General features: G+C 58.3%; 35 protein-coding genes and 2 pseudogenes. 17 read left to right on the top strand and 20 right to left on the bottom strand.

Annotation, left to right across the window (positions count from 1 at the left end):
- Positions 1-621: carboxylesterase family protein (locus QVP03_RS06520; RefSeq protein WP_288210684.1), on the bottom strand; the 621-nt coding region annotated here is incomplete at its 3' end.
- 310 nt (positions 622-931) lie between these two features.
- Between QVP03_RS06520 and QVP03_RS06515 the strand changes: the two genes are divergently transcribed.
- From QVP03_RS06515 to QVP03_RS06470, 10 genes are all read left to right on the top strand, one after another.
- Positions 932-1,810, top strand: coding sequence for a helix-turn-helix domain-containing protein (locus tag QVP03_RS06515; RefSeq protein ID WP_022332716.1), 879 nt, complete (start codon positions 932-934; stop codon positions 1,808-1,810).
- A gap of 189 nt (positions 1,811-1,999) precedes the next feature.
- Positions 2,000-3,010 (top strand): hypothetical protein, encoded by a 1,011-nt coding sequence (locus QVP03_RS06510; protein WP_022332715.1) that lies wholly within the window; start codon positions 2,000-2,002, stop codon positions 3,008-3,010.
- Positions 3,011-3,023: 13 nt separating this feature from the next.
- Entirely contained in the window at positions 3,024-4,301 is a 1,278-nt protein-coding gene (locus tag QVP03_RS06505) for a glycoside hydrolase family 26 protein (protein WP_022332714.1), read from the top strand.
- 35 nt (positions 4,302-4,336) lie between these two features.
- Positions 4,337-7,621: a SusC/RagA family TonB-linked outer membrane protein gene (locus QVP03_RS06500; RefSeq protein WP_022332713.1), complete on the top strand. Its 3,285-nt coding sequence runs from the start codon at positions 4,337-4,339 to the stop codon at positions 7,619-7,621.
- Positions 7,622-7,634: 13 nt separating this feature from the next.
- Positions 7,635-9,476 carry a RagB/SusD family nutrient uptake outer membrane protein gene (locus QVP03_RS06495; RefSeq protein WP_022332712.1) on the top strand — a complete coding sequence of 614 codons (1,842 nt, stop codon included), beginning with the start codon at positions 7,635-7,637 and terminating at the stop codon, positions 9,474-9,476.
- Positions 9,477-9,512: 36 nt separating this feature from the next.
- Positions 9,513-12,389: a SusC/RagA family TonB-linked outer membrane protein gene (locus tag QVP03_RS06490; RefSeq protein WP_022332711.1), complete on the top strand. Its 2,877-nt coding sequence runs from the start codon at positions 9,513-9,515 to the stop codon at positions 12,387-12,389.
- Between the two features lie 19 nt (positions 12,390-12,408).
- A complete protein-coding gene (locus tag QVP03_RS06485) occupies positions 12,409-14,079 on the top strand; it encodes a RagB/SusD family nutrient uptake outer membrane protein (RefSeq protein ID WP_022332710.1) in 1,671 nt (556 codons plus the stop codon).
- A 27-nt stretch (positions 14,080-14,106) separates the two neighbouring features.
- Positions 14,107-14,661 carry a DUF1735 domain-containing protein gene (locus tag QVP03_RS06480; RefSeq protein ID WP_022332709.1) on the top strand — a complete coding sequence of 185 codons (555 nt, stop codon included), beginning with the start codon at positions 14,107-14,109 and terminating at the stop codon, positions 14,659-14,661.
- Positions 14,662-14,732: 71 nt separating this feature from the next.
- The gene (locus tag QVP03_RS06475) at positions 14,733-16,397 is read left to right on the top strand and encodes a cellulase family glycosylhydrolase (protein WP_022332708.1); all 1,665 of its coding nucleotides are present in this window, start codon (positions 14,733-14,735) and stop codon (positions 16,395-16,397) included.
- 7 nt (positions 16,398-16,404) lie between these two features.
- Positions 16,405-19,263: a glycoside hydrolase family 2 protein gene (locus QVP03_RS06470; RefSeq protein WP_232045705.1), complete on the top strand. Its 2,859-nt coding sequence runs from the start codon at positions 16,405-16,407 to the stop codon at positions 19,261-19,263.
- Positions 19,264-19,447: 184 nt separating this feature from the next.
- Here QVP03_RS06470 and QVP03_RS06465 read toward each other — a convergent pair whose 3' ends face one another.
- The 5 genes and pseudogenes from QVP03_RS06465 to QVP03_RS13810 form a co-directional block, all read right to left on the bottom strand.
- A complete protein-coding gene (locus QVP03_RS06465; RefSeq protein ID WP_022332706.1) occupies positions 19,448-20,659 on the bottom strand; it encodes an AGE family epimerase/isomerase in 1,212 nt (403 codons plus the stop codon).
- Positions 20,660-20,661: 2 nt separating this feature from the next.
- Positions 20,662-22,080, bottom strand: coding sequence for an MFS transporter (locus QVP03_RS06460; RefSeq protein ID WP_022332705.1), 1,419 nt, complete (start codon positions 22,078-22,080; stop codon positions 20,662-20,664).
- A gap of 1 nt (position 22,081) precedes the next feature.
- The gene (locus tag QVP03_RS06455) at positions 22,082-23,248 is read right to left on the bottom strand and encodes a glycoside hydrolase family 130 protein (RefSeq protein WP_022332704.1); all 1,167 of its coding nucleotides are present in this window, start codon (positions 23,246-23,248) and stop codon (positions 22,082-22,084) included.
- Positions 23,249-23,275: 27 nt separating this feature from the next.
- Complete coding sequence (locus QVP03_RS13815) at positions 23,276-24,361, bottom strand: glycoside hydrolase family 26 protein (RefSeq protein WP_410511584.1); 1,086 nt, start codon at positions 24,359-24,361, stop codon at positions 23,276-23,278.
- A gap of 3 nt (positions 24,362-24,364) precedes the next feature.
- Positions 24,365-25,618, bottom strand: a pseudogene (locus tag QVP03_RS13810) (glycoside hydrolase 5 family protein); the annotation flags it as partial.
- A 235-nt stretch (positions 25,619-25,853) separates the two neighbouring features.
- Between QVP03_RS13810 and QVP03_RS06445 the strand changes: the two are divergent.
- Positions 25,854-27,341, top strand: a complete 1,488-nt coding sequence (locus tag QVP03_RS06445) for a cellulase family glycosylhydrolase (protein WP_022332702.1) — start codon at positions 25,854-25,856, stop codon at positions 27,339-27,341.
- Between the two features lie 78 nt (positions 27,342-27,419).
- Here QVP03_RS06445 and QVP03_RS06440 read toward each other — a convergent pair whose 3' ends face one another.
- The 3 genes from QVP03_RS06440 to QVP03_RS06430 all read right to left on the bottom strand — a co-directional run bounded on the left by QVP03_RS06440 (position 27,420) and on the right by QVP03_RS06430 (position 29,808).
- Positions 27,420-28,190 (bottom strand): class I SAM-dependent methyltransferase, encoded by a 771-nt coding sequence (locus QVP03_RS06440; protein ID WP_022332701.1) that lies wholly within the window; start codon positions 28,188-28,190, stop codon positions 27,420-27,422.
- 318 nt (positions 28,191-28,508) lie between these two features.
- The gene (locus tag QVP03_RS06435) at positions 28,509-29,141 is read right to left on the bottom strand and encodes an outer membrane beta-barrel protein (RefSeq protein WP_022332700.1); all 633 of its coding nucleotides are present in this window, start codon (positions 29,139-29,141) and stop codon (positions 28,509-28,511) included.
- Between the two features lie 25 nt (positions 29,142-29,166).
- On the bottom strand, positions 29,167-29,808 hold the full coding sequence (locus tag QVP03_RS06430) for a DUF4136 domain-containing protein (protein WP_022332699.1): 642 nt from the start codon (positions 29,806-29,808) through the stop codon (positions 29,167-29,169).
- 410 nt (positions 29,809-30,218) lie between these two features.
- Here QVP03_RS06430 and QVP03_RS06425 point away from each other — a divergent pair, with 410 nt between their 5' ends.
- Entirely contained in the window at positions 30,219-32,552 is a 2,334-nt protein-coding gene (locus QVP03_RS06425; RefSeq protein WP_022332698.1) for a PAS domain-containing protein, read from the top strand.
- 74 nt (positions 32,553-32,626) lie between these two features.
- On the opposite strand, the gene folE is transcribed toward QVP03_RS06425, so the two are convergent.
- The 3 genes from folE to QVP03_RS06410 all read right to left on the bottom strand — a co-directional run bounded on the left by folE (position 32,627) and on the right by QVP03_RS06410 (position 35,735).
- A complete protein-coding gene (gene folE, locus QVP03_RS06420) occupies positions 32,627-33,235 on the bottom strand; it encodes a GTP cyclohydrolase I FolE (protein WP_022332697.1) in 609 nt (202 codons plus the stop codon).
- 187 nt (positions 33,236-33,422) lie between these two features.
- Positions 33,423-34,397: a fibronectin type III domain-containing protein gene (locus QVP03_RS06415; protein ID WP_022332696.1), complete on the bottom strand. Its 975-nt coding sequence runs from the start codon at positions 34,395-34,397 to the stop codon at positions 33,423-33,425.
- Between the two features lie 42 nt (positions 34,398-34,439).
- Positions 34,440-35,735 (bottom strand): hypothetical protein, encoded by a 1,296-nt coding sequence (locus QVP03_RS06410; protein WP_022332695.1) that lies wholly within the window; start codon positions 35,733-35,735, stop codon positions 34,440-34,442.
- Positions 35,736-36,016: 281 nt separating this feature from the next.
- Between QVP03_RS06410 and QVP03_RS06405 the strand changes: the two genes are divergently transcribed.
- Both QVP03_RS06405 and QVP03_RS06400 read left to right on the top strand, forming a co-directional pair.
- Positions 36,017-36,982: a sensor histidine kinase gene (locus QVP03_RS06405; RefSeq protein WP_022332694.1), complete on the top strand. Its 966-nt coding sequence runs from the start codon at positions 36,017-36,019 to the stop codon at positions 36,980-36,982.
- Positions 36,983-37,036: 54 nt separating this feature from the next.
- The gene (locus QVP03_RS06400) at positions 37,037-37,792 is read left to right on the top strand and encodes a LytR/AlgR family response regulator transcription factor (protein WP_022332693.1); all 756 of its coding nucleotides are present in this window, start codon (positions 37,037-37,039) and stop codon (positions 37,790-37,792) included.
- 21 nt (positions 37,793-37,813) lie between these two features.
- Here the strand turns inward: QVP03_RS06400 and QVP03_RS06395 are convergent, their stop codons facing one another.
- The 4 genes from QVP03_RS06395 to QVP03_RS06380 all read right to left on the bottom strand — a co-directional run bounded on the left by QVP03_RS06395 (position 37,814) and on the right by QVP03_RS06380 (position 42,528).
- The gene (locus QVP03_RS06395; RefSeq protein ID WP_022332692.1) at positions 37,814-38,479 is read right to left on the bottom strand and encodes an ATP-binding cassette domain-containing protein; all 666 of its coding nucleotides are present in this window, start codon (positions 38,477-38,479) and stop codon (positions 37,814-37,816) included.
- A complete protein-coding gene (locus QVP03_RS06390) occupies positions 38,466-38,786 on the bottom strand; it encodes a hypothetical protein (protein ID WP_022332691.1) in 321 nt (106 codons plus the stop codon). The genes QVP03_RS06395 and QVP03_RS06390 overlap by 14 nt, the downstream gene beginning before the upstream one ends.
- 119 nt (positions 38,787-38,905) lie before the next feature.
- Positions 38,906-40,012: an alanine dehydrogenase gene (gene ald / locus QVP03_RS06385; RefSeq protein WP_022332690.1), complete on the bottom strand. Its 1,107-nt coding sequence runs from the start codon at positions 40,010-40,012 to the stop codon at positions 38,906-38,908.
- Positions 40,013-40,101: 89 nt separating this feature from the next.
- Positions 40,102-42,528, bottom strand: coding sequence for an outer membrane insertion signal domain protein (locus tag QVP03_RS06380; protein ID WP_022332689.1), 2,427 nt, complete (start codon positions 42,526-42,528; stop codon positions 40,102-40,104).
- A gap of 262 nt (positions 42,529-42,790) precedes the next feature.
- Here QVP03_RS06380 and QVP03_RS06375 point away from each other — a divergent pair, with 262 nt between their 5' ends.
- Positions 42,791-45,262: an outer membrane beta-barrel protein gene (locus QVP03_RS06375; protein WP_022332688.1), complete on the top strand. Its 2,472-nt coding sequence runs from the start codon at positions 42,791-42,793 to the stop codon at positions 45,260-45,262.
- Between the two features lie 513 nt (positions 45,263-45,775).
- Positions 45,776-46,321, top strand: a complete 546-nt coding sequence (locus QVP03_RS06370; protein WP_022332687.1) for a DUF4251 domain-containing protein — start codon at positions 45,776-45,778, stop codon at positions 46,319-46,321.
- Positions 46,322-46,417: 96 nt separating this feature from the next.
- On the opposite strand, the gene QVP03_RS06365 is transcribed toward QVP03_RS06370, so the two are convergent.
- Entirely contained in the window at positions 46,418-47,869 is a 1,452-nt protein-coding gene (locus QVP03_RS06365; protein ID WP_022332686.1) for an aminoacyl-histidine dipeptidase, read from the bottom strand.
- A gap of 298 nt (positions 47,870-48,167) precedes the next feature.
- Here QVP03_RS06365 and ispF point away from each other — a divergent pair, with 298 nt between their 5' ends.
- Complete coding sequence (ispF, locus tag QVP03_RS06360) at positions 48,168-48,680, top strand: 2-C-methyl-D-erythritol 2,4-cyclodiphosphate synthase (protein ID WP_022332685.1); 513 nt, start codon at positions 48,168-48,170, stop codon at positions 48,678-48,680.
- A 46-nt stretch (positions 48,681-48,726) separates the two neighbouring features.
- Here ispF and QVP03_RS06355 read toward each other — a convergent pair whose 3' ends face one another.
- The 3 genes and pseudogenes from QVP03_RS06355 to QVP03_RS06345 form a co-directional block, all read right to left on the bottom strand.
- The gene (locus QVP03_RS06355) at positions 48,727-49,332 is read right to left on the bottom strand and encodes a hypothetical protein (RefSeq protein WP_256166471.1); all 606 of its coding nucleotides are present in this window, start codon (positions 49,330-49,332) and stop codon (positions 48,727-48,729) included.
- A gap of 197 nt (positions 49,333-49,529) precedes the next feature.
- Positions 49,530-50,072 carry a DUF4251 domain-containing protein gene (locus QVP03_RS06350; protein WP_022332683.1) on the bottom strand — a complete coding sequence of 181 codons (543 nt, stop codon included), beginning with the start codon at positions 50,070-50,072 and terminating at the stop codon, positions 49,530-49,532.
- A gap of 66 nt (positions 50,073-50,138) precedes the next feature.
- A pseudogene (locus tag QVP03_RS06345) lies at positions 50,139-50,481 on the bottom strand (excinuclease ABC subunit UvrA); the annotation flags it as partial.

The following is a 50,481-nucleotide window of genomic DNA, read 5'->3' as shown; positions in this document are numbered from 1 at the left end:
GCGGTACTTTTCACCGCCGGCGCCGGCCAGGTCGGAAAAACCCAACGCTCCGAGGCGATGATTTACCGAGCAGAACACAATGTCGCCGTAGCGGGCGATATTCTCCCCGTCGTAGCTGTCCTGTTCGATGCCGTTACCCTGCGTGAAACCCCCGCCGTGGAGCCATACCAGTACCGGACGGCGTTTGCCGTCGGCAAGGCCCGGCGTCCAGATGTTGAGCCGCAGGCAGTCTTCGCCCATCAGGTCGTAGTTCCAATGGTCGACAAACATCGAGTAGGATTCGGGCCGCCGGTCGTAGAAGGGTTGAGGTGATGAGGCCCCGAAAGCTACCGCAGGCCGGATTTCCTGCCATGCGTGCGGCGGTTGCGGCGGCATGAAGCGGTTTTCGCCGCCGGTGTCGTCTCCGTAGGGAATGCCACGGAAGGAGTAGATGTTGCGCAGGAGGAATCCCCGGACGGGGCCGTATTCGGTGTCGGCTTCGGCGATTCCTTCGCCGATGAAGAGCTGCTGCTCCGATGCGGCGGGGGGTCTGTTTTTGGCTTGCGCATAAGCTGCTGCAAGCAGGCAGATGGCCGTGACGAGAACCTGGGTTCTCCGGGAAATGGAAGAGGAAGGGTTCATTTTTGGTTAAAATAATATAAGTGGGTCGGCAGAAAAACACAAACGGATCGGCCGGTTTTCAAAATTACATATTAAGAATACTATTTTCTTGTACTATTTTAATTGAATATAATCTTATTTTGCGGTTTCTGGATTGCCGGACGGCTTGCGTCGTTAAAAAAAGAGAGTTGCATTAGATTATGAATTAATGAATTATGAATTCATGACCGGTTTTATATATAATACATAGGTGTTGGTAAATTTAGTGTTTTTTTGCGAATTGTGAGAATTATTTAATTTTGTAACCGGAACCCTCTTAAAAGTCCGACATATGGAAATACTGCGCGAGAGCACACCGCTCACCGACAACGACTGTTTCATGATTTTTTCGCGGAAGAAGAGCTGCTTCGACTTCCCCCTCCACACGCACAAGGAGATGGAACTCAATCTGGTAATCAATGCCGCGGGAGCTTCGCGCGTAATCGGCAACCATGTGGGGACGATCGGGGATATGGAACTGGTGCTGGTGAGCGGCGATACGCCCCATGCCTGGTTTACGGATCGCTGCAAATCGGAGGAAATCCATGAAATAACGCTCCAGTTCAGTCCTGATTTGCTCGATGACAAGTTCCTGAACCGCAATCCGATGGGAGCGCTCAAACAGCTTTTCGATGAGGCCCGCCGGGGCGTGCTTTTTTCCCGCGAGACGACCGAGTTGCTCGCTCCCCGCATCCGTGAATTGTACGAACAGGGGTCGTCGGGCGGCATGAAGCCCGTGCTGGACATGCTGATGATTCTCAACAGCCTCTCCCTTTGCCAGGAGCGCCGCCTGCTTTCGGACACGACCTTTATCCAGAAGAAAATGAAGTCCCACTCAGCACGCCTGGAGACGGTTTTCGCCTATATGAACCAGAATTTCAACCGGCAGATCTCCCTCTCCGAAGTCGCGTCCGTGGTCAGCATGTCCGACGTGGCATTCAGCCGTTTCATCAAGAAAGTCACCGGGCAGAGCTACGTCGATACGCTGACCGAGATCCGCCTGGGGCACGTGGCGCGCATGCTGATAGACACCGATATGACCATCGCCGAGATCGCTTACTGCTGCGGATTCAACAACATGGCTAACTTCAACCGCATTTTCAAACGCAAGAAAGGCATGCCGCCTCATAAGTTCCGTATCTTGTTCATTCCGAAAAAGATTTACGTCTGATACCGTCGGGCCCGGAAATGTTCCGTTAAGGTGCTATATGCATCGGATTTGGTTAAAAACGTATTAAACGGGCGTGTGGGTTTTGTATAAATTTGCATTAGTGAATGGTGCGACCTTTTTCCGGCGGAATCCGACTGCCGGAGCGGTTCGCGGCCGGACATGGCAAACTAACCTAACAACCAAAATCCTATGCAAAAATCTATCCTTCTTTTCCTGTGTGCCGTGTCGGGGACTCTTCTTGCCGGATGCTACGAAAACGATTCGTCCGGCCCCGATATGGTCGATCCCTGGTTACGCGAACGTACGCCGTTGGGCTTTCGCGTGGAGAGCCAGGTCGGGGAAGCGGTCATTACCGACGACTGGCGCCACGACGAAACCGGTACGATCCGTTTCCAACTGGTCACGGGCGGAATAGCCGACATGACTAAAGTCAAAGTCGAAGAAATCACCTTGCAATACAATGCGAAGGCCTCGGTTCAGGCCGGCTCGACGATCGATTTGAGCTCGGGTTCCTGCGACATCGTGGTGACGGCCGAAACGGGTGAAACCCGAACCTATACGGTCTCCTACGACCCCTTCGTGGAGCCCTTCGAAGGGGTTTACGACATGGACTACGACGTCAATAACCATGACGAATCGCAGTATGAGAACGGCAACGCCTTCGCCCTGTGGTTTTTCGGCGGCAGCAACGACGGATGCTACTGCCAGTCGCTGATGTGGAAACACTGGAACTGGAACGGCGGTTACAAGCCGATGGTCGAGGATGACAACGTGTTGACCATCACGCTTACGGGCGTCGATTCGCAGACGGGCGACACCTACGGCACCTGTTACAACGATGCCGGCCCCGATGGCAAATATGCCGATTTCAAATGGAATTCGAACGGGGGCCATGACCTGAAAAAATTCTACCGCTGCATTCCCGAAGGGGAGAGCACGTGGCGGAAAGACGGAAAGACGGGGCTGGTTACCTTCACGGCCTCCGACGGCACGGCCCATACGGCGACTTTCTACAGCGAGCCCACGACATTGACCTACGAGCAGAGCGGAAAGTCCTTCTCTTGTCAGATCATGAACCAGGGCCTGGAGTTTCCCGTTGCCGGAACCCCCATGCCGGGTTGGTCGGACTATTCGGATTTCGACAAGTATGTGCAGAATCCGCAGCGGTTCATCGTAAAGATGAAAAAGCGCCAGCAGTAACCCGGGGATCGCCATGAACCGCTTATTCCTGTTGTTTGCAAAGGCATTCTGCTGCATTGCCTTGTGCTGTATTGTTCCCGTCTCGTGCGGCGGCGGAGACGTCGAAATTCCGCCCCCTCCCTCCACGGCTCCGGGCGGGGGCGATGATAATCCCGATGACGATGAACCGAAGCCCGATCCCAATCCCAATCCCGATCCGGACGAACCGACCCGGCTGAAAATCGTCGACCCGCAGGCGACGGATCAGACCAAAGCACTCTATTCGAACCTGTGGGCGGTCGCTTCCAGGGGATTCATGTTCGGACACCACGACGATCTGTGGTACGGCCGTTACTGGTACGATGTGCCGGGCGGTTCGGATACCAGGGCTGTTTGCGGGGACTATCCTGCTGTCTTCAGCGTCGACCTGGCGCCTATCATGGACAATCGCTCCGACTATGAGAGCGACCGGAAGGAGAATGCCATCCGCCGGCGTGTCATGCTCGAAGCCTACGGCCGCGGCGAGGTAATCGTTGCCTGCTGCCACCTGAACAATCCGCTCACGGGCGGGGATTCGTGGGACAACGGCAACACGGGTGTCGTTCGGGCGATTCTCGATCCGCAAAGCCCTCAGCATGCCCTTTACCGGCAATGGCTCGACCGGCTGGCAGACTTTGCGCTCAATCTCAAAGGTGCCGACGGGAATTTGGTTCCCTTTATTTTCCGCCCTTATCACGAACACACCCAGGAGTGGCCCTGGTGGGGTTCGAAATGCACGACCGAGCAGGAGTTCATTGATTTCTGGCGGATGACCGTGCGATACCTCCGCGATACCAGGGGGGTGCACAATCTCATCTATGCGATCTCACCCCAGATGGACTCGGAATATTCCGATGCGCGGGGACGTCTGTCGTTCCGCTGGCCGGGCGACGAATGGGTTGACTTCATCGGTATGGATTGCTACCACGGGCTCAACACGGCGGCCTTTACTTCGAACCTGAAGGCGTTGACGCAATTTTCCCGTGAAAAGTTGAAGCCCTGCGGCGTCACCGAAACGGGTCAGGAATCCTTCACTAAGGCCGATTACTGGACACAATGTATCCTTGCCCCGCTGACTACCCAACGTGTTTCGATGGTGGTCATGTGGCGTAACAAGTATGTCTCCGACGAATCCGATAAACATTATTACTCGGTCTATCCGGGGCATGTATCGGAGGCGGATTTCAAGATTATGTACGACCGTCCTCGATCCTTGTTCAGCTCCGATCTCCCTGCGATGTACCGGCAGGCCGAGGGGGTCGTCGTCGAATGATATCAAACTGCAAAACCTAAAACAACTTTAATCTTATGGTAAAATTCTTCAAAACGTCCCTGCTGTACGGTTTGCTGATTGTCCTGAGCAGTGCCCTTCCGCAATGGGCGGCGGCGCAGTCCCGGGTTGTCTCCGGAACCGTAAAAGATGAGAAGGGAACCGGTTTGCCGGGAGTTACGATCATCGTGAAGGGTACCGCGGGCGGTACTACGTCGATGGCCGACGGCCAGTATTCGGTCAAGGTGTCGACCGGGGATGAGCTCGAATTTTCATTTATCGGCTACGCATCCCAAACGGTCAGAATCGGCGCGCAAAGCGTGGTGGACATTACCTTGCAGGAGCAGTCGCTTCTTGCGGAAGAGGTGGTGGTTACGGCTTATGCTGTCCAGAAAAAGGTGAATGTCACGGGTTCGATTTCCCAGGTGAAGGGTACGGATTTGGTGGCCACGCCCGTGGCGAACATCTCCAATGCGCTGATCGGCAACACGCCCGGTGTAAGCGGGCTGCAGACTTCGGGCGAACCGGGGCATAACGCTGCGAACATCCGCATCCGGGGTATCTCGACCTACGGATCGGCCAGCCCGCTCATCGTCATCGACGGCGTGGAGCAACCTTCCGAGCAGGCCATGTCCGAGCTCAATGCGATGGACGCCAATGAAATCCAGGGTATCAGTGTCCTCAAGGATGCGTCTTCGACTGCCGTTTACGGTATCCGCGGTGCCAACGGTGTGATTATCGTCACTACGCGACGCGGCAACACGGGAGCCCCGACAGTGAATTTTTCGATGAACTACGGCTTTACGCGGGCTTCGAATTTCCAGAAGGGCACCTCTTCCTATGAGTATGCCCTGCTGCGCAACGAAGCCATCCGCAACGAGCAGCGCAGCTTCGCAGGAACGGAGAGCCTTTCAACCTACATTTTCGACGATTACGATCTCTGGAAGTTCAAGAACAACCGCGATTATACGCCCGTAGAGGTCGATGCCAAGACAAACCTTTCGGCCGAAAAACGGGAGCTGCTCAAGAAGCAACCCGCACTTTACTATGCCAACCGCGACCTGTATAAGGAGATGTTCGACCGCAATGCCCCTCAGATGCAGGTCAACCTCAACGTGGCGGGCGGCACACAACGCGTAAAGTATTTCGTATCGTTCGGCTATTTCTCGCAGGCCGGCATCACGCGGGACGTGCACTACCATGACGCCAATACGGGTTCGAAGTTCAACCGCTATAATTTCCGGTCGAATTTCGACATCTCGGTGGCCAAGAACTGGAAGATCTCGATCAATACGGCGGGGCAGTTCGGTGAAACGCAGGGACTGGGCAGCGGAAGCGACCCCTATGACCTGTCGTCGCGTTACAAAAGCATCATGCAGTATATTTACGAGGGCAACCCCTTCATCTCTCCGGGTATGATCGACGGCCGCCTGGTAAACGGGTTTGCCGGCACGGCGGGTTCCGAACAGAATCCCCTGGCCGTGAAGACGGGCAGCCAGCTCGGTTCGCAGAACGCTATCGTAAGCCTGCTGACGGCTGGGACGAACAGTATTTTCAACTCGTTGCTCGACAATACCATCAAGTTGGAACATACGATGGACTACCTGCTGGATGGCCTGCGTATCTACGGCACGGTCAATTACCAGGACAACTACAACCGTATCGTCAAATATAAACCCTCGATCCCGACCTACTCGGTGCAGCGCAATCCCAATGACCCGACCGTGCTCGATTTCTTCGGCGGCGGCATGGGTGCCGGTTCCTTCGAGTCGTGGGGATACAGCAACTGGAACAAGCTTTACCTCGATGCGGGCATCGACTGGCATGGCAGTTTCAACGGGCATAATGTTTCCGGGCTGGTGCTCGCCAAGGCTTCCCGCTATACCATGCCGGGCGATTCGTACAATGTGGCTTCGGGCGTCATGGGCTTCGTGGGTCGTGTGACCTACAACTATAAGGATCGTTACATGGCCGAGGTCAACGTAGGTTATAACGGAACCGAACAGTTTGCCAGGGGACGCCGTTTCGGCTGGTTCCCGGCCTATTCGATCGGTTGGGTTCCCACTTCGGAAAAATTCTTCCCCGAGAACGACATTCTGACGTTCCTCAAAATCCGCGCGTCGTATGGCGAGGTCGGTAACGACCAGTTGGGAGGCAATCGGCGGTTCTACTACCTGCCGAATACTTATAACCTCAATCAGGGCGGCTACTGGCTGGGCAACTCCGACGGTTCGTCGCAGAATCCCTATTGGGTCGGCGCTACGGAAGGGGTGATCGGCAATCCCGACATTACCTGGGAGCGGGCCAAGAAATACGACGTGGGTATCGAGGCGCGGTTCTTCCGCAATCGCCTCTCGCTGGTGGCTGACTGGTTCCGCGAAGACCGCCGCAACATCCTCACCACGCTGGGAACCATTCCGATCATCTACGGCGTAAGTTCCGACAAGGTTCCCCCGGTAAATGTCGGTATTACCAAAAACCAAGGCTATGAACTCCTCCTTTCGTGGGAAGACCAGATCGGCAACTGGCGTTATTCGCTCAGCGGCGACGTGAGCTATTCGCGCAACAAGATCGTCTACAAGGCCGAAGCCGAGAATCCCTATCCCTGGATGAACCAGACCGGATTCTCGATCGGACAACGCTTCGGACTGGTCAGCGACGGCTTTTTCAATACCAACGAGGAGCTTGCCAATCGTCCCTACAATACCTATACGGCCAACCGGGCTACGCTGGGAGACATCCGTTACGTAGACCTCAACGGCGACGGCCTGATCGACAATAAGGACATCGCGCCGATCGGTTATCCCAACTATCCCGAGTACCATTTCAACGTCAAAGCGTCGGTCGGGTGGAAAGGCTTCGACCTGCGCGTGCTCTTCATCGGTACGGCCAACGGCTCCTATTACCTGAACAGCGGCTACACGATGCCGTTCTTCAAGCGGGCGGGCAACGCCTGGAAATGGATGTACGACGGCCGTTGGACTGCCGAGCGTTATGCTGCCGGCAAGAAGATCACCTTCCCGCGGATGACGTTCGATACGACGAGCAGCGACAACAATTACCTGACGAGCGATTTCTGGATGAAGTCGAGCAATTTCTTCAAGATCAAGAATATCGAATTGGGCTATACGTTCGATATGACGCGCGGCCGGCTGGCTCGCAGCCGTATCCGTGCCTTGCGCGTCTACTTCAATGCCAACAATGTCTATACATTCAAGAACGAACTGACGGATATTGGCATCGACCCCGAAACTACCGACGGAAGCACCTATATCTATCCGCTGACGAGCGTTTTCAGCTTCGGTATAAACCTGAAATTCTAATCCGCACCGAACTATGAAAAAGATAATCGTTACTTTACTGATATCGGCATCGCTGGGCCTTTCCGCCTGCCAGGATACCTTCCTGCAGATGCCGGACACGACCGGAACGGTCGACCTGAACGAGGTTTACGGGTCGGCTAAAAATGCCAAGAGTGCCCTGATGACCTGTTACCGCGAAGCCCTGATCCACGGTCTTCCCGGCGGTTGGGGCGTCGGTCACGGCACCTTGGGAGCCATCAGCGGCGAGATTTCGCGCGGCTATTCGTGGCACGGAACCTATACGATCTCCCAGTCGGGGCTCGACGTGAACGGGACGGACGGCTCGGATGCCGGCTCCGACCACTTCGGTAACAACTGGGCGTATATCCGCCACTGCTTCACCGTGCGGGAGAATATCGACCGGGTTCCCGACATGAGTGACCAGGAGAAGAATTACGTCAAGGCCGAAGCTACGGCGCTGGTGGCCTACCGTTACATGGGCATGTTTTACCGCTACGGGGGCCTTCCCATCGTCCGCGGGTCGTTTTCCAATCCTGCCGACCCGGGGGTTTTCGCCGGCCGGGCATCGCTCCAAGAGACGCTGGAGTATATTCTCGAACTATGCCAGCAGGCCTACGACGGGCTTCCCGAAGGCGACTGGGGTGCTGCCGACCAGGGGCGGATGACGCGCGGCGCCGTGCTGGCCATCAAGGCCCGTACGCTGCTGTTCGCAGCCCGGCCGCTTTTCAACTCGGCGACTCCCTACCTGAGCGGAGGACATGACGACCTGGTGTGTTTCGGCTCAAAGTCGGACGACCGTTGGCAGGATGCCATCGAGGCCAACGAGGCCGTGCTGACCTGGGCTGCCGCCAATAACTACGCCCTGCTCAATACCGGCGGTGCCGGTGAGGGCAACCCTAACCCCAAGGCCTTCGAAGACTATGCTACGGCAACTTCGACGCCTGCCAACCGGGAGGTGCTGCTGGCCTACAAATGCGACGAGACCGGTCAGTGGACGTGGCCCGGAAGCGCCATCTTCTACTACAATAACTACTCTCCGGTTTGGACGAACAACCGTTGGGATACCGATGTGAGCGGTGTATTGACCAACTTTCTGAAGCTCTATTACAAAGCCGACGGATCGGAATTCACGAACTGGCCTGGTGTGAACGAAGCCGCTCCGCGGGATGCTTCGGAGTGGATTCAGAATATCGGGGACATCGAGCCGCGCGCCAAGGCCGATAATATGTTCGTAGGCTTCGACGCCTTCAATAACCCGGGCCATTCGAGCTGGTCGGCCAACAACTGGGGCCGTCAGGTGTCGAATGCCGGCAAGAAGACCAATTTCCCGGCCGCCATCGAGGCCGGGAAGGGGTGCGCCGCGCCGGTCAAATTTTACTATAAGGCCGGAACGCGCGTCTGGTTCGAGTTCCCGCTCTTCCGCCTGGCAGAAACTTACCTCAACCTTGCCGAAGCCTATAATGAGAAGGGCATTGCCGCCAAGGCGCTCGAGAATCTGAACAAGGTGCATAACCGGGCGGGCCTGCCGAAGGTCACCGAGACCGACCAGGATGCCCTGCGCAAGATTATCCGCCGGGAGCGTGCCATCGAGCTGTACCGCGAGAACAACCGGTATTATGATGTCAAGCACTGGAAGGACGAGAATATCGGTAACGGTATCATCGGTGGCAACATGCACGAGTTGCAGTTCAAGATCAAGGAGAGCCATTCGGGCAGCTTCAACCTCGCTTCTGGCCTCGAATCATACTGGGATGCAGTGGTTTACACCTCGTACTGGAATCCGAAAATGTATCTCGAACCCATTCCGCAGTCGGAGATCAATAAAGGCACGCTGGTGCAGAACCCCGGCTACTAATTTCCGCAGGTTTTTCCGCTAAAAACAAATACGATTATGAATAAATTCATCATTATACCATTGCTTCTTACGGGAGTCGTTTCGCTGACCGCCGCAACGGCCGCCGGGACGATCCAGGAGCCGGCGCCTGCCGATTCGGCTTACGCGGCGGAGCCTGCGGTTCCGGGGGCATTCTTCGGGACATCCCAGGCTCGCACAACGGGGGCCGTTTCGACCGTCGACGGGGTTTCCCTCGGCAAGACGACCGCACCCAACCTGACCAACAGTTTTGCCGGGCAGTTTTCGGGTCTGACACTTTTTCAGGGGTCGGGCGAGCCGGGTAACGATACGGCCAGCTGGCTGATCCGCGGTATCGGGTCGTATGGTAATGCCGGTTACAATACGGCTAAAATCTTTGTCGACGGCTTCGAAGTGAATGCCAGCTATATTGCCTACCTCTCGCCGGCGGAGGTCGAACGCGTGTCGATCCTCAAGGACGGTGCTGCGTTGTCCGTTTTCGGCGAACGGGGTGCCAACGGCGTGATTTGGATTGAAACCAAACGCGGCAGGATTGCCCCGGCAACCGTCAGCGCCTCGGTGCGTTTCGGGCTTCAGCAGGCCACGACCCTCGCCAAGCCGCTCGATTCGTACGGTTATGCGTCGCTTTACAACCAGGCCGTCAGCAACGACCAGGGGCGTTGGTCGCCTGCCTATAACGACGAGCAACTGGAGGCTTACCGGAATGGGACGGGTACCGATGTCGATTGGTACGACGAGGCATTGCGCAATGCCGGTTATACCATCGACGGCGATGTCTCCTTTCGCGGCGGTACCGAGGTCGCCCGCTACAACGTGATGTTGGATTACCTCAATCAGCAGGGTCTTTACGATGTGAAGAACAGCGATTCCCGGTCGAACCGTACCTACGAGCGCTACAATCTGCGTGCGAACCTCGACTTTACGATCTTCAAGTTCATCGAGGCGCGTGTCGACCTGGGCGGGCGGATCGAGCGTGGCAAGCGGCCCAATATCGCGACCGACGACCTGTTCTATAACATGGCACGCTATCCCTCGAACATTTACGAGATATGGGACGATGCCGAGCGGACGCACTATTCCGGAACTTCGGTCTACAACAGCAATCCCGTGGCGTCGCTCAATGCCCTGGGGTGGCGCCAGACCCAGTCGCGCGTATTGCAGGGCAATTTCCAACTGGTCGAGAAACTCGATTTCATCACCGAGGGGCTCTACCTGCGCGAAGCCTTCTCGTTTAACACCTATACCAAGAGCGGCTATTCGAAGACCCGTAACTACGCCCGCTATCACAACGGCGAGCGTACTACCACCGACGAAGATACATCGCTGCAGGCCAGCGGCTACGGCTCGGACGGCATGGAGGACTGGAAGCAGGGCCAGATTTCGCTGGGCTACAACCGTACGTTCGGCCGCCACGCCCTCGACGGTGCCGTGAATTTCCACATATCGGGCTATAACGGCGACGGCTATTTTTCCTATAAGTACCACTATGCGAATCTCAACGGCCGCATCAATTACAGCTATGACGACCGCTATGTCGCCGAGTTCGGGTTCTCCTATTTTGGTAACGATGCCTATGCCAAAGGCAACCAGTGGGCGTTCTACCCTTCTGTTTCCGCAGCCTGGGTGCTTTCCAACGAGGCTTTCCTGAAGGATTCCAAGGTCGTCGACCTGCTTAAGCTGCGTCTTTCGTACGGCCGTAGCGGCTTCGCCGATTCGGGTGCTACCGGCGTATTGTCGAACTACTCTTCCAATGGACGCTATCTGTTCAAGGACTATTACACCAATTCCTATGTCGGCTCCTTTTACATGGGCTCCGGCGAAGGAGTCTGGCAGAGTTCGCTGGTGCACATGTTCCTTGCGAACGCCGGCGTGCATGCCGAAAAAAGCAGCAAGTACAACGTCGGTATCGACGCCGAACTTTTCGGGAAACTGCATCTGTCGGCCGATGCCTTCATCGATAAACGCACTGACATCCTTACCCTCGATAATTCGATGATGGGCTATTACGGCAAAAATTATTATTTCGACAACATCGGCAAGATGACCAACAAAGGGGTCGAGCTCTCCGCCGTGTGGAACGACCAGCGCGCCAACTGGGGATACAGCATCAACGGGTCGGTGTCGTTTAACCGCAACAAAATCGATTACATGGCCGAGGTGGCTCCGGCGTACAGCTACAACGCCCAGACGGGTCGTCCGTACGGGACGCTGATCGGGTTGGTCGCCGACGGTTTTTACGATGTGGACGATTTCAATGCCGACGGTTCGCTCAAGGCCGACCTGCCGCAGCCGATGTTCGGCGCGGTGCAGCCGGGTGACATCAAGTACCGCGACCTGGATCGGAGCGGTTTTGTCGACCAGAACGACGTGACCAAGGTCGGCAAATCGCCCTATCCGGAGTGGACGTACTCGCTCGGTGCCGCCTTCAACTACCGGGGTTTCGATTTCAGCTTCCTGTTGCAGGGTATCGCCGGCGCATCGTTCAATCTGCTCGACAATGCGGTACAAACCCGGGCCTTCGTTGACAACGGCAATGTTTACCCCATCGCCCGCGGTGCCTGGGCCTACTATCCCGAACAAGGGATAGATACCCGGGCCACGGCGACCTATCCGCGCCTGACTACCCAAAGCAACGAAAACAACTACCAGCTGAGTTCGTTTTGGGTGAAGAGCCGTAACTTCATGCGCGTGCGCAATATCGAGGTGGGTTATAACTTCAGGCACCACGCCAAATTCCGCGCGGCGGGTATCTCCAACTTCCGGATCTACCTGAATGTAACCAACCCGTTTACCGTCAGCAAACTGATGTCGGATTACGACCTGGATCCCGAGTTGCTCTCCTACCGTTATCCGGTGCTTAAGTCCTATAACATCGGTGTAAGCCTTACTTTCTAATTAAACTATCGAAGCCATTATGAAATTCAGACTCATATCCAAGACGTTCCTGCTGTCGGCTGCTGTCGCGGCCGGTGCCGGATGCAGCGATTTCCTCGACACCAGTCTCGACCAGAACGAAACGGGGGAGTCGATCGAGACGACACTCGGTACGTTGTGGAAATTCGGCAATGCTTTCTACACCCCGATTGCTTCCGGTTATACTACGCTCGACTCCAATCTTTTCGCAGCGGCGACCGACGAGGCACAGCAAACCAAAGTGCAGTGCAATGCCAGCTATTTCAACAAGGGGGTCATCAACGCCAACCTCAACCCGATTTCGAATCTTTATACCGACTGCTACGAAGGGATCCGTGCCGCCAATTTTTTCCTTGACTACACAGCCAACGGCAAAGGCGAGTACATGGTGGGCATGAACCGCGATACGATCAACGACCGCCCCAACTATGAACGGGACTTGGCCTCGCTGCACTGGTACCAGGCCGAAGCGCACATCGCACGGGCTTATTACTATGCCGAACTGATCAAGCAGTACGGCGGCGTTCCCATCGTCGAGAGCCAGTATGCCGCGAACAAGTTCATCCCGCGTTCCTCCTACGACCAGATAGTCGAGTACATTGTCAAGGAGATCGATGACCATAAGGGAAAACTGGCTGTCGACTGGGCGAGTTTCTCCGAGCGCAACGGCCGCTTTACGCTGGGCGCCGCGCTGGCCATCAAGGCGCGTGTGCTGCTCTATGCCGCCTCGCCGCTCCACAATCCCGACAACGATGTCGAGAAGTGGAAAAAAGCCGCCGCGGCTGCCTACGATATTATCAGCAACCCGGATTTGAACTACTCCCTCGACAGCGATTACGGGGCTTATTTCCAAGGTAACCGCAGCCTTTCCAGCCCGGAAACCATCTATGTCGTACGCCGCGAACAGTCCAATGCGATGGAGAGCAACAACTATCCGATCGCTACGCCGGGCGGTGCGTCGGGCGTGACGCCGACGCAGAACTTGGTCGAGGCCTATGAGTGGGTCGGCGATCCCGTTGCCGGGGATCCCTATGCCAACCGCGACCCGCGTCTGGCGGCAAGCGTCGTGACCAACGGCAGCACCTGGAACGGTCATGTGATCGACCAGTCACCGGGCGGTAGGCACGACATGTCCGCCCCGAATGCAAGCAAGACGGGATATTACCTTAAAAAGTTCCTGACCGACAACCTCGACCTGACGCAGGGCGCCAAGGTGCAGCATAACTGGGTGTCCTACCGCTATGCCGAGGTGCTGCTCAACTATGCCGAAGCGATGAATGAGGCCTATGGCCCCGACCAGGCTCCCGGCGACTATGCGCTCACGGCGCTCGATGCCCTGCAACTGGTGCGCGACCGTGCCAGTCTGCAGCTTCCGATTGTCACGGCGGCGACCCGCGACGAATTCCGCGAGGCCGTTAAGCACGAACGCCGCATCGAACTGGCCTTCGAGGATCATCGTTACTGGGATCTGCTGCGGTGGAAGGATGCGATGGAGGTACTCAACAAACCCGTCCGCGGTGTGAAGGTAACGAAAACAGGAGAAGGCAAGTGGTCGTATACGCAGACCGAAGTGGCTACGCGCACTTTCCTCGAACGCAACTATTATATGCCTTTCACCCGTTCCGAGGTTGAAAATTCGAATCATACGCTCGAACAGAACCCCGGTTATTAGTTCCGGGATGCAAAAGAACAATGAATTATGAAAAACAAGTTGATCCTGCTCATCGCATTTCTTTGCACATGTGCCTTTGCAGCCTGCGAGGGCGACGGCGACGCCGATTACGGATTCGGTAAAGTATATATGCCCCAGGCCGTTTCGACCGGCGGCCTGAACAACTCCTATGCCGTACCTTCGGGCGGTGGTGACTATACCTACAATTTCCGTGTTGAAAACGGTACGGTTCGAATAATCCTGGGTGTCATACGCTCGGGAAAGCTCTCCGATAAGAAAGGGTATACCGTCGATGTCTACACTTCTGCGGAGGACACGGCGGCCGCCGTGTCCGCATTCGGCGGCGAAGCCATGCCCGAGGGACTTTATTCGCTGCCTTCGACGGTCGTGGTGCCAGACGGGAAAACCGGTGGGACATTCTACCTCGATATTCCCGTGCTGGCGATTTCGAGGAGCGAATACGCCGGCAAGAAACTGGTGCTTTCCGTCGGAATCCGGAATCCGTCGGCATACGAACTTTCCGATGCGGCGACCAAAACCGCCGTTATCGTGAATGTCGATGCCCTGAAGGCCTTGCTCTAAACATCTTAACCTGTGAGAACGATATGCCTCTTGTCGGAGAGGCATATCGTTTCTCAAAATCATGACGACCTATGAAAAAAGCCATTCTGATCCTCTTTGTACTCCTCTCCGCGGCCGGGATACGGGCGCAGATCCGTTCCGTGGAATGCACTGCGCCCAGGCCCGGCCTTTACGAGCGTACCGATTTCACGATCCGCTTGACGGCCCGTTACGACAATGCCTATCTGCAGGAGCAGGTTGCTCTCGACATGCTGATTACCACGCCTTCGGGCGCCGAACGTATGCTGCCTTGTTACTGGGTCGAGGGGGCGTCGGGTGCCGAGTCGCGCTGGGAAGCCCGTTTCACGCCTCAGGAAGAGGGACGCTATGCCTGCCGCTTCCGCCTGAGCGAACAGGGCCGTGAAACCTCCCGCTCGAAAACCGTACACCTCGATGTCGGCCCTGCCGCGGATTCCCGGGGTATTCTGCATGTGCGCGATTACTGGACGTTGATTTACGACGACGGAACGCCGTTCCGGGGTGTTGCTGAAAACATCTGCTGGGAATCGCGTGCCAACGACGATTCGCGCTTTTTCAAGGCCCTGCACGAACAGCACGACAAATATAACTACGACTACATGCTGCCGCTCTTCGCCCGCAACGGTGGTAATTTTATTCGCGTTTGGATGTGCGGATTCAATTTCCCGATCGACCAGCAAGACCATTTCAACAACATACGCTACGAGGCATCCGATGCATACTATAATCCCAGCGCCATCGCCCGTCTCGACCATTTCGTCGGGCTTTGCGAACGGCTGGGGATACACGCGATGCTCTGCATGGGACAGGGTGCCGTGCATGCCGACCGGGCGTTTTTCACCGGGGAGCCGCAGGCCCGCCGCTACATGAACCGCCTGCGCTATATCGTCGCACGCTGGGGTTACAGTCCGGCGATCGGTATGTGGGAGTTCTTCAACGAGATCGACAACATCCAGTTCCGCGATGCGAAGAACCCGATCCCGGCCGAAGAGATAGTCGCCTGGCATGCCCGCATGGCCAGGTACCTGAAAAGTATCGACCCTTACGGACACCCCGTCACCACGTCGATTTCCCACCGGGATCTCGAAGGGCTCAATTCGGTGCCTGGGATCGACGTCAACCAGAAGCATATCTATTGCAATACGGGCATTATTCCGGCCGAGATACTCCGCTATGAAAACCGTTTCGGCAAACCCTACGTTATCGGCGAGTTCGGCTATGAGTGGGACTGGTCGAAGAACTTCGATGATTTTGGCGCGGATATGGATCGCGATTTCCGCCGGGGACTTTGGTACGGCATTTTCTCGCCCACGCCTCTGACGCCGATGAGCTGGTGGTGGGAGTATTTCGAGAACCGCGGTATGATGGCCTATTTCAGGGGAGTGCGGCAAATATCCGACCGGATGCTCGCCGACGGCAAGGGCTCTTTCGAACAGATGACCGTAGCGTGCAACCCGGCAGAAGCAATGGGCATCCGGTGTGGCGACGTGGTCTATGTTTACCTTTATAACAATTCTGCCGAGCACATCAGGGAGGCGGGACTCACCGTCAATCTGGGTTGTAATGGCAGCTATGCGGTCGAAGCGTTCGATCCCGCGACGTGCATTAGCACGGCGCAGGGCAACCTTCCGACCCCAGGGCGTTTTGTACTCGAAAAAATCACGCTCGCGCCATATGCCGAGCGGATCTACATCTTTACTCCCGAATCCGTTAAATGACCGGTTTATGCGTCTTAAAACAATTGCCATGATGCTGACGCTGGGCATCGCTGCGGGCGGGGAGGCCCCGGCCCAGCAGGCTGCGCCCCTCAATCCTACCAATTTCGGGCTCGTGAGCCCGCAGCCGCAGTCCGAATTGCCGCACTCCGCGACACCGCCCCAACAGGCCGTGCGTAAACCGAAGCGACCTGCCCAAGCCCGTCTGGTGCCGTCCGGCGCGGATTCGTGGGTGCTCTCCGACGGCTGGGAACTGGCCCAAACGGATCGGTTGGTCGGAAGCGACGGTTCGCTTTTCGATTCCGCCTACGATACTTCGGCCTGGTACAATGCCGTCGTTCCCGGAACGGTGCTGACTTCGCTGGTCGAAGCGGGCGTTTACCCCGACCCCTATTACGGGCTCAACAACCTCTCCATCCCCGATAGCCTCTGCCGCACGGAGTGGTGGTACCGGATACGTTTCCCACAGCCGCGGGACGTCGCGGGACACCGTGTCTGGCTGCGTTTCGATGGAATCAACTACCGCGCCGACGTGTGGCTGAACGGCCGGAAGGCAGGTACGGTCGACGGGGCGTTTACCCGGGGCGTGTTCGATGTGACCGGGTTTTTCTCGGCCGAAAACGTCCTTGCCGTGAAGATCCGCCCGCCGCACAACCCGGGGATTCCCCACGAGCAGTCGAAAGCCGCGGGGCGGGGCCCCAACGGAGGACAGTTGTGCCTCGACGGGCCGACTTTCATCAGTTCCGAAGGCTGGGACTGGATTCCCGGCATCCGCGACCGTAATATCGGCATCTGGCAGGATGTGACGCTCGAATTTACAGGCGATGTGACGCTTGCCGACCCGCAGGTAATCACCGACCTGCCGTTGCCCGATACGTCGTATGCCGACCTGACGATCCGTGCAGAGGTTACGAACCACGCTGACGAACCATGCCGGGCGGTGCTGCGCGGCACTTTGGACGGCGGTATCGGTTTCTCGCTGCCGGTCGATCTCGCTGCCGGGGAGACCCGCACGGTGAACTGCACGCCGGCCGAGTGCCCGGCCCTGCGGATTGAGGAGCCCCGCCTGTGGTGGCCCAACGGCTACGGGCCGCAGGAACTCTATACGTTGCAGTTGGCGGTCGAGCAGGACGGAGTCCGTTCCGATGCGGAGCAGGTTCGTTTCGGCATCCGGGAACTTACCTATGAGTTGAGCGTGGATACGCCTTCCGGGGAGGAGTTGCGCATCGACTTCGCCCCGACGAACGACCTGTGCGGTGGTGAAATGCCTTTCGACAGCTTCCATCGCCGTTCGGCGGGTGACGGGGTCGTTGTCCCGGCCCTGAAGGCGGGGGTCGATGTTTCGCGCTTGCGCCGCATCGAAAAAGACGGTGCCGCGCCGTTTCTGGTACTTCGGTGCAACGGGGTGCGGATCTTCTGCCGCGGCGGTAACTGGGGCATGGACGACGGGATGAAACGGGTTTCGCGCGAACGGCTTGAACCCGCTTTCCGCCTCCACCGCGAGGAGGGTTTCAACATGGTGCGCAACTGGACGGGCGAATCGACCGAGGAGCTTTTCTATACGCTTTGCGACGAATACGGTTTGCTGGTGTGGAACGACTTTTGGCTCTCGACCGAGGGATATAACCAGAATGTCAACGATGAGGAGTTATTCATGGCCAATGCCCGTGAGACGGTGCGTCGTTTCCGCAACCATCCGTCGCTGGCCGTGTGGTGTCCGCGCAACGAAGGCTATGCTACCCCGACGCTCGAACCGCGGTTGGCCGCGCTGATAGCCCGGGAGGACGGCACACGCTTTTACAGTCCCAATTCCCGCTATATGAACCTGCGCACGAGCGGCCCGTGGCATTACCTGGCCGATGAGTCGGAATATTTCCTCCGCCATGCCTTCGGGTTCTCCACCGAGTTGGGAACTCCGTCGGTGCCGACCGCCGAGTCGATGCGCAAGTTCATTCCCGAGGCGGACAGGTGGCCTATCAGCGATACGTGGTACTACCATGACCTGCATTTCGGGCTGCCGGAGTACTGCGGGGCTGTCGATGCACTCTACGGGAAGGCCGAATCGCTCGATGATTTCTGCCGCAAGGTGCAGCTGATCAACTATGATAGCCACCGGGCCATGCTCGAAGCGTGGAACAGCCGTATGTGGAACTCCACTTCGGGCGTGCTGCTGTGGATGAGCCATCCTGCATGGCCCAGCCTCGAATGGCAGACCTATTCGTGGGATTTCGAGACCCACGGCTCCTTCTACGGCTGCCGCAAGGCCTGCGAATCGCTGCACGTGCAGATGAACCCTCATGACGGACAGGTGTTGGTTGTCAATACGACCCGCGACGCCCTTACGCACGGCCGGGTGATTGCGACATACTACACACCGGCCGGAAAACGCCTCGGCCGGCAGCGTGTTGTGCTGGAGGAAATTGCCGCCAATGCCGTGACGCCGGCCATGTCGGCCGCCCTACCCGAGAACCGGGACTGCTACATGGTGCGGCTCGAACTGTATGTCGGTGGCAGGCGGGTTAGCGTGAACGATTACCTGCGCAGTCCCGGCCGGGATTTCACGGCGTTGAACCGGTTGGCACAGGTTCGGCTCCGGGCGCGCCGCGTAGCGCGGCAGGACGACGGACGTGCCACGACGGTGCGATTTGAAGTGTCGAATCCCTCGGCCACAACCGCCCTTGCGGTGAAATTCAACGTCCGCGACGGGCGGACGGGCGAAGCGATCCTCCCGGCCTATATTTCCGAAGGGTATATCCATTTGCTTCCGGGTGAAAAACGGACGGTCGAAGCCGAATACGTTTCATGCGGCGGAGCCGTTCTTTCGGCCGAGGGTTATAATCTGGAACGGCATACATTGTTGGAACTCTGAATACCGCAAATGCGAAAGGAGCCGTGAAACTGATGTTTCACGGCTCCTTTTTTGTGCCTGCCTGTCGCTCCGAACCGAAGGTCGGGGATGCTTGCGGAGCAGCCGGCGTGCCGTAAGGCGGAGAAGTCCGGTCGTGCCCCCGGCTACATGAGAAAACTCCCTCGGGCACTGCAAAGCCCTGTTTTTATCGTGCGGAAGAGGTTTCGTTGTCCGGAATATGCGCGGCGATCTCCATGCACATGCGGCCGTTGTGATAGGGGCATTTCCAGAATCCGGCCTTGTCGTCCGTTCGGTTGACGCTGCCGTCGGGGAGAATGCTCCACCACCATTCGCCTCCCGTGCGGTCGATGAGGTGTGTCTTGATGTAATCCCATGTTTTCAGGGCGGGCTCCAGGGCCTCCTTGCGGCCGTGGAGCCGGTAGAGATAGAAAAGCCCGATGACGCACTCCGCCTGCACCCACCAATGACGTTCGAGATTCCGGGTGCCGTCGGGGTGCCGTTCGTAAATCATGCTCCAGTCACCCATATAGCCTTCGAGGGCCGCATTGGCGATGGCGTAGCAGCTGGTGCGGGTGCGCTCGTACAATGCTTCGTCGCCGAGCGTCGCTGCGGTTTCGAGCAGCAGCCACGAAGCCTCGATGTCGTGGCCGTAGGAGAAGCAACCGGCGCTTTTCAACTGCCATCGGTCGTCGAAAAATAGTCCCAAGTGGCCGTTTTGCGGCTGCACGATCCGCGAGAGGAAGATTTCCAGCAGGTTGCGGGTCTGCCTGCGCAGCCCCTCGTCGGGCCAGATGCGGAGCAGGTTGGTATAGGCCTCCAGGATGTGGAGGTGGGTATTCATCGTCTTTTTCTCGTTGGCGTCCTTGTCGCTCAGGCGCACGTCGTCGATCGGTGACCAGTCGCGGGCCGCCGCCTCTTCATAGCCGTTGTTAACGGCGTCGTAGGAGTGCTCTTCGATAGCCCGGAAGAGTCCGATTGCCTCCCGAAGCGCCCGCTCGTCGCCTGTCGCCCGGGCGTATTCGCTCAGTCCGTAGATGGCGAACCCGAGGGCGTAAAATTGTTTTTTCGTGTCTGCAGGGTTGCCCGCAGCGTCCACCGACCAGTAGACGCCGCCGTAGGTTTTGTCGAGGAATTTGTCGAGCAGGTAGTCCCGTGCGGCTGTGGCTGTTGCCAGGTATTGCTCGCAACCCGATGTCCGGTAGGCTGCCGAGAAAGTCCACAGGATGCGGCCGCAAAGGATTGCACTCCGCCCGGCGTTGGCTATCAGTTCGCCCGTTCCGGTCATGCGGCCGAAAAATCCTCCTCCCGGGTCAACCATTTGCCGCGCCCAGAACGGGAGGATATTATTGCGGAGCTCTTCGGTGAGCTCGCGCTTGAATTGTTGTTCGCGGTTCATGTTCATTTGTTTGCGGCCCTGCGCAGGGCCAGTTTTTCTCCGATTTCGCTTATGCGGGTTTCGTTGAGCGGATAGATTGCAACCAGCAGCACGGCCAGCGCGCACCCTGCCGCCGGCAGCCAGCTCATCAGCATCCGCAGTCCGAAGATTGCCTCGCCGTTCTGCACCGCGGCGCCCGAGGTGTCGTATCCGTAGGAAGCCAGCAGCCAGAGGATCAGTGCACTGCCGAATGCGCCGCCGAATTTCTGGGCCATCGATGACGACGAGAATATCAGCCCCGTCGAACCGTGGCCGTGCTTCAGCTCCGAATAGTCCGCCACGTCGGCATACATGCTCCAGAGTAACGGGAAGGTGATGCCGGCTGCGGCTGAAATCACGATTTGCAGTACGACCATCGCCCAGCATCCGGCAACGGTGGTCGGCATGAAAAAGAAGACGATGCTCAACAGGCCCGATACGGCCATGGCCCAGATGTAGGTCATCCGCTTACCGATACGCAGCGAGATGGGTACGGCCAGTACGACCCCGAGCATGTTGGCGATTTCGCCGATGGCGAGGAACGCTCCGCAGGAGAGTATCATACTGCCGCCCAACAGGTTGTCCTCCCCGATGAAATCCTTGAAGTAATAAGCTGCCGCCCCGCCGCGGATCGAGTTGAAGAGCAGCGCGGCCACCGCCACGCCCAGCAGTATCCACCACGGCCCGTTGCCGGCGAGCGATTTCATGTCGGACAGAATCGACTGTCCGCCCGCAGACGGGCTTTCGACCGGGGCGACGCGTTCGCGCGTCAGGCGGAAGCAGAGCAGGAAAAGCAGCGCGCAGATTGTCCCGACGACGATCATGGCCGCCTGCCATCCGTCGGCCTGCGCGGCGACGGCCCGCGCGGCGTCCATGTCCCCGGTGTCGGGGGTGAAGAGGTCGCACAGGGGTTCGAAAATCGCCAGTGCCAGGAAGCTGCCCCCGTAGGCGAAAAACATCCGGTAGGAGGAGAATACCGTCCGTTCGCGCGAATCGTCGGTCACCACGCCCAGCATCGCCCCATAGGGGACGTTGATGGCGGTGTAGACGGTCATCATCAGCAAGTAGGTGGCGTAGGCCCATATCAGTTTGGCCGAATAGCTCCACGTGGGTGTCGTAAAGGTGAGGATGCCGGCCACGGCGAAAGGAACGGCGACCCAGAGCAGGTAAGGTCGGTAACGTCCCCAGCGGGAGGTCGTACGGTCGGCGATCAGGCCCATGACGGGATCGGATACCGCGTCCCAGAGTTTGGTGACGAGCAACAGTACGGCGGCATGTTCCAGGCTCAACCCGAAAATGTTGGAGTAGAAAAACGGAAGATAATAGGAGAATATTTTCCAGAACATGCTCGACGACATGTCGCCCAGCCCGTACCCGATTTTTTCCGACCGTGCAGCTGCCATTTTAGCGTTTGAGGTTTTTGTCGATGAGTTTTTTGAGCGTTTCGACGCTGTGCCCGGTCGTAAATCCGTCGGCAGGCGTGTGCAGGCAGTAGTCGACCAGCTGCCCGACGGTCGAGGTCGCTACATGCATGCGGGTATCGCACGAGGCGTAATAGATGCAGACCCGTCCGTCGGGATCGGCGATCCAGCCGTTCGAGAAAAGCACGTTCGACACATCGCCCGTGCGTTCTTCGCCGAGGGGGCCGAGCAGCATGCCCGCGGGCTCGGCCAGGGGTATCCAGGGGCGTTCGAGCTCGGTCATGTAGAGGTAGAGCACATAGCGCAGCCCCGCGGCGCAGGTTCGTACGCCGTGTGCCAGGTGCAGCCATCCCCGGGGTGTTTTGATCGGATGGGGGCCTTCGCCGTTTTTCGTCTCTTTGATCGTATGGTAGTAACGCCGGTTGATGATCGACTCGCCCGTGACTTGGGCGTGCGTGATGTCGTCGATGAGCGCCCAGCCGATGCCGCCGCCGTTGCCCGTGTCGATAAACCCGTCCTGCGGCCGGGTGTAGAGGGCATATTTCCCGTCCACGAATTCCGGGTGTAGAACCACGTTGCGCTGCTGGCTGGAGCTTTTCAGGTCGGGGAGCCGCTCCCAGTCCACCAGATTTTTCGTGCGTGCGATGCCAGCCGCTGCAACGGCGGACGACAGGTCGCCCGGAGCCGCTGCCGGGTCTTTCCGTTCGACGCAGAAAATCCCGTAGATCCAGCCGTCCTCGTGTGCCGTCAGACGCATGTCGTAAATGTTGGTTGCCGGTTCCCCGTATTCGGGCATGGTGACGGGATAGTCCCGGAAACGGAAATTGTCGATGCCGTTAGGCGACTCCGCCACGGCGAAAAACGATTTGCGGTCGGCACCTTCCACGCGAACCACCAGGAGGTATTTGCCGCCGAATTTGATGGCTCCCGAGTTCATCACGGCATTTATCCCTATCCGTTCCATGCAGTAGGGATTGGTCGCAGGGTCGAGGTCGTAGCGCCAGAAAAGCGGCGTGTGCGCTGCCGTGAGTATCGGATGGCGGTATCGGGTGAAGATACCGTTGTAGGCATCGGTTGGCATATTTTTGCGTGTCAGGAGCTGCTCGTGCTGCAACTGCAACCGATGCATCGTTTCCTCAAAGTTGGTCATTGTCGAAAATTGAGTCTATATTGTTTGTTATTGAAAGGCGTTGGCTGCATCGGCCGCGAATAACGTCCGTGGCGAAGCATAGAACCGGTTGAAGTCGGCCTGCGAGACCTGTCCGGGATAGGGTGCGTAAAAATGCCCGGGTTTTAGCGTCTGTAAGGCATTCCTCCATACCAGTACGTATGCGGGACGCTGCTCCCCGATGCCCTGCATCAGTACCCCCGTCCACCAGTCGGCACGCGGAATACCCTCCATGCCGGTTTCCGATACGGCATAGGGTTTCCGGTGGTCTCGGGCGATCTGATCCATGATCCCGAGCGATGCCCCGAGCCGCGTGACGAATGCCCCGGCATCGCTGCTGTGGTAGGCATCCAGCCCCAGTATGTCGACCCATGCATCCCCCGGATAACGCTCGAGGTATTCCAGTCCTGTGACGCACGGGTTGGGCGAATAGACGGTGAGCATACGTACGCCCCTGTCGCGCATGCGTTCGACGGTCATTTTCCAAAGTGCTTCGTATTCGGCGGTCGAACAGAGCCGTTGTCCCCACCAGAACCAGCTCCCGGTGTGCTCGTGCCAGGGACGAAACAACACCGGAACGGTCGTGCCGTCGTTCGTGGACAGGGAGTTGAGAAAATCGGCCGCAAGATCCACCCATCCGAGGAATTTCGCATGGTTTCTGCCGCCCGGCAGTACCGAACGTACGGTGCCGGGGTCGCTCACATCCCATGCGTCGCCGCCTGTTAACGGGTTGCGGGGATGCCAGCTGACGGTCGTCAGCCCGCCGCGTTCGTATTGCCGGACAATTTCGCGGCGCATCGTGTCGAAGGGTACGCCGTCGAGATTATGCCCCGTCCCGAGCTCGATTTCCCCGAGGTCGCAGCCCAGCACGGCCGGATAATCCCCACAGCATGCCTTCACGTCGCAACAGCCGGGCCGGTAGGCCCAGTCGCAGCCGTAAAAGGGGAAGTCCTGCTGCCCGAACAACAGCCGGTTCCGGGCGGATGTTTCCCGCAGGAGCCGGAGCAGGGCCGCCGGGGTTCCGTTGCCGGGTGTCGCCGTAAGCGCTTGTGCATGGAGGCCCAGCGTGCGATTTGCCGCCGTGATCTCCCGCAAGGTAGTATGGTCGTTGTCGAAGACCGAATTAAGCCCCTGCTCTTCCTGTGCCGGGTCGCCGCAGTAATCGTCGCCGGCTTGCCAGCTGAGGTGTACGGGGCGTGCCGCGCCGCCCCAGCCCCAGAAATTGCATCCTGCCACGATGTCGCCGGCCGCTGCACTGCGTATGACCTGCTCGAAGATATGGCGGTAGTAGGCGTCGCGGGCCGTCGTAGGCGAGCCGGGCTCGAAGGCGAAGCTGTCGCGCGGGTAGCCGAACTCCTCGATGACGAGCGGTTTGCCCAGCTCCCGTGCGATTTCCGCATGGCGGCGGATGTATTCGGTCGTTTTTTCGCAGGCCGCCGTGAGGTCTCCCCCGACATTTTCCTGGCTGATCCACCGCCAGTTGTAGGGCCAGATGTGTATGTTGGCGTAGTCGATCTCCGGCAGGGCGTGGATGCGCCGCCATAGCCCGATGTCCCCTTCGCATCCCATTTCCCCTTCGCTGCCGGTCGAAACCATGTGGTTGGGGTCGAGTTGCTTGATGAGTTTCGCCGTGCGGGCGACCCAGGCGAAGAAGCGTTCCTTGTTGTCATCCGAGAAGGCCCGCGGCTCGTTGGCGATCTGCCAGGAGAAGATGGCCGGGTCTTCCCGGTAGGGGCGTCCCGTATAACGGTTCGTACGGGTGACGATGTGGCGTATGTGTTTTTCCAACAGTATTTTACAACTGTCGGTGGCCTCTGCTTCGTGGAACTGCCGCACGTAAGCCATGAAGGTGTCCCATCCGGCCAGTCCCGGAACGGGATAGGTGCCCCGGCCGCTCCATTCGAGGTACTGGCTGTATCCGCCGCTCCATTCCCAGGCATTGGTGAGGTAGAGCACTGCCTGCATGTCCCGCTTTCCCAGTTCGGACATCAGGAAATCCAGCCCGTCGAGTGCGCGGTCGTCGTAAACTCCGGGTGCGGTTTGCAGGATCGGTTCGACTTTCGATATGACTCCCGTGTTGCCTTCCGACCCGACCAGGACACGCAGGTTGCCGATACCCGATGCCTTCAGCCTGTCGAGTTCGCGGCACAGGCGGTCACGGTCGCGCCCCGGCCCTTCGGTGGCCAGCAGAGCCCCGTACCAAAAGTTGGCTCCGACGAAATAGCCTGAATTGGCGCTTCCGCCGACGAAACGTCCGTTTTCCACACGGATGAACTGGGGCTGGGGCTTGTCCTGACATCCGGACAAGCTTAGCGTAAGGGCTCCGAGCAGCGGCGTAAGCAGGTGTTTCATGGATTCGGGTTTAGTCGGTTTTCAGTTATGCAAATATACGAACGGAGGCGACTGTGAAAAGAGTAGTATTTTAACAGATATTTATACTTTTTTGTTTTTTATGTAACTTCCGGGGTTGCTTCCCGGTAGTGCTTGTGCCGATTGTCGGCAAACGATCTGTTTCGGTTAAAAAAGTATTACATGCGAAAGCTTTGGGCGGCTTATCTTTATCTTCGTAACCGAAAATATCCGGACGATGGAAAAAAGAATTGTGCGATATGCTTTATTTGCAGTTGTTTGTGCGGCTGGAACCGCATGGGCCTGTGCGCGGGGCAACGCTTCCCCGCCGGAGGGGACGTCGCCTGCTCGGGGCGTGCTGACATTGAGCGGCAGGGTGATCGACGACGCCTATATCGGCAACGGCGTCCAGTGGGATCCTTACGAGGTGCATGACGTCGACGGCCGGTTTTCTGCGGCCGACCGAAAACGCCTTACCGACAGGCTGGAGTACATGCAGCCCCGTTTCATCCGCGTGATGGGCGGTATCCGGTCGTATCTCACGGACGGGCGGTTCGACCCGTCGCGGAACATGGAGGATTTGCACATGATTCTCGGGTTCTGCAATACGCATGGCGTGACGGTATTGCTCGGCGACTGGGGCGGAAGCTTGGTCGATCGGCAGGCGCAGACCGTCGACCAGGCGCTGATCGACAGCAGCGGAGAGATGGTGCGCTACTTGGTCGAAGAGTGCGGTTACGATTGCATCCGTTACTACAATATCGTCAACGAACCTAACGGCTCGTGGGCTTCGACCCGGGGCGACTATGCCCTCTGGCTCCGCGCCGCACGCGCCATGGATGCTTCCCTGCGGCGGCACGGCATGGCCGGCCGGGTGAAGCTGGTCGCTCCCGACGCGGCGGTATGGACGACCCTCGAAACACACTGGGTAAGTAATTCCGTCCGGGATCTCGGCGACGCCGTGGGGCTTTACGACATCCATACGTATCCTTCCAAGGCCCAGGTCAATACGGGGGAGTATTCGGCGATGATTTCGGCTTACCGTGCTGCGGCTCCTGCGGGGACGAAGATGATCCTCGGCGAGCTGGGGTTGAAATTCATCGACGAACGCGATGCCGCCTATGCCGCCGAGAACGAGCGGCGGATTGCTGCCGACCCCGATGCATCGCCCGGCGATTCGCAGATGTTCGTCTTCGACCACATGTACGGTATCGACGTTGCCGATGCCGTCATGCAAACGGCCGCATGCGGCTATTCGGGCTGCGTGGTCTGGATGCTCGACGATGCGATGCACATGAACGAACCCGGGAAACTGAAAATATGGGGGTTTTGGAACATCCTCGGCGAAGAGCGCTACGGCGCCGGCAAGGAACGGATCCGCCCCTGGTACTATGCCATGTCGCTGCTGTGCCGCTATTTTCCGCAAGGTGCGCAGATTCTCGCCTCCGGAGTGTCGGGCGTCGGCGGAGTCCGTTCGATGTTCGGACGCACCGAGAAGGGCGTGACGTTGGCTGTGGTCAATACGGATTCGGAGCGGACGGTGGAGTTGACGCTGGAAAATCCTCAGCCCGGACTTTCCGATCTCGCGCTTTATGTCTACGCCCCGGGGCGGCTCAGGCTCGGGGGCGAACGGTTGCTTCCCGTGGAGCGCGGGGTGGCGCTTGCGCCCGGAAGCCGGATCAGCCTGGCCCCCGAGACGATGCTCGTCTACACCTCGATGGAATGACCGGGTATTTTCCCCGAACCGGAAAAACGAATCCCGCTTCCCCGAAGGAAGCGGGATTCTGCCTTTCAGGACGAGGGATTACTCTTCCGGTTTTTGGCCGATGTAGAAGACGTAACCGTAGTACGCTTTGTATTTTTCGTAATGGGCGATCTCGTTTTTCTGCATTTCGGCCAGCAGGAGTGCTTTTTCACTGTGCCCGTATTGCTTGAGGAATCCCGGGATGCGTGCGCTTGCATGGGCGAAGTAGTTTTCCGTCCAGCAATGCTCGGGCAGCGCGAAATGCGCCAGCGGTGCATATCCCGCCTCTTCGAGGATCCGCACTTTCCCCGACGGGCTGTCGATGTCGGGGAAATAGTCCGAGATGAATTTCGACGCCAGGCGTGCGCCCGAGAGCCACGAGCACTCGGTCACGGCGATTATGCCGCCCGGTTTGAGGTACTGCCGCCACTCCCTCAGCCCGCGTTCGAATCCGATGTTGTAGATCGAGCCTTCGGCCCAGATCACGTCGAATTCCCCGGGGCTGAAGGGCAGTGCGTCCATCGAGCCCTGTATGGCCGTGACGCGGTTTTCCAGCCCGGCCTTTTTTATCCGGGCGCGGAATTCTTCCAACAGCTCCGGCAGCAGGTCGACGGCCGTTATCGTACAATCCCTGTTCCGGGCGATCGTGACGGTCTGTCCGCCGGTGCCGCATCCGATGTCGGCGATCCGCATCCCCGGCCTGTCGGGTACGAATTCCAGGGCGCGGAGCGTCTGCTCCACGCCGCCGGGCCCCTGCCTGTCGAGTTCCCTGAAGAAATCGGCGATCATTTTTAAATCGAAATCGAAGATCTGTTTATTTTCCTGTTCCATGGTTGTTTGTAGTTGAGGCCGCGCGCGGGATGGATTGGGAAATCCCGTGCATGGCGAATTTAAAAAAATAAGGCAAAATGAATATCCGCCCGGGCAGAATGCCCCCCGGGAGGGAAGAATGGGACGGAATCCGTGGTGAGGTACGGATTCCTACAATGCCGAATCCAAATTAAACATCCAATGGTTTTAGTCGTTGTAAAGGTAGGTACAATTTCCCGAACCAGCAAATCCGTCTGGGAAAGAGCTCCCGGGAAAAGGGAACCCCGATCCCTTTTCAGGAACCGGGGCACTCCACAAGAGGCGCTTTCCCACTCTGCATCAGAATGATATACCGACGCGTATGCCGAAATTATTGAGATTGTTGACCGAGTAAGTCAGGACATCGCCGCTGTTGGTGGCATAGCTGTAATAGAGTGCCACATGGAACCCGAAACGGTAGTCGGGGCGCGGGAAGATGCTCACGCCTATTTCGGGCGAGAGGTAGAATCCCCACGTGTCGTTGTACTGCTTGACGACGTAGTAATAGGACGAAAGCTCGGCGTAGTTGGCACCCAGCTTCAGGCCCGCATAAGGCTGGAATACGCTGTCCGTAAGCCAGGTGTAACGGCTGGTGACGCCGAACGGCAGCTGGAATACGGAGTGCTTCTGGTTGACCGTGAGGGCCGAACCGTTGCCCAGGTCGAGTGTCTGGCGCGGGATCGTTTCGAGGTTGGTCTGGTAAGAGATGAACGGGCCCACGGCGATGGCCGGCGTGATGAAATAGCCGCCTTCGAAGTTCATGCCCCAGCCCGAGGCTTTGTCGGCCAGGCTGCTGCCCAGGGGCACGCCTACCTGCCAGTCGACGTTGATGTAGCTGTTCGGGAAGACCTGTGCTTTGCCCGTGCGCGCGGCGGCGAGCAGGACGACACAGAGTGCGATGGTTTTTAGAACCTGGTATTTCGATGTTTTCATAATCGGACGTGTTTTTACGGTTAAATTATTTTTTCAGATAAGGCGACTGGTCGAACGCCTGTTCTACGGCGTCCACCGTGCGCTGCTGGTTGAGGCTTTCCGACGAGGTGAGCAGGCCGCCGATGTAGCTGTCCCAGATGACGGGAAGTTTCTTGCCGCTCTGCTGGTCGGCTTCCAGATCCAGCATCTCGATCAGCAGCGAACCGGCCGTATAACCGTAATATACGCGGTAGGGATAGTGCCATCCCAGCCAGTCGCCCCAGTATCCGGGCGTCCAGTAGTAGGGGTAATACCACCACCAGTAGGGATAGTCGTAACCCACGAAATAGGTCACTTTCTGCACGTAGCTCAATTGCAGTCCGACATTGGCCGCCTCCTTGTCATCGGTGCGGGTGTAGCCGGCGGCGTTCATGCGGCCGGCGACCGTGTTGACGATCTCCAGCGCATTGTCGTCTTTCCAGTATTCCGTCTTGTCTGCGGCGCCGATCAGCAGGATGCTGTCGGGGAGGTAGTAGGTGTCCAGCGCACCGAAGTCGGCTTCGGTGTCGTAAGCGGTGTAGACCAGATAGTCTTTGTGGAGGCCCGATGTCGAGGGCTCTTTCTGGCACGCGCAAAACGCAACTGCAACGAGTGCGTATGCGAGGTAACGTAATTTTTTGACGGTCATGATTTTGATTTTTTAGTTTGCTGTCTCGGAGCATGTTCAAAATTCGTTCCTTCCACACCCTTTTTGCGCATGGAAACCCGATCGGGGTATAAAAAAGCGGTTTTGCGATACGGGAGGGTGCCGACGGAGTGTTTTATGGTCGGGCACAGGAATTTACCCCTGTGTGAAACGGCCCTTAAAGGGTCTCTCGATACATCCTCGGGCTGAAAGAGCGTCTTTGCGGGCTTTTCCTGCGCCATTTTTGAAAGGTAATCGCGCCGCATTGCGGCCTGAAGTCATCCTTCCGAACGGGATCGTTGCCGTGCCGGTCGTAATCGTTGGGGGTACGGCGCCGATTTCGGCCGGAAAATGGTTCGTCATTCGGAAAATATATTACTTTTGTAACTATCTATGCATAATGATCACAAGGTATGAGCCGATACGATAACTGTTCCCGTGAGGAGCTTCTCCGCAGGATCGAAGAGCTCGAAGCACAACTCGATACGCCGAAGGGTTCCGGGAGCCGGTTCCGGGAGCGTTATGCCTGTAAGATTCTCGATTCGATACCCGACATGCTGACCGTGCTCGATCGCGACGGGACGCTGGTCGAACTGGTTTCCGCGGATGAGACCAACCATGTCGGGGTTCCGGGCGGAGAGCTCGCCGGGCAGAACATCCGCACGATGCTTTCGCCTGCGGCCTGCCGCAATGTGAAGAACAACCTCGACAATGTTTTTGCGACGGGGTGCGGCTCTTCGTCCCACCACGACATTACGCTCGACGGCCGAACCCGCAACTACGAAAACCGGATTTTCCCGCTCGACGGGGAGCATGCCCTCTGCATCTGCCGTGACATCACCGAGGCCGAAGCTGCCAAGCATGAACTGGAGATGGTCAAATATGCACTGAACAATGTCGACGAGGAGATCTACGCCTGCAGCCTGGACGGTACGATGGAATATGCCAACGAGCAGTTCAGGGTGCGGCACGATGTCGAAGGCGACCTTTCGCAACACAAGGTTTACGATTTCTGGTCGTACGAAGGTTCCCGTTTGCAGTGGGAAGCCCGGCTGGCGAAAATACGCCGCGATAACGGCTCGCATAAATACACCGTCCGCTTCAAGAACGAGCAGGGACGTATCGTGGCGTGGGACATCGTGGCCTACATCATCTACGACTATTTTCAGGAGCGCGAGATCGTCTGGTTCTTCGGCCGGGACGTGACGCAGCGCATCGAACACGAGAACAAGGTCAAGGAGATGAACTCCATCCTGGAGTGCATCCTCAACAACATTCCGGTCTATCTGTTTGTGAAAGACCCGGGCAACGAGTTCCGCTACCTCTACTGGAACCGGGCGTTCGAGGAATATTCGCGGATTCCGGCCTCCAGGGCGCTCGGGCATACCGATTACGAGATTTTCCCCAGCCCGAAGGATGCGGAGCATTTCCGCCAGGACGACCTGACGCTGCTGCGTACGGGTGAACGCCAGACCTTCATCGAGGAGTACGTCTCGGCCACGGGCGAGACCCGTATCGTCAATACTTCCAAGTCGCTGGTGCCGGTCGAAAACCGCCTTCCGCTCATCATCGGCGTCTCGTGGGACATCACCGACATGAAGAATGCCGAACTGGAGATCGTCGAGGCGCGTATCCGCGCCGAGGAGTCCGACCGTCTCAAATCTGCCTTCCTGGCCAACATGAGCCACGAGATCCGCACGCCGCTCAATGCCATCGTGGGTTTTGCCAAGCTCATCGGCGAGGTGGAAACCGAGGAGGAGAAACAGCAGTTCATCGACATCATCGATGTCAATTCGGAGTTGTTGCTGCAACTGATAAACGATATCCTCGACATTTCGAAGATCGAGGCCGGGACGCTCGAATTCCGCTTCAGGCCGATGAACCTCAACGACCTCTGCCGCTCGGAGCTGGAAGTCCACAAACCCCGCGTCAAGCCGGGCGTGGAACTGGTCTTCGAGGAACGGGTCGCGAACGTGGAGATCGTCTGCGACCAGAACCGCCTGGCACAGGTCATTTCCAACCTGCTAAACAACGCCGGCAAGTTTACCGAAGAGGGGGAGATCCGCTTCGGGTTCGACCTGAAGGACGGGTGTGTGGAGTTCTTCGTCCAGGATACGGGCATGGGCATACCGCCCGAGAAGGCGCGCAATATCTTCGACCGGTTCGTCAAACTCAACGATTTCGTGTCCGGCACGGGACTCGGGCTGGCCATTTCGAAGATGATCGTCGAAAAACTCGACGGAACGATCGGCGTGGATTCCGAACCCGGGAAGGGCACGCGGTTCCATTTCTCGATCCCCGTCGTCCACCGGGACGGCAGCAAAAACGACGAGCAGCTTTGCGCCGCCCCGGGCCGGGACGACGGCAAGTCGTGGGTGCTGCTGGTCGCCGAGGATTCGGACACCAATTTCAGACTCATCGAAGCCGTCCTCAGCCGCCGCTTCAGCCTCGTGCGTGCCCATACGGGAGCCGAGGCCGTGGACATGTTCGGGACGGTACAGCCCGATGCCGTGCTGATGGACATCCGCATGCCCGTGATGGACGGCCTTGAGGCTACGCGGCGTATCCGCAGCGTTTCGGCGGACGTCCCCATCATTGCCATGTCGGCCTATTCATCCGGCAGCGAGATCGAGAGCGCCCGCAATGCGGGGTGCAACGAATTTCTCGTCAAACCACTCTCGCAGTATTCGCTCCACCGGGCGCTGAATGCCGCTCTGGTGGAGTTCAAGGGTAAGGGCAAATCATAACCGGGTCGCCCCCGGAAACGGAACGTCCCGCAAGCCGTGCGCTGCGGGACGTTCCGTTTTATCGTGCGGCGGGTCTACCGGTACCGGTGCGAGATCAGGGTCATGAACTCTTCGCGCGTGCGGTGGTCGGAGAGGAAAATCCCGGTGAAGGCCGAGGTCGTCGTCGCCGACTGTTGCTTTTCGATGCCGCGCATCTGCATGCACATGTGGCTCGCTTCGATCACGACGGCCACGCCCATGGGGTTCAGCGCCTCCTGGATGCAGTCGCGGATCTGCACCGTCAGCCTCTCCTGTACCTGCAGGCGGCGGGCGAAGCACTCCACCACACGGGCTATTTTGGAAAGCCCCGTGATATGGCCGTTGGGGATGTAGGCGACATGCGCCTTGCCGTAGAACGGTAGCATATGATGCTCGCAGAGCGAATAAAGTTCGATGTCCTTCACCAGCACCATCTGCTTGTACTCTTCGCGGAACGTCGCCGAGCGGATGATCTCCAACGGGTTTTCGTCATAGCCTTTCGTCAGGAACGACATTGCCTTGGCCACCCGTTCGGGGGTCTTCTGCAACCCTTCGCGTGCGGGATCCTCGCCCAGCAACCGCAGTATTTCGGTGTAGTGGTGCTTTAGCTCTTCGATGGCCTTGGCGTCGAAACGCTCCACCTTGTTGTAATTTCTCTCTTCCATAGGAACGGCAAAGATAGTGCAAGCCGAGGGCAAAAGCAAGTTTACTTGCAATTTGCCGAGGCGCCGCCTGTCTAAAACAGGGTTAAAGATAGTGCAAGCCGGGGCGATGCCGGATTTATTTGGAAATGCCCGGGCATCAAAAAAGCCCGTGTCGGGGACACGGGCCTTGAAGTAGCCGGGTGGAGGCTTATTTCTTACGCGTCAGCACGATGTCGGACACACCGAGGTAGTAACGTGCATAGGCTCCCTGCTTGGGATGCCACTGGAACAGCGACGGCGTCCAGGTTTTTCCGGAGATCACGGTCGACCCCACACGCAGTTCGTCGCCGGCGACCGTGACGGGAAGCTCGCATTCGCAATCGGAGAAGCTCTTGTCATCGGCACCGCCGAGCAGGTAAACCGGGCCGAGTTCATCGGTAGTGAACCAGCTCAGGACATTGAACTTGGTTGTAGCTTCGACAACGATCGAACCGTCCTCCAGGAGTTTGAGGAACCACTTGGGGCCGAAGCCTTCGAGCGCACGGGCTACGGAAAAGCCCTCTTCGATCAGCTGTTCGTAGGTTCGGGCACTGCCCTCTTTCTCGAAGTCCCCGAGGCCAAGGCAGACGAGATAGTTTTCTTTGCGGTATTTTCGCGAGCCGACCTGTGCCATGATTTCGACATCGAACGTCCACTCCTCGGTCGTGAAGAAAAACCCGCCCGTAGCAGGATCAAATCCCGTAGCGTATTTGACGCTCTGCTTGCCGACCCACTCACCGACGAGGGCGTCGAACTCGGCCGACTGGATCATTCCGGAAGTATCCTCTGCGAGCGTGGTCACCTTGATCTGGGCTGCATCGGATGCGGTGTACTTCGGGTCGGTGGAGAGCGCCTTGACGGTGACCGTATATTCCGTACCCGGATTCAGGCCGCTGAAACGGGCGGAAGTTTCGGACGTGGTCGCTTCAGTGCCGCCATTGAGCGAATAAGCATATACATTTGCATGCTCGACGGCCTGCCAGGTCACGGAGAAAGCGGTCTCCTCGACCGAACTCTGAGCGAGGACGGGTGCGGCGAGCTGCGTCCCGTTGTTATCCCCGTCGTCACCGGAATCGGAATCGCTGCAAGCGGCAAAACCCAGCAACAGGGAAGCACACATTAAAATTCTGCTGATCTTTTTCATTGTTGTTCGTATTTATCGGTTATGAAATTCTTACGTGATCTTTTATTCAGCCTTTTCGGTCTTCTGTGTCGCCTCGATCCAGAAATCGGAGCCGCTCTTACTGATGCCCAACACACAGACCGAATAGGAGGTTCCGGCTGCCAGCCCGGTCTTACGGATGGTCTGCGTCCCGGTATACTCGTCCTTGGTGGGCATCACCTCCTTCTTGAACGCCTCCAGTCCCCCGGCCATTAATACTTGCATGGGCAACGAAGAGGTCTTCAGGACATAGACATAATATTTCTCGATGGCGGCATCGGGCGTACAGACGACATCGAACCCGTCGGAAGCGACATTCTCGAACGTTACCGTCACTTCGCCCGACGCATCGGGAAGGGTCGTGGCAGGAGCCGATACGAGGACGGTCGTGAGCAGGTCGCCCGGGGCGTACCACCCTACTGCGTAGACGACATAGTCGGTTTCGGGTTTCAGCCCGGTGAACTCGAAGGGATGGTCACCCTGTACGAGTTGTGTGGCCAGGTACTCCTCGAAACTAACGCCCGCAATCAGGGCCGAAGCGCTGAGTTTGCGGCGCACCGACCCGATAAATTCCTCCGTCGAAGCGTATTTGTCGAAGTCGGACTTCAGGGCATAACCACAGTAGTAGGTTCGCGTCTTGCTTTTGGGAGATACGGATACGGAAATGCTGTTCATCCCGGTCTCGGCAGCCGAAAGCGTAAAGGGATTCTGTTCCATGGCGGCGGCGACCGTCAGCTCGGCGAATTCGGAATCGAGGAACTGCACCTGTCCGGAAACGGCTTTCACACGCACGGTAGCCGGCATACCGGATTCCAGCCCGGTCACGACTGCCGACAGACCCGTAACGGTCAGTTCCTCGCCGCCATCGACCGTATATACATAGGATGCCGCATCGGGAACGGCTTCCCACACGACCGTCGCGGAATTCTCCGTGGCGTCGCCCGCCGAGAGGACAGGAGCCGCCAGTTGCGTGGCCGGCAGGGTTGTCAGGGTGATTTGGGCGAATTCCGAATCCAGGTACTGCTCCTGCCCCGCGACAGCCTTTACCTTGACAGTATAGCTGCGACCGGGCTCCAGTCCGTCGAAGCGCACCGAAGGCTGTGTTACGGTCGTCTCGGCGCCACCGTCGAGCGTACAGGCGTAAGACACGGCGTTCTCTACGGCGTCCCATGTCACGGCTACCGAAACCTGCGTCACGGCGTCTTCCGCCAGGACGGGGATCGCCAAAGCAACGGGATCCACGGGTTTTTCGTCATCCGAGCAACCTGCAAAAGCGGCCCCGAGGACAAAAAAAGCTGAGAAAAGTAGTTTTTTCTTCATAGCTGAAAATGTTTAGAAAAATTTGCTGCAAAAGTTCATTAACCTACTGATTCAAAGCCCATACAGCCCGAAAAAAGATTGCCAGGAAAGGCCGTAAAACGAACAAATCAGTTTTTGTAAATATCGCTACGAATCGTCCATAAAGTTCTCATACCACGCCAAAAAGGCGAATAAAGCCGATAATCGGGAAAAACAAGGCGATGAACGGGAATGACACAATGTGATATTTTTTTACTATTTTTGCCTGCAACGTCACCCCTTCTTCACACACACGAAAACACATGGGCTATCTCGAACAGGCTGTGCGTTCACGGTGGGCCGTCCCGATGACGGCTTTCCTGATCCAACTGAGCCAATACTGGAATACGCTGGTAACGGTCACCTGGTGGTCGAAACGGGCGACCGTATCGGTCGTCTGGTTCTGCGTTCTGTGGCTGGCGACCATCCTGCTGCTGGAAATATTCCTGAACAGGCGGTTCCCATTCCCGGTACGTTGCCTGCTGGGCACGCTCGTCATCGCGGGAGTTATCCTCACGGCCATGCTGGTCATCTCGCTGCAGTCCGAAAAACCGTGGCTCACACTGGGATACGACGAAGTCGGGTATCTGATCATCACGTATACGATATGCCTGCTGATCGGCAGCATCGTACTGATGATCAACAAGGAACGCCGGCATGAAAAAGAGATCGAGATGCTCCGGATAGAGAACCTCAGCAGCCAGTACAACGCCATTGCCAACCAGGTAAGCCCCCACTTCTTTTTCAACGCACTGAGCAACCTCTCGTCGCTCGTACGCGGCGACAAGAAACAGGAAAGCCTTGAATACATCGGCAACCTGTCGGGCATATTCCGGTACATCATCCGCTTCAAGGAGTCGTCGCTGACGACCCTGGGCGAGGAACTGAATTTCATAAATTCGTACAAGCAACTGATGGACGTACGCTTCGCCGAAAGCTACACCTGCGAGGTCGACATCCCGCAGCAGGCGCTGAACATGCGCATGCCCAGCCTTTCGCTGCTGCCGCTGTTCGAAAATATCGTCAAACACAACGTCATCGACAGCGAGCACCACATGCGGATCACGATCTCGTTCAACGACAACAACGAATTGGTGATCGCCAACCCGGTCTATCCGAAGCTCACGCCGCCCGAATCGAACGGCATCGGGTTGACGAACCTGAGCAACAGGTACAGGCTGCTGCTGGGTAAGGAAATACGCATCGAGAAAACCGGGGGGGGGGGGTGACGGGGTATTCCGAGTTTTCCTGCCGATGGTCAAGATGAACATAAAGCATACGCGATGAGGGTACTGATCATAGAAGACGAAATGGGGGCCCTCGACGACCTGAGGAGCATCCTCGCGGAATCTGCCCCGGACATCCGGATAGCAGGCACGACGGAGAGTGTCATGCAAAGCGTCGCATGGCTGGAAAAGAACCCCGTCCCGGATCTGATTTTCATGGACATCCATCTGTCCGACGGTTCGGCTTTCGAGATATTCAGGCGGACGGCCGTCGAGGCGCCCGTGATCTTCACGACCGCCTACGACGAGTACGCCATCCATGCCTTCAGGGTCAACGCCGTGGACTATCTGCTCAAACCGCTCGCCATCGACGAGGTGAAACGCGCACTGGAAAAATACCGGCGGCTCAACCGGCCGCAGGTACTCCCGGATATCGAGAAATTGTATGAAATGATTTCCTGCCAGCGGACGAATTCCCGCAGGAACATTCTGGTGGCCTACAAGGACAAACTGCTGCCGATCCCGACGGAGAAAATCGCCTTTTTCTATTCGACCAAGGAGACATCGAGGGTATACCTCGCCGATGGCAGCAACTATGCCTACAACAGGACGCTGGAGAGCATCTGCGACGACATGGATCCCCGGGCATTCTGCCGGGTCAACAAACAATACGTCGTCGCCAGGGAGCACATCACGAGCATCGTCGTATGGTCGAACAGCCGCCTGCTGGTTTCGATGGATACCGAGACGCCCGAGCCCGTATTCCTGAGCAAGAACCGGGCTGCGGAGTTCAAAAAATGGATCACGGGATAAGTCCCGTCCCGGAAAAAACATTTACAGGCGTGCGAGGTATCCGTAGCGTACCAAATCCTCTTCGCCGCGGGTGAGGTGGGTCTGGCCGTCGGCCAGCACGTAGAGGCGGTCGGTGATATCCGTCACATGGCGGTGCATATGGTCGGTCAGGAGAATGCCTTTCGAGGATTTTTCCTGCCGGATCAGCGCCTTGAGCGTCGACACGTGCAGCGGAGCGACCTGCGAAAAAGGTTCGTCGAGCATGACGAATTGCGTCGGACTGCACAGGATCAGGTAGGATTCCAGAATACGCCGCTCGCCGCCCGACAGGGCACGGATCTTCGTACCGCGCAGTTTGCCGAACAACGGGAACCATGCCAGCAGGTCGTCCCACGGCAACCCGAAGTCGCGCAGTGCCCGGTCGACGGTCAGCCAGCCCGGGATAAATCCCTGCTGCGCGAGGTAGCGCACCTCGTCGGCCCGAAAACGGTCATGCCACACCCCGTCGATGCGCATCGACCGGAAATCCGCCCGCAGCGAACCGCACAGTATCTTCATCAGACAGCTCTTGCCGCACCCGTTGCGGCCGAGCACCGCCGTAACGCCGCCCGTTTCAACGGCGAGGTACACTCCCGAAAGGATGCGCCGGTCGCCGAACGACAACTCCACGGAGTCGATCTCGAGGATATGTTTCTCAGAGGGGTTCATAAAGGAAGGCGGCCGTCAGTTTCAATAACACATAACACAGGATAAAGTCCACCCCGCAACTCACGCCCAGCAGTTCGCGGCGCCGCACGCCGAGGTTGCGGTAGTAGAAAAACTCGTCGCCGTAGCGCCGGACGATCCAGACATAGAGATAAAGCGGATAGACCGCCGCCTTGCCCAACAGGCACCACGGGACGATTGTCGGGCCGTGGTTCGAGACCACCCATGCCAACCCGATACTCACGGCCATGCAAAAAAAGAACATGGCCGAATAATAAAAGCGGAGTATGAGCAGCAATTTCCGGATCATCGTCCAAATATACGAAAAAAGCGGGTGGAATACAGACCACCCGCTTTTTATTCGGCGTAAACGCCAAGTCGGCATCTCCGCAAGAGAACCCGCTGCGGGCAGGAAAGCCGGCGACGGCGTTACAGCGCCAGCGGCTCGCAGGGAAGCCCCCAGGCCTCGGCGACGGGCCGGTAGACCACTTTGCCCTGCACGATGTTGAGCCCCAGTTCCAGTTCGCGGTTTTCCTTGCAGGCACGGCGCCAGCCCTTGTCGGCGAGCTGGACGACGTAGGGAAGCGTAGCGTTGGTGAGCGCAAGCGTCGAGGAATAAGGCACGGCGCCGGGAATGTTGGCCACGCAGTAGTGCAGGATGCCGTCGACATAGTAGACGGGGTCTTCGTGCGTCGTGGGACGCGAGGTCTCGAAGCAGCCGCCCTGGTCGATGGCCACGTCGACCATCACCGAGCCGGGCTCCATCTCCCGGAGCATGTCGCGCGTAACGAGCTTCGGGGCCTTGGCGCCGGGGATCAGCACCGAGCCGATCACCAGGTCGGCATGTTTGAGCTCTTCGCGGATATTGTATTCCGAAGACATCAGGGTCTTGACGTTCTTGGGCATCACGTCGGCCAGGTAGGTGAGGCGTTGCAGCGAAATGTCGCAGATCGTCACGTCGGCCCCCGTCCCGGCAGCCGTACGCGCCGCGGCCGTACCGACCACACCGGCGCCGATGACGAAGACCCTGGCGGGCTTCACCCCCGGTACGCCGCCCAGCAGCTTGCCTTTGCCGCCGCGGGGTTTTTCGAGGAAATAACGCCCTTCCTGCGTGGACATGCGGCCTGCGACCTCGGACATAGGGATCAGCAGCGGCAGCGAACGGTCGGCACGCTCGACAGTTTCGTAGGCACAGCACACCGCCCCGCTGTCGACCATGGCATGGGTAAGGGGTTCGCTGCTGGCGAAATGGAAAAACGTGAAGACCAGCTGGTCTTTGCGGATCAGCTTGTACTCGGGGGCGATGGGCTCCTTGACCTTGACGATCATTTCGGCACGGGCATAGACATCCCCGATCGTGGGAAGGATCTCCGCCCCTACCGCCGTATAGGCCTCGTCGGCAAAACCGCTGTTCACACCGGCCGTAGCCTGCACATAAACCGTGTGGCCCCGCTTGACGAGCTCCTGGGCGCCTGCGGGGGTAAGGGCAACGCGATTCTCGTTGTTCTTGATCTCTTTGGGAATACCGATAATCATAAGGCTTGAAGTTTTTAGGTTTTTTTGCCTTTTAATTTACGGATTTTATCCGGAACAGCAAAAAAATCCGGCGATTTTTCACTTGCAGATCAAAATTTATAAGAGACTGTAAGGTAGAACGAACGCGGATAGGCATAGGTATAGCGCGTGGCGTGGGGTGCGAAATAGAGGGCGTCACCCGAACGGATACGCCGGACGCGCAGCGACTCGTAACCGCTGTAAACCGTATCGGCATCGCCCAGCAGGTTGCGCAGCATGAGCGAAGCGGTCAGCCGCGAACGGCCGAAATAGAAGGATTTGAAAAGCGAGGCGTCGAGCGTGGAGGCATCTCCGAGACGCTCCTGATGCGTAAAGGCATCGAACGCCTCCTGTGTAATGCCGCCCTGCCGCGCGATGCGCGCCGTACGGTGCAGGGGCGCAGACTCGACGTAACGCAGCCCCGCATATCCCGCCGAGGCGCGGAAACCCCATCCCCGGGGGCCGAAATAAGAGAGTTCGGCGCAAGCCGTAAGCTGGGGTGCGGCACCGAGCGTACAACCGCCCATGTGGCTTTCGGCACGGGTGTCGACGGCCGAATTGTCGACGTCGGAGATGACCGTGACGCGCGGGTTGCGGATATATTTGTACCGCCCGCCCGAACCGGCGAGCGAAAGGCTCCAGCGGTATGCCAGGCGGAGGTCGGCAGCGGCCTCCACGCCGCAGGCCATGCGTCCGATGCCCGTAACGGCCATGTCGCTGTAAACACCCGCCATGTCGTCGTAATAACGGCGGGACTGGATGCCGTCGAGCGTGGCGACGGCGAAGGCCATAATGCGGAGCGAAAGCCGTTCGCCAGTACGGGTGAAATTGAGCTCGGCGGCGTAGAAACGCCCGGCAGCGGGGTCGTCGACCGTACGGTTATTATACAACGGCTGGTAGAACAGGTCGGCGGCATCGGGCACCGCAGCCCCGGCTGCGGCCGATGCTTCGAGGTAGCTGCGGGGCGAGAAAGCCCACCCCACCAGTGCCTTGACCGTATAGGGCGTAAACCCCATCCGCCGCGAGCGCCCGAGGGACTGTGTCCCGGGAAAGAGCTCTTTCTCGTAATACCCGCGGCGCAGCACGACAGCATCGCCCAGCGCGAGGGCTACGTCGGCACGAAGGCGGTCGGAACGGTACTCGGCCGACAGGCGGACGGTGGCCTCGCGCGTCGAGAGCGCATAGTCGTAGCCGAAACGATCGCCCTCGCGGACGGTGCGGCCGGGATGGCGCAGGTCGTTTTGCAGAAGGTTGCCGTAGGTGTCGTCGTCCACGAGGTACTGGTCGATGTCGGTGATATGATCCGCCCCCAGCAGGTCGCGCATCTGTTTGTAGCTGCGCGTGCGGGCATGGCGGTAGGAAAAGCCGTAGCGGAGCGTCAGCCGTTCGTCCGGCGCGGTCGTAAAGAGGGCGTCGAAACCGAAGTTGCGGATACGTTCGGCGCGGTCTTCGAGCGTATAGACGGCATGTCCGCCCGCCATGCGGTTGCGGGCGATCAACTCGTCCCAGCAAACCTGCGTATAGCGCGCGTCGTTCGACCGCCATGCCAGTTCGGTTTCCCGGTCGCCCGTATAGCCGGGCAGGTAACGGTAATTGTCGGGCATGGGCGTACGGGCGTCGTACCACCCCAGGGCGCTGTATTTCCGCACCCCGTATTCGGCCCCGGCAGCCATGTCGAGCCAGGTCGCGGGCGACAGCCGCACGCAGTACGTAGCGGCGGCCAGCGGCACGAACTCGCGCCGCACGCGCGAATTGCGGACTTTGCCGTCCTGGAAACCCCAGGCCGGATTGTAGAGGTTGTCGCCCGTAAGGCGGAAAGCCTCTTCGACCGAAGAAAGGCGTGTGCCCCGTACCGACGGCGGGACAATGAGGAGGAATCCCAGCGTATGGCCCTCGCCCAAATGCCTGGCGGCACGGAATCCCGCCGTCAGGGCATTCGTGAAGACGCCTTCGACGTGCATGTCGCGCCCCGTGCGGGCCTCGACGGCGGCAGCGACATCCCAGCCGTGGCCCGCAGGCCGCGCAAAGGCGAGTTTCGCCCCGGCCAGGTAGTTGCGGTCGGTGAAACTGACGGAGGCGTGGTACGAAGGTTCCGCGAGCGCTCCGGCGAAGCAGAAGGTGCGTACGCCACCAGCACCGCCGATGGCCTCGGGCAATGCCGCGATCCCGGCACGGCGCTCTTCCCGAGCCCCGAGCAGCCGCAGCGAACCGAAATAGCGGGACGAAATCCCCAACCCGGAAAAGGAGGCCGCCTCCGAGGAGTAATGCTGCCCGCGGCGGCCGAGCGCGATGTAGGGCAGATTGAAGGCCGAAATGCTGCCGTAGAGGTCGGGCATGGTCTGGATTGCCCGGTAGAAAAGCGAGGAGTCGGTAAGCACGATGGGCGTACGCTGCTCATAACCCGTGCCATAGGGATAGTATTCGTCGTCGGGGAGCTGGGCCGCAGCTCCGCACACGACGAACAGGAAAACCACGGTAAGAGCGTATTTGCGGAGCATGCACAGGGACTTTTCAGAATACAAATATAACTATTTTAAACATGTTTTAAATAGCAACAATAAAAACCGCTGAATTTCGTCCTTTATGGCAGTTGTGCCGGCAGAAAATATTTTTTGATTTTTCAGAATCAAATAATAATATGATATACAAACTATTACGCGCACATAAGCACGGGGGGGGGCTAACACCGTCCGCAAATTTGGAAAATCGGAAAACAAACCTCATATTTGTGAACTCTCAACAATCTCAAAGCGTCCTGACATGCAAAAAGCCCTCTTTCTCCTGCTGTCGGCAGCCATGCTGCTGTGTCTGCATCCGGCTGCCGCGCAACAACCCAACACCCTGACCGGGACGGTCACCGATTCGGCTTCCGGCAAAGCCGTCGGCTATGCCACCGTCTCGCTCCAGCGCGACTCGGTCACGGTCGTGAACGCCGTAGCCGCCAATTCGGACGGCCGCTTCTCGCTCAAAGCCCCCGAAACGGGCGACTACCAGCTCTGCATCACGATGGTAGGCTACACGCCCTACAAACAGGCCGTGAAAGTGCCCGCATCGGGCAAGGCGCTCGGCAAGATCGCCATCACGCAGGGTGTCGAGGTCGGCGACGTGGTGATCGAAGTCCAGAAACCGCTCGTAATGGCCGACGCCGAGAAGACCACCTACTCGGTCGAGGACGACCCGCAGGCTTCGACGAGCACACTCGACGAAATCATCCGCAAGGTTCCGCAGCTCTCGCTCGACGGCGACGGCAACGTCCTGCTCAACGGACAGAGCAATTACAAGATATTGCTCAACGGGCGCAATTCGGCAACGATGAGCAACAATTTCAAGGATGTGATCCAGAGCATGCCCGCCTCGCAGATCAGCCGCATAGAGGTCATCACCAACCCCTCGACCAAGTACGAAGCCGAAGGCGTGGGCGGCATCATCAACCTCATCACCCAACGCAAGAAGCAGTTCCACGGATACAACGGCAGCGTCGGCGCGAGCGTCACGGTGTTGGAGAACCCGGCCTACAACGGCAACGCCAGCCTCTCGATCCAGGCCGGGAAGTTCGCGGCGAGCATCATGGGCTATGCAGGCTACTACGACGGGGGCCGTACCCCCTCGGAATCGGAGTCGTGGCAGGAAAATTACGACTCGGAGAACCGCTACAACCGCAGTTACTCCGAAAACAAGGGCAGCTCGCGTTACGGCAACGTCGGACTGGACATGAGCTACCAGCCCGACACGCTCAACCTGATCACGCTCAACGGATGGCTGTGGCTCGGCCGCAGCCGCTACAAATCGCTGGGCACGAACGCGATCCTCGACCCCGAGATGAACCCGCTGCTGGAATACGGCAGCCGCAGCATCCAGAAATGGAACTACATGGGCGGCAGCGTCTCGCTCAATTACGAACACACCTTCGGCAAGGAGGGGCACACGCTGACCATATCGGATGAAGTCGAGATCGACCCGGACAAAGGCCATACAGACCGGATATACAACGACGGATACAATTACAGGGCGTTGCAGGATGCGGACAACCGCATGACGGGCAACACCGTGCAGGTAGACTACGCCAACCCGCTGTCGGAGCACCACAAGATCGAGGCGGGGCTGAAACACATCTACCGCAACAGCACCTCCGACACCGACAACAAGCAGAGCGACGAATACGGCACATTCCCGATTGAAAAAATAAAATTCACGGGCATGGATTACCGCCAGCACGTGCTGGGCATCTACGCCGGATACGGATTCACCTACACCAAATGGTCGGGACGCCTCGGTGCGCGCATGGAACGGACATGGAACGACGCCGACGTGGAGGAGACCGCCAAAGGCACCTACTCGTTTTCGAACCGCCAGTTCAACGTGGTGCCCTACCTGAGCCTGACATTCATCCCCAAGGTGAGCCACAACATTTCGCTCTCCTACACGCAGCGGCTCCAGCGCCCGGGCATCTACATGCTTTCGCCGGCCGAGGACGACACCGACCCCACGCGGCTGTCGTACGGCAACCCGGGGTTGGAAGCGGCCGTATACCACACGATCAACCTCCAGTACGGCCACTATGCCGCAAAATGGAGCATGACCTTCGCACTCAACACGTTCCTGTCGAACAACAACATGTCGTCGTACTCCTTCTCGGACGGGGACGGCATCACGAACACCACCTACAGCAACGACGTCCGTTCGCGCAGCTACGGATTCAACGGTTCGTTCTCGTACCGCCCGTCGGAGAAGGTCAACCTCTCGCTGAGCTACAACGGCAGGTATTCGCAGAACGATTTCGACGCCATGGACATCCACACCGACCAGTTCACGTTCAGCCAGAACCTCAACCTCGACTTCGCACTCTGGAAGGAGGCGCGGCTTATGCTGGGTGAGAATTATTCGACGGGGTATGCGTGGCTCGGCGGCAAATCGGAAAGCTACTACTATTATTACATGGGCATCAAACAGCAGTTCCTCAAGAAGAAGCTCGACCTGAGCATCATGTGCAACAACCCCTTCGAGAAATACCGCAGGAACAGGAACACCTCGGACACGCCGACCTTCGGCGGCTGGAGCGAATACAGGTATGCGTGCCGCAGCCTCTATTTCCGCGTCAGCTACCGCTTCGGCAAACAGAACGTCGGGGTGAAACGCACTGCCAAGTCGATCCGCAACGACGACATGAGCAGCGGCGCACAGGGCGGTGGCGGCGGAAGCACCGGCGGCGCTCAGGGCGGAGGAGGGATGTAATCCCCCGCCGGCGATCCTGCCCGATACGCCGGGCGCCGGCATCACCGCGTGGGCCATCATCGCAGGAGTCATCGCGGAAATCATTCCAGGAATCATCGCGGAAATCATCGCGGCATTTACGCGGCCGTCTTTCCCCTGCTGCAAGGGACGACGCATACGGCTTCCGGGCGCGGCATCCATATCGACGAAAAGGAGCTGCCGAACAAGCAGCCAGAAACAGAAATCACCCCTGCCGGAGTTTGTTCCGGCGGGGGTGAAATCGTAAAATCGGACTTGCCGGACAGTCCCTTTGTTATTTGCAGCCTGCCGTGCAGCGCCCTGGCGGGAACACCCGGAGCGGTCATCGGTTACCCAATCCATGCGGATGGGGCCCGGATCATCGACCGCATGGATTTCATAGCCCGGCAAAAATATGAATAAAATGATTGTTTAATTCATATTTTTTAATTACATTGTGAACAATATAAAACACATGCTTCACAATCCTTTCATTAATCCTTTAAATTTACCGCCATGAAAAAACTTTTTTTACTCCGGAAAAGCCTGTTCATAGCTTTTGCGGCAGCGACCTGCGGACTCTTTTCTATAATAGGATGTGCAGCGCAAAAACCGGCAGCCGGACGGCAAGGCGAAGCGGCCGGAGGGGAGATCCGCCACGCACAAGCGTCGAAGGCACTGGAAGAGGGGCGGTTCGTGATCGAGGCGAATGAATTTTACCTCCCGGAGGACAAATCCCCGGTCAAGTCATCCACCGGCAACTACATTTCCATGGAAGGCAAACGGGGCGTTATCAGTTTCACCCCCGACCTCTTCCCGAAAACACCGCTGGGCAACCTGACCATAACGGACGACTCGGCGGAAATAACGCTGGAAAAGCGGAAAAAGAACGGAGACATACAGTTCTGCATGAGAATGACCGGGCCGGCGAATTCCCAGGACAGGAAGGTAATAATAACGCTGTACAAGGACACGGACAAATGCCATGTACAGGTTTCGAACGAACTTCTGGCATATCCCGTGGTCAAGTTCACGGGAGTGGTAAGGCCAGCGGGAGAATAACCGCGTCACCACCCGCAACGGCAACGGCCCCGCAAAGACGGGGCCGTTATCGTGAACCGTGCATCCGTAGCGGGATTTGCCGCGTTCGCAGGCGGGTCAGACGGTCTTGAGCACTTCGAGCAGCAAATCCCAGAACTTGGGAACCGTGGCGATTTCGAGCCTCTCGTCGGGCGAATGCACGCCGCGCAACGTCGGGCCGAAGGAAACCATCTCCAGTTCGGGGTATTTCTCGAGGAACAGGCCGCATTCCAATCCGGCATGGATCGCACGCACCTTGGGCTCCGCACCGAACAGGCGTTCGTAGGCGCCGACGGTCTTTTCGAGCAGTACGGACTGCGGGTTGGGCGCCCAGCCCGGATAACCGTCGGAATGGGCGACGTCGGCACCGGCCAGGGCGAATACCGATTCGACCATCTGCATGACATAGGTCTTGGCGCTCTCGACCGACGACCGCTGCGACGAGGTGACGACAATGCGGTCGTCGCCCTCGAATTTCACCGAAGCGAGGTTGGTCGAGGTCTCGACCAGCCCCGGCATGGCGAACGACATGGCGATCACGCCGTTGGGAACGCCCACCAGCGAGTAGACCAGCCCGAACTGCGTCCGGGCATCGAGCACCTGGTCGACCTCGGGCATCTCGTTGAGCGTAATCTTGAAATTGGGCTCGCGGAAACGGAATTCGGCTTTCAGGTCGGCGGCAAAGAGGTCGTAGCGTTTGACGAACTCGGACTTGAACCGTGTCGGGACGCCGAAGATGGCGTACGCCTCGCGCGGGATCGCATTGCGCAGGTTGCCGCCGTTGAAATAGCTCAGCTTCAGTTCGAACGACTGCATGCCGTCCCACAAGAGGCGTGCGACGGTCTTGTTGGAATTGACGCGTCCCTTGTCGATGTCGTCGCCCGAGTGCCCGCCCTGCAGGTCGGAGACGTCGACGCGGAAGAAGGAGTAGTTCTTCGGCGCCTCCTCCATCGCATACCGGAACGTGGCGATGGTGTCGATGCCGCCGGCACAGCCGATGAAGATCTCGCCCTCGTCCTCCGAGTCGAGGTTGATGAGGTATTTGCCCGTGAGCATCTCCTCGCCCAGTTCGAAAGCCCCCGTAAGGCCGGTCTCCTCGTCGACCGTAAAGAGCGCCTCGACGGGCCCGTGCTGCACCGCGGGGTCGATCATGACGGCCAGTGCGGCAGCCATGCCGATGCCGCAGTCGGCACCCAGCGTCGTACCTTCGGCCCTGACCCACCCGCCGTCAATGTGCGTGCGGATCGGGTCGTTGTCGAAATCGAACTCCACGTCGGAGTTCTTCTCGCAGACCATGTCCATGTGGGACTGGAGGATAACCGCCGGGCGATCCTCGAAGCCCGGCGTGGCGGGTTTGCGCATCACCACGTTGCCGATGGCATCCTTCTTATACTCGATGTTGTGCTTCCGGGCGAAATCGACCAGGAATTCGATGATCTTGCCCTCCTTCTTCGAGGGGCGCGGAACCCGTGTGATGGCATCGAACTGCTCCCACACGATCCGGGGTTCAAGGTTTACTATTTCAGACATAATCTCCTAATATAATTTACAGGCACATCGCCGGGTTGCCGCCGGCCGTAACGCCGGGCGTACGTCCCTCGATTTCCGCCCATTCCATGACAATATTTACAACGGCAGAAAGACGCTCCGAGGATGGGGTATCTACAAGAATTCTTCCGGCCGAAGATTTTCAAATACAAATATACGAAAAACAGCGTAATTCACGGTATCCCGCGTCCGGTTTTTTGCATTTCCGGCTGGCTGCGACGGCCGAAAATTTGCTTTTGCCCCCCGCTTCCACTATCTTTACGGGAAAATACGGAACTCTATGACGGATTTCAGGATAGGACACGGATACGACGTACACGCGCTGGCCGACGGGCTGCCCCTGGTGCTGGGCGGGATCGAAATTCCGCACACGAAAGGATTCGTGGCGCATTCGGACGGCGACGTGGCGATACACGCCGTATGCGACGCACTGCTGGGCGCCGCAGCGCTGGGCGACATCGGGATGCACTTCCCCGACACGTCGGATGACTTCAAGGGCATCGACTCGAAAATACTGCTCCGAAGGGTTGCGGCGCTGCTGCGCGAAAAAGGATATGAGATCGGGAATGTCGATTGTACGATCCGGATGCAACGGCCCAAATTGCGGCCGCATATCGACGCCATGCGCACCGCGATGGCCGGTGCAATGGGCGTAGGCGATGACCGGGTATCGGTCAAAGCTACGACCACAGAGCATCTCGGTTTCGAGGGGCGCGAAGAGGGGGTTTCCGTCTCCGCCGTGGCACTGATATACAAAATGCAGGCCAAACCGGGCGAGGAAACCGTCGGATAAGGGCTTCCCGGTTCGCGGGCTGCCCGACATCAGTGAAAGCCGCCGCTCAGTCCAGTCGCCGGAACTTGGGATCGCCGATCCGTTTGTCCCAGAGCCACCCGACATAGCGCATGACAAGGTCGGGAGCCGTCAGCGTCAGCACCGTCTCGCCGGTGGCGGTCGAAACCTCGAAGCCGGCATGGTAGGGCGTATCGCCGTCGGCAAAACCGAAGGAGATGCGCCAGCCCCACGCCAGGCGCTCGGCCCGGTAACCGGACAGGGACGGCGAGTCGAAATTGAGCACGTAAAGATACTGCGTGATGCCGCGCTCGGTCGGCAGGTGCACCCCGACGTGGTCGATGAACATGCCGAAAAAGTAATAATCGGTATAGATGCTACGGATCATGCCGCCCGGTACCTCCTGCATACTGTTCGGGAAAAACATGTAGTCGCGCGACTGTACCAGCGAGTCGATCTTCTGCGCATAGAGCTTCGCCCGGTAAGCACGGCGTTCGGGCCGTGTCATGCTGCGCATGGACTCCTCGTAGACGGTCGTATGCTCGACGACCTGCACAGGGGGCTGCTGGACAGGAACCACAGTCGTCTGGGGCACGCTGTCGACGGCGGAAGTGCCCAGCGTGAACTGCGGGACGGTCTGCGCGGACTGCGCCACAGCACCCGAGACCCCGAAAACAAGGGCGCAAAGGCACAAAATCCGGACTACCACCCGCCGCGCAGGAGCAAAAGCCCCCGCCGGGGCGGGGGCTCGCAATCCGGGAAGGATTATCGTTGCAGCGGCATCCCGCCGCGACGGGAAGGACGGGAAGGGGGCGCCGCATCCCGTCCGGCGATACATCCCGGAACTCATGGTCAATAGAGCTGTGAAATGGTGCCCGAATACTCCACGGGGTTATACCATGGGTTGGTGATGGTCAGGTTGGCACCGCCCGTACGGGAAAAAATCTCGAAGGTGAAGGTATAGGTCGACGCCGAGAAAAGCGAGGTGGAGAAGGTTACCATCCAGCCTTCGTGGGTCTGCTCGGTGGTATAGCCCTGCACGTTGGGCACGGTGTAGTTGATGATGGTCGTGTAATAAGGCGGCACATAGCCCTTGACATAAGGCAGGCAGATGTCTACCGTGCCGTCCCAGACACCCACGTTGAAGGCCGGGTTGATGATCTGGCGCATGGGGCCGGCCGGCTGCCGCTGCATGGTCTGGGGGTTGAACTGGAAGTTACGCGAAAGGATGACCGAATCCATCGTTTTCTCAAAATCTGCGATACGTTCCGCACGTCTCTTTTCACGCACCTCGCGGCGTTCTTCCTTGGGCGACAGAATCTTTTTCTGTCCGATCACGGTGGCGCAGACTGCGCACAGCAGCACGCTCACGACGATAATGACTGTTTTTTTCATAGCACATAAAAGGTTTATACGGCCATGAAAAATGCAAATACGGTGCCTAACTGCCTAAAGTCGTGACTAAAGACCCAGTTTTTTCAGAAATTCGCCCGTATAGCTGCGTGGGGCGCAGGCTATTTCGTGCGGAGTGCCCGCCGCGACGATCTCGCCGCCGGCCGCCCCGCCTTCGGGGCCGATGTCGATGATGTGGTCGGCGACCTTGATCACGTCGAGGTTGTGTTCGATGACGATCACCGTATTGCCGCGGTCGACGAGTTTGTTGAGCACATCGAGCAGCAGGCGGATGTCCTCGAAATGAAGCCCCGTCGTAGGTTCGTCGAGGATGTAGAGCGTACGCCCCGTATCGCGCTTGGACAGTTCGGAGGAGAGCTTGATACGCTGGCTCTCGCCGCCCGAGAGCGTC

It is taken from the genome of Alistipes sp. CAG:29 (genome assembly GCF_000435435.1).
In the GTDB taxonomy this organism is placed as follows: domain Bacteria; phylum Bacteroidota; class Bacteroidia; order Bacteroidales; family Rikenellaceae; genus Alistipes; species Alistipes onderdonkii.
The sequence above is the reverse complement of the archived record's forward strand: the minus strand, read 5'-3'. Positions and strand labels throughout refer to the sequence as shown.

Coding starts and splice junctions, on each gene's coding strand:
- QVP03_RS06515 (WP_022332716.1), top strand. CDS start 932: ATGGAAATACTGCGCGAGAGCACACCGCTCACCGACAACGACTGTTTC.
- QVP03_RS06510 (WP_022332715.1), top strand. CDS start 2,000: ATGCAAAAATCTATCCTTCTTTTCCTGTGTGCCGTGTCGGGGACTCTT.
- QVP03_RS06505 (WP_022332714.1), top strand. CDS start 3,024: ATGAACCGCTTATTCCTGTTGTTTGCAAAGGCATTCTGCTGCATTGCC.
- QVP03_RS06500 (WP_022332713.1), top strand. CDS start 4,337: ATGGTAAAATTCTTCAAAACGTCCCTGCTGTACGGTTTGCTGATTGTC.
- QVP03_RS06495 (WP_022332712.1), top strand. CDS start 7,635: ATGAAAAAGATAATCGTTACTTTACTGATATCGGCATCGCTGGGCCTT.
- QVP03_RS06490 (WP_022332711.1), top strand. CDS start 9,513: ATGAATAAATTCATCATTATACCATTGCTTCTTACGGGAGTCGTTTCG.
- QVP03_RS06485 (WP_022332710.1), top strand. CDS start 12,409: ATGAAATTCAGACTCATATCCAAGACGTTCCTGCTGTCGGCTGCTGTC.
- QVP03_RS06480 (WP_022332709.1), top strand. CDS start 14,107: ATGAAAAACAAGTTGATCCTGCTCATCGCATTTCTTTGCACATGTGCC.
- QVP03_RS06475 (WP_022332708.1), top strand. CDS start 14,733: ATGAAAAAAGCCATTCTGATCCTCTTTGTACTCCTCTCCGCGGCCGGG.
- QVP03_RS06470 (WP_232045705.1), top strand. CDS start 16,405: ATGCGTCTTAAAACAATTGCCATGATGCTGACGCTGGGCATCGCTGCG.
- QVP03_RS06465 (WP_022332706.1), bottom strand. CDS start 20,659: ATGAACCGCGAACAACAATTCAAGCGCGAGCTCACCGAAGAGCTCCGC.
- QVP03_RS06460 (WP_022332705.1), bottom strand. CDS start 22,080: ATGGCAGCTGCACGGTCGGAAAAAATCGGGTACGGGCTGGGCGACATG.
- QVP03_RS06455 (WP_022332704.1), bottom strand. CDS start 23,248: ATGACCAACTTTGAGGAAACGATGCATCGGTTGCAGTTGCAGCACGAG.
- QVP03_RS06445 (WP_022332702.1), top strand. CDS start 25,854: ATGGAAAAAAGAATTGTGCGATATGCTTTATTTGCAGTTGTTTGTGCG.
- QVP03_RS06440 (WP_022332701.1), bottom strand. CDS start 28,190: ATGGAACAGGAAAATAAACAGATCTTCGATTTCGATTTAAAAATGATC.
- QVP03_RS06435 (WP_022332700.1), bottom strand. CDS start 29,141: ATGAAAACATCGAAATACCAGGTTCTAAAAACCATCGCACTCTGTGTC.
- QVP03_RS06430 (WP_022332699.1), bottom strand. CDS start 29,808: ATGACCGTCAAAAAATTACGTTACCTCGCATACGCACTCGTTGCAGTT.
- QVP03_RS06425 (WP_022332698.1), top strand. CDS start 30,219: ATGAGCCGATACGATAACTGTTCCCGTGAGGAGCTTCTCCGCAGGATC.
- folE (WP_022332697.1), bottom strand. CDS start 33,235: ATGGAAGAGAGAAATTACAACAAGGTGGAGCGTTTCGACGCCAAGGCC.
- QVP03_RS06415 (WP_022332696.1), bottom strand. CDS start 34,397: ATGAAAAAGATCAGCAGAATTTTAATGTGTGCTTCCCTGTTGCTGGGT.
- QVP03_RS06410 (WP_022332695.1), bottom strand. CDS start 35,735: ATGAAGAAAAAACTACTTTTCTCAGCTTTTTTTGTCCTCGGGGCCGCT.
- QVP03_RS06405 (WP_022332694.1), top strand. CDS start 36,017: ATGGGCTATCTCGAACAGGCTGTGCGTTCACGGTGGGCCGTCCCGATG.
- QVP03_RS06400 (WP_022332693.1), top strand. CDS start 37,037: ATGAGGGTACTGATCATAGAAGACGAAATGGGGGCCCTCGACGACCTG.
- QVP03_RS06395 (WP_022332692.1), bottom strand. CDS start 38,479: ATGAACCCCTCTGAGAAACATATCCTCGAGATCGACTCCGTGGAGTTG.
- QVP03_RS06390 (WP_022332691.1), bottom strand. CDS start 38,786: ATGATCCGGAAATTGCTGCTCATACTCCGCTTTTATTATTCGGCCATG.
- ald (WP_022332690.1), bottom strand. CDS start 40,012: ATGATTATCGGTATTCCCAAAGAGATCAAGAACAACGAGAATCGCGTT.
- QVP03_RS06380 (WP_022332689.1), bottom strand. CDS start 42,528: ATGCTCCGCAAATACGCTCTTACCGTGGTTTTCCTGTTCGTCGTGTGC.
- QVP03_RS06375 (WP_022332688.1), top strand. CDS start 42,791: ATGCAAAAAGCCCTCTTTCTCCTGCTGTCGGCAGCCATGCTGCTGTGT.
- QVP03_RS06370 (WP_022332687.1), top strand. CDS start 45,776: ATGAAAAAACTTTTTTTACTCCGGAAAAGCCTGTTCATAGCTTTTGCG.
- QVP03_RS06365 (WP_022332686.1), bottom strand. CDS start 47,869: ATGTCTGAAATAGTAAACCTTGAACCCCGGATCGTGTGGGAGCAGTTC.
- ispF (WP_022332685.1), top strand. CDS start 48,168: ATGACGGATTTCAGGATAGGACACGGATACGACGTACACGCGCTGGCC.
- QVP03_RS06350 (WP_022332683.1), bottom strand. CDS start 50,072: ATGAAAAAAACAGTCATTATCGTCGTGAGCGTGCTGCTGTGCGCAGTC.